This is a genomic window from Cupriavidus sp. SK-4, assembly GCF_000611125.1.
GTDB lineage: Bacteria > Pseudomonadota > Gammaproteobacteria > Burkholderiales > Burkholderiaceae > Cupriavidus > Cupriavidus necator.
In genome coordinates this window covers 1-42,634 of the sequence record NZ_JFJW01000171.1, presented here as the reverse complement: position 1 = coordinate 42,634, position 42,634 = coordinate 1, and the positions used below count along the sequence as shown (strand labels likewise).

Here is a 42,634-nt window from a genome sequence, read left to right as displayed (position 1 = left end):
GGGTGACTGACTTGTGTGTAATCAAATGCCTCTAATGTCCAACGAGTAAATGCGATGAGAATTGGAATAATCGGCACTGGCCATTCCGGCCTCGCACTGGCAGCGATGCTGCTTCGGTCCGGAAAGCACGAGATACGTATTTATTCGGACGGACGCCATAGCGAGAAGCTGTCTGCGATAATGGACGGCGGCGGCCATATGCGATTCGTAGATCAGCCAAATAATGTTGACGCTGCCGGGCAGTGAAGTCCGGCCCGGGCCCGAAGCCAACCAGGAGTTGTTCCTGCTGCGTCGCGAAGCCGACGGTCAGTGGCGATTCGCCCGCTACATTTTCACGACCACCCACTCGCCGGCCCGCCCCGAGTGAACGGCCATGGCCACCTACGCCCTACCTCATGGCTGGTCGCCTTGTGCAGCTCGCCAGCGTTTGACCGGTCCGGCTCAGCGTGAACACCTGAGGGACGTCCCCGTGACCGGACCGCTGCAAAAGCCCGTAAAGCGCGCCACCTTGCGGCGAATGCCTCGCCGCGCCACCCGGCGCCTTGCGGTTTCCGTGAGCGTCAAAATGAGAATCTCATGACAAAGGCACGAATGAACTGAGGTAGCCTTACGTCCCGCGGACGTCCGGTGTTTGCAGACCGCACGCCCTTATCACGGGTTTCCACCTGAATCTCGAATTTCGAAGGTGCAGGATGCCATTACAAGGATCGGCCTGATCCCGCAGCCGCCCAAAGTTGCGGACTGCCAGCTGGGCCCCGTGCAAACGCATCGTATAAACTGGTCAGGCCATCAAACCGAAGGAGTTGACTTGCTGTTCAATCTGGAAGCCGTCTCAGCGCAGCGCCTTTACCGGCTAATCGCTGAGAAGATTGCCGAGAAGATTCGCGCCGGGGAGTTCCCCGTTGGCAGCCGACTGCCTGCAGAACGGGATCTGGCGGAAGCCTTGAACGTCAGCCGCTCGTCGGTGCGCGAGGCTCTGATCGCCTTGGAACTCAGCGGCTACGTCGAAGTGCGCCTAGGAAGTGGCGTTTACGTCACAAACCCGAAGGAGGGAACAGCTGTGGGTTCACCGCCTCCGACCGAGTCCACGGCTTCTTCATCCCCCCGACCCGCGGGCGATGTGGGCCCTTTCGAGTTGCTTGAGGCACGCCTGCTCGTCGAGCCCGAAGTTGCCGCGTTGGCAGCCCAGCATGCCAGCAACCAACAGCTCTCGGTGATTCGGGAAGCCCAAGAGGCCATGTCGGCGAGCGGAGCACCTAGCCATCTCGACCGCGCATTCCATGCAGCAATCGCGGCCGCCTGTGGCAATGCGGCGCTCGAAGCCGTGGTCCTCTCGCTACGCGATTTGAGTGAAGCCAGCCCAGTCTATCAGCGCCTGGACAAGCACTTCATCGGCCGCAAGGCCTGGAATGCTGCGTTGGTCGAGCACGACCGAATCACTAGCGCGATCCTTGAACGGGACCCAATCCGCGCGCGTCATGAAATGTACGCTCATCTGATTGCTATCATGGCGCGGCTGCGCGAGGACTTCGGTGACAGCCTGTCTTCATCCAGGCGCAAGGTTACTCCCAAGAAACGCGCGCCCAGTGTCAGCGACCGGAGTTCCAGAAACGCAACTACCGAAGTGGAGGATGCCACCGACCTGGTCGACGCTGAGGCACTTGCGCAGCACGCGTCTCGGACCGCCGCCCGGCGCAAGGTATGAGTCCCACGTAGTGCTTCGCTCCGTGTGCCCGCCGGCCGTTCGCTCAATGCATCTTCACGCGTGGTCGTGTACCTCGAGAGAATAATCGCGCCAGCGTGTCAAGCGCCGCTCTAGGTAAGCCATGTAGCGCTCGCTGGTGCATCTGGTACAGCGACATATACATCAGCCTGGCGAAATAGCCCTCCAGCCACAGGTTGCCGCGAATCAAGCCCCCCATAAGATTACCGACCGTACTGTGTCGACCGAGCGAGACGAGGGACCCGAAGTCTCGGTATCGCCAGGGCTTCAATGGCTTGCCCGCGAGCCGCCGGATGAGTCCCTCGGCCAAGTGCGAGGCCTGCTGATGAGCCGCCTGTGCCCGAGGGGGCACCAATACTCCAGCCTCGCGCCCTAGCCACGGACAGGCCGCGCAGTCTCCAATGGCAAATACATGCTCGTCGAGCGTGGTCTGCAGCGTCGGGCCGACCCGTAGTTGATGGATTCCGTTGACTTCCAAGCCATCCAGACCGCGAGCAAACTCCGGCGCCTTAACCCCAGCCGCCCAGACCACCAACTCTGCGGCAATGCTGCGCCCGTCTGCCAGCTGGACACCGTGCTGCCGCACCTCCGACACGCGCGCGCCTGTGTGGATCGTCACGTTGAGCGCGCGCAACTGCTTCGCCGCCCCGGCTGATAATCGTTCTGGCAAAGCAGGAAGAATACGTGGGCCGGCCTCAATCAGATGGATCCCGAGTTGCGCCGGATCCAGGCGCTCCAGACCGTAGCTCAGCAACTCACGTGTGGTGTGCTTCAGTTCGGCCGCCAGCTCTACCCCCGTCGCGCCAGCGCCAATAATGGCCACCTGCAACTGGTGGGGCTGAAGCTGCTCGCTCTGGGCATGCGCTCGGATGCACGCGTTGACCAAGCGCCGGTGAAACCGCTCGCCATCCGCGGGAGTCTCGAGCGCGATCGCGTGCTCCCGCACGCCTGGAGTACCAAAATCGTTCGTCCGGCTTCCCACCGCAAACACCAGGGTATCGTAGGGGACATCGCGCAGCGGCGTAACGGCATCGCCGAACTCGTCCACATGAGGTGCCAGATGCACGACCCGCCGGCTCCGGTCCAGCCCAATTACCTCACCGATGCGGTCGGTAAAGCCGTGCCAATGGCCTTGCGCCATGTAGCACAGCTCGTGCATACCAAGATTCATGCTGCCTGCCGCAATTTCATGCAAATGCGGCTTCCAGAAGTGCGTGCGTTTCTTGTCGATTAGTGTGACATGTGCCTGCCCGCGCTTGCCCAGTCTGTCGCCCAGCAATGTGGCAAGCTCCAGGCCGCCGGCGCCACCGCCGACGATTACGATGCGGTGCAGCCCGTCGGGTGCTGTGGTCTGTGGTATTAGGGACATGTCTCAGCTCAATAAGTCGAACTTCGATTGGCGCCGGCTGATGACTGCTTGCTTCATAGGCTCGGTCTCCAAGGAAATCTCGTGTGGCGGCGCTTACATATAGGACCGGCGTTTGCTCATCTGGCCCACACCGGGATTGAAGGTATTCGTCGGATCCACATCCCGATAGAACGCAGCCAGCGCCGGCTTTGCGCAATAGACGTGCCCGACGTTGTGTTCGGCGGGATACTCGCCACCCTTGGCGGCAATGAGGTCTAGCACCCGCTGCTTGATGGCTTCGAGGTTTCCGCCCTTCTTGACTATGTAGTCATGGTGGAATACGTGACACAAGAAGTGCGCGTAGCGGTAGCGCCCAACGAGTTGGGCTTCGATATCGGCCGGCAGGTGCTCGACCCAATCGCTGCTATTTCGAGGCAAAGCAAAGTCAAGCGAGAACACGCCTTCGACGTCTGAGCGGTGAATGGCGTTGTATCGAATCGCTGCCCCACCGGCAACGAAGCGGTGCAGAAATGCTTTCTGGCCTTCTTGCGGGTCGCAGGCGAACCATTCGCCGTCGTCCGGATCGCGTAACAGCCGTGCCAGCTGCTCCAGTATCGGCGCAACGTCACCGCCCGCCACTTTCAGGAGCACGATATGCTCGTAACGCTCGCGCAATGTCCGCAGCCGGACTGGCACATGCTCGGGCAGGAGTTGCCCCACCATTTGTGCGATCCGGTCCGCGGGATTGGCCGGGAGGAACCTGAACCGGCCCAGCAAGCGGTCAATCTGAGACTTCCACGCGAAGATGCTTGGTATCGCATCGGTGCCGAAGCGCTCGATGACAGAGAACATGTCCTTTGCATAGCGTGCGGACAAGTCGAAGATGTCCCGGTGCATGTACTCGCAGGCCACTGGCAGCGCCATCTCGGGGGCCAGTAGCCGGTGCCTCAGCACGCTCAACATGGCAGGGTCGCGCACACCAATGCAGAAGACCTGCGTTCGCTCGTCTGCCTCGAAGGTGTCCACTCGCACCGCAAACACCGCCAGCTTGCCAGCGCTGCCGGAGGTCTCGTACAGTCGAGCGGGATCATTGTTGAAACGCGCCGGTGTCGGCGCCGCGAAATCGCGCACACGAGCTTCATAGTCGGAGCATGAGGCCTTCCCGTTCACAGCGCTATCGATATCGGTCTCGGTAAAGTCGCCGTGGTCCAGGCGCGTGAGAATGGATTCAGGCGTATCGCCTAGCCGTATGCCAAGGTGATTCACCAGTTGCAGCACTCCCGAGGCATCGACACGGGCGAACAACGCCAGTTCTGTGTAGGCCGGCCCCCGGCGGACCAACATGCCACCCGAGTTGTTGCAGATACCACCGACGACGGAGGCACCGATACACGATGAACCGATTTCTGAATGCGGTTCCCGCCCGAAGGGCTGGAGTGCACGTTCCAGGCCATGCAAGGTGGCCCCCGGGAAGCAGATCGCCTGCCTGCCTTGGTCGATCACCCGGATAGTCGTCATCAACAATGTGTTGATGACGACTACCTGCCGCCCGTAGTCCTCGGCTCCGCCGTGCGGCGTGGAGCCCTCGGTGAGGCCAGTGTTGGCCGCCTGCATGACCACAGCCTTGCCGGCGGCGACACATGCCTGCAGCACCTGCCATTGCTCCAGCAGCTTCGTGGGAAACACCACCGCCAGCGCCTCGCCCTCGCCGGAGCGAAAGCCTCGGCGATAGCGCTGCGTGCGACGACGTTCAGTCAGCACGTTGCGTGGCCCGACAATACGACGCAAGCGCTCGACAAACTCCGCGTCGTTTGCCTGATGTGGCGGAAAAACAGGCAGATGCATCTGGGCCTCCCTTGATTGACCCGCCGCTCAGGCGGCGATGTCCCCCAGGCAGAGGTACTTGAGCTCGACATACTCCTCAATGCCATGCTCCGAGCCCTCGCGCCCTAGACCCGACTGTTTGACGCCACCGAATGGCACATGTTCCATGGAGATCATGCCGGAATTGACCCCTACCATGCCGTATTCAAGCGCCTCACCCACGCGGAAGATGCGGCCCACGTCGCGGCTGTAGAAGTAGCTCGCGAGGCCGAACTCCGTGTCGTTAGCGGCGTCGATGGCTTCCTGCTCCGTGCCAAAGCGGAACACCGGCGCAAAGGGGCCAAAGGTCTCTTCACGCGCGCACAGCATGTCCGGCGTGGCGTCGGCCACTACGGTCGGCTGGAAGAACTGTCCCGCGCCCAGTTGCGCTAGCCGATTTCCCCCGGTCACGATGCGGGCGCCCTTGGCCAAAGCGTCCGCCAGGTGGCGCTCGACCTTGGCGACGGCCGCCTCCTCAATCAACGGACCCTGCTCGACACCGGCCTCGAAGCCGTTGCCGACCCTGGCTCGACGCACGCGATCGGCGAACTTCCGAACGAACTCGTCGTAGACGCCGTCCTGCACATAGAACCGGTTGGAGCAGACGCAAGTTTGGCCGGCATTGCGGTACTTGCTCGCGAACGCGCCCTCAACGGCACTGTCGATGTCGGCGTCATCGAAGACAATGAAGGGTGCATTGCCGCCCAGCTCGAGCGAGAGCTTCTTGACCGTCGGGGCGCACTGCGCCATCAGGATGCGGCCCACTTCGGTCGATCCAGTGAAACTGAGGTGACGCACCACGTCGCTCGCACACAGCACCTGGCCTACAGCGATGCTGTTACCACTATCGGCCGTGACAATGTTGAGCACGCCTGCCGGGATTCCAGCGCGAATCGCCAGCTCACCTGCAGCCAGGGCCGTCAGCGGCGTCAACTCGGCAGGCTTGACGACCACGGTGCAGCCTGCGGCAAGTGCAGGAGCGACCTTGCGCGTGATCATGGCCAGCGGGAAGTTCCACGGCGTGATTGCCGCGCATACACCGATGGGCTGCTTGAGCACCAGCTGACGGCGGTTCTCGTCAAACTGCGACAGGGTCTCGCCGCTTACGCGCTTAGCCTGCTCGGCAAACCATTCGACAAAGCTTGCGCCATAGGCCACCTCGCCCCTGGCCTCGGCCAGAGGCTTTCCTTGCTCGGCTGTCATCAGGTGCGCAAGATCGTCCTGATGGGCGATAAGCAGGTCGAACCATTTGCGCAGAACCTGGCTGCGCGCCTTAGCACCCAGGCGCCGCCAGGCCGGCCAGGCCGCGTTGGCGGCAGCGATGGCGGAATGGGCATCAGCCGCCTTGAGGTTGGCCACATCGGCCAGCTTCTCGCCGGTGGCAGGATCGTGCACGTCAAAGCGGCTCGCACCCGGCACCCATTGACCGTTGATCAGCGCATCGCTCTTGAGCAGGCTCGGATCGGCGAGCCCGTCCAGCGTGAGATGAATCTTCGTCATCACTCCTCCCTCAGGCCTGGACGGCGCGCTCGATGATGTCGAGCGCCTTAGCGAACAGAGCGTCGTCGATGGTCAGTGGGTACAGGAAGCGGATAGCGTTGCCATGCATGCCGCAGCTTAGCAGCAGCAGACCTTCTTCCATGGCGTTGCGCTGGACTTGTTGAAGTCGCGCCGCGTCCGGCTTGCCGGTCTGCGGGTCGCGAAATTCGATGGCGACCATGGATCCTAGGCCGCGCACCTCGGCGATGACTGGGCAGCGCTCGCGCAGAGCTTCGAGGCGTTGGGTGAGCTGCGCGCCCAGCTTCTGCGAACGCTCGCACAGTTTTTCTTCGGCCAGGACGTCCAGCACCGCATGGGCCGCAGCGACAGCCAGGGCGTTGGCCGCGTAGGTGCCACCGAGTCCGCCCGGCGCCGGCGCATCCATAACCTCGGCACGACCGCACACGCCAGACAGCGGCAGTCCACCCGCCAGGCTCTTGGCCATGGTAATCAGATCAGGCCTGACGTCGAAGTGCTCCATGGCGAAAATCTTGCCAGTACGCCCGAAACCGGTCTGGATTTCATCGGCAATGAGGAGGATACCGTGCTGGTCGCACAGTGTACGCAGGCCACGCATCAGTTCGGCAGGCGCCACATTGAACCCGCCTTCACCCTGCACCGGCTCCAGGATGATCGCGGCAACGCGCTGTGGGTCAATGTCGGTCTTGAAGAGACTCTCAATGGCAGCCAGAGCGTCATTGGTGCTGACTCCCTGCAGTGCGGCCGGGTACGGTACGTGAAACACATCGCTAGGGAAGGGACCGAAGCCGAGCTTGTACGGAGCCACCTTACCGGTCAGCGCCATGCCCATCAGCGTGCGGCCGTGAAAACCACCACCGAAGGCGACCACGCCCGGACGGCCAGTGTGGGCACGTGCGATTTTGATGGCGTTCTCCACAGCTTCGGCGCCCGTGGTGAAGAACGCAGTCTTTGCCGGCCCTTCAATCGGCGCGAGTGCGTTGATTCGTTCGGCCAGTGCTACGGCGCTCTCGTAGGGAACGATCTGGTAGGCCGTGTGGGTGAAGCGTCGCAGTTGTTCTTCCACTGCCTGCACGATCCGGGGATGGCGATGCCCGGTGTTCAACACGGCGATGCCGGCGGCAAAGTCAATGTACTCGCGCCCCTCGACGTCCCACAGCAACGCGTTCTCGGCGCGGTCCGCATAGAAGTTGCACATCACGCCTACGCCGCGGGGCGTGGCCGCCGTACGGCGCTGCTGCAAGTCGGCGTTCATAGGTTTGCTCACGATAAATACTCCTTTTTGAAGATGGCAATGGGCGCATTACATCGGCAGCTTGATCCCTTCTAAAGAGCCAATCTGAGGTTCCTAAAGGGGCCAATCCCATCGTTGGACGGGTGCGCCTAACCACGTTGGTCTCAGGCACTCCGCCAATCGCGCTCGGAAAGACAGCTGGACCCCCCAATTGCTCGAGCACAAGAGCCGTGCATTGGTACTAAGCGATTAAACGTCACATCGCAAATTGGCCGGACCAGTAGTCCACTTTAACGGCACTCCACGCACCTCGCACCACTCATAGTATGCGCTAGTACATTGTTTTTATGGTGCTTTTTCCGCTGACATTGAAAGCAAGGGAAAACACCTACGTGACCTTGACCGAAGAAGAACATATTCTCAACTGGCCTGACCACTAGTCCAAACCAGCGTATCATGCACAATCTGGAAGCTGTCTCTGCTCAGCGCCTCTACCGACTGATTGCGGAGCGCATCGCCGAAAAAATCCGCTCCGGCGAGTTCCTTGTCGGAACGCGTCTGCCCGCGGAGCGGGACCTCGCAGACATCCTGCAGGTCAGCCGCTCGTCTGTGCGTGAGGCCTTGATCGCACTGGAACTGAGCGGATACGTGGAAGTGCGAGTGGGCAGTGGCGTCTATGTGATGGCAACGCGCGGCAACGAAGCCAGCTTCGTAACGGACGCTGCTCGCTGTATCACCGAGCTGGCCAGCGACATTGGCCCCTTTGAATTGCTCGAAACGCGTTTACTGATTGAGCCCGAATGCGCTGCACAAGCCGCGCAGAAGGGCACGGACCAACAGCTCGCGAAGATTCGCGAAGCACAGGAATCGCTCTCAGAAGCCGGCGCCCCGAGTCACTACGACCGGGCATTTCATGCCGCCATCGCAGCCGCTTGTGGCAACGCCGCCCTGGATGCGGTGGTCTCCCATGTCTGGGACCTTGCGGAAGCCAGCCTCGTCTACGAGCGCCTGGACAAGCATTTCGTCGACAGCAAAGTCTGGGATGTCGCGCTCCTCGAGCACGACCGAATCGCGGACGCGATCCTTGAGCGGGACCCAATCCGCGCACGCCATGCAATGTACGCACATCTGATTGCCATCATGGCGCGCCTACGCGAAGACCTCGCCGGCAGCCTGCCTGACATCGCCGCACGGCCTGCTGCCAGCGGCAAGGTGCACCAATTGCGGTTGTCCCGATGAAGCCTCGACCCACTACCCCAATTCGAAACAAACCCACTGGAGTCATCATGCGTCTTCTAAAGAGTCGATTGAGCACCTTGCTTGCCGCCACGGCATTTGCGGTCGCTACGCTGCCCGCGCACGCGCTCGACATCAAGCTCGGCCATGTACTGGCCGCCAGCCATAGCTGGCACAAGGCCGCAGAAGGATTCGCTGCCGAGGTCAAGGACAAAACCGCTGGCCGCGTCAATTTCATCCTGTTCCCCAGCGGTCAACTCGGCAATGAGAAGACCATGGTTGAAGGCATGCAGATCGGCAGCCAGGGCGCGGCGGTTATCGGATCGGGCTCGTTGCAGCCGGTGGACGCGCGCTTTGGCGTGGTTGAACTGCCATACACCTGGAACAACGCCGCACAGGCCTACAGAGCCTATGACGGCGACCTCGGAAAGGCGCTGGAGAAGATTGCCGATGGCAAGAACCTGGTGCTGCTGTCCTGGTGGGAGAACGGCTTTCGCCACATCACAAACAATCGCGGTCCTATCAAGACGCCGGCTGACCTGAAGGGCCTGAAAACGCGCGTCACGCCCGACAAGATGCGGCTCGACACCTTTACCCTACTGGGAGCCGCGCCCGCGCCGCTGGCATTCGGCGAGCTCTACTCTGCGCTGCAGCAGAAGGTGTTCGACGCCCAGGAGAACCCGCTGTCCATCATCTACACCTCGTCGTTCTTCGAGGTGCAGAAGTACCTGTCGCTGACGGGCCACGTGTGGAGCCCCGCGAGCCTGGTCGTGTCGAAGTCAGTCTGGAACCGCATCTCGCCCGACGACCGCAAGGCCATCAAGGCTGCCGCGGATCACTGGCGCGACGAACAACGCCGCATGATCACCGAAAGCGACAAGCAATACCTAACCCAACTCAAAGACAAGGGGATGTCGATTAACGAAGTGGACAAGGCTCCGTTCGCCACCGCCATCGCCCCAGTATGGAAGTCGTATGAGGCGGCGTTCGGCCCGGAACTCATGGGTCTGGTGAAGAAGTACCGCGAGACAAAATAATGCTCACGCGCCTTTCATACGCCCTCTCCGCGCTGAGCAAGGCATTCGTCGCCGTCGCCTGCGCTGTGCTCGCGGTGCTGGTTACCGTCGTGGTATTCCAGCGCTTCGTCACGCACGACACACCGCGCTGGGCCGAGGAGCTGCCGCGTCTTGTGCTGGTGTGGTCCGCTTTCATTGGTGGCGTGGCCTGCAGCCGAGACCGCAGCCACCTAATGGCCGGCCTCCTGCCTTTCATCGTCAAGAACCCGCGAGTGCTAGGCATGGTAGACCGAGTCAACCATGTGCTGATCATCGCCGGACTGGTGGCCCTGGGTTGGGCTGGCTGGCAACTGGCGCAAATGACTATGGACCAGATGCTGCCCGCCATCAACGTCTCGGCCGGCGTGGTCTACCTCGCGCTGCCGATCGCCTGCGCGCTTACGGCTGTCGTCCATGTCGCCCAGCTCTTCGAGCCTTGGCCCCCGGCGCATGCCGAGTCTTTTTCCCTGGAGTAATGCGTGTCGAGCGGAGCTCTCTTTCTTATGGGCGTCTTCATGCTCACCATGCTGGTGGACTTGCCCATTGTCTATGGCATGGTGCTCTCGGGGCTTGCTTACCTGGCGCTTTTCGACGCCGCGCCGGTCGCCGTGGCCGCGCAGCAGTATGTCTCGGGCCTAGACAGCTTCACGCTGCTGGCCATCCCCCTGTTCATTCTTGCCGCCCAGTTGATGAACGGCGCGGGCCTCACGCAACGCATCGTGCGCCTGTGCGCGGCCATCGTCGGCGATATCAAGGGTGGGCTGGCCGTCGTCGCCGTTATGTCCTGCCTAGTCTTCGGCGCCCTGTCTGGCTCTGGGGTTGCCGACGTCGTGGCCATCGGCAGCCTGCTGCTGCCGGCAATGGCGCGCGCGGGCTACGACAAGGGCTTCAGTTGCTCGCTCGTAGGATGCGCCGGCACCACCGCTACCATCGTGCCCCCCAGCATCGTGCTCATCATCTACGGCACAACCACCAACACCTCGGTGGGCAAGCTCTTTATGGCAGGCATCGTGCCGGCCGTACTGCTGAGCCTGTCGTTGATCGTCATCGCTGTCTGGCAGGCACGCAAGTACAACTGGAGCGGCGGCAAACCCTTCGAGTGGGCCGAGCTTCGTGCATCGCTGGTCGATTCTCTGCCCGCGCTCATGGTGCCGGTTCTGATCATCGGCGGGATCCGTCTCGGTGTGTTCACGGCCTCGGAGGCCGCTTCCAGCGCCATCGCCTATTCGCTGTTAATCGGATTGTTCTGGTACCGCACGCTATCGCTGAGCGCCATCTGGAAGAGTCTCAAGTCGGCAGGCGAAGGCAGCGCGTCCATTTTGCTGATGATTGGCGCCTCGGGCTTTTTCGCGTGGATCCTGGTTGCAGAACAGGTGCCACAGGCATTGGCCTCGCTGCTGGCGAACTGGACCGACAGCCGCACCACGGTGCTGCTGCTCCTGACCGCCGTCTTGCTGTTGCTCGGCACGTTCATGGAGGCAATCCCAATCATCATCATCGTCGCTCCCGTCGTGATGCCGGTGCTCGCGCACTACCAGATCGACCCGGTGCACTTCGGCATCCTGCTGACTATCAACATGGCCATTGGCGCGGTCTCGCCGCCCGTGGGTGTGGATCTGATGGCCGCCTGCAAGGTGGGCGGCATCACGATGATGCAGACGTTGCGACCACTGACATGGATGATGCTTGCGATGGTGGGCGTGCTGATGCTCGTCACCTTCGTGCCTGATCTCGTGATGTTCCTCCCGAGGCATGTGCAATGATAATGCGCCCTACCCCCTCCCGCCGCCCGGTTACGCTGCGCCGAAGCTGGCTGTTCACCTCAGGCATGGACGAGCGCGCGCAGGCGGCCGCGCTTGCCAGCGGCGCCGACGTACTGGTTCCCGACCTTGAGGAGTTCACTGCGCCGGCCGACCGTCCCGTGGCGCGCCCACGCGTGGCCGCGCTGATGTCGCGCTGCCGCGCGCTGGGTATTGTCGCTGCGGTACGCATCAACCGACTAACTGGTGACGGCTGGGACGACCTGCGCGGCGTCATGCCTGGATCGCCGGACGCGGTTTTTCTACCCTACGTAGAGAGTGCCGACGAGATCGCCACACTGGATCGCGCCATATCGGCACTCGAAGCCGAGTTGGGACTGCCGACAGGGACCACCGAGATCGTCCCGACCATTGAATCGGCGCTTGGCTTCATTCATATCCAGCACATCCTGGCAGCAAGCGAGCGCGTTCGTGCGTGCCTGCTTGCGGCCGAGGATCTCACGGCCGATCTCGGCGCCGAGCGCGGCCCCGACAGCCTGGAACTCAACCATCTGCGCAGCCGCTTCCACGTTGAGTGCCGGGCCGCCGGCCGCGTGGCCATCGACTGTCCGTACAACTACCGAGATATGCAGGCGCAGGCTGAGGATCTTGCCTGGGCCCGCCGCATCGGCCTCAAAGCCAAGTGCGCAGTGTATCCGGAGCAGGTCGCGCAGATCCATGCAGCATTCACGCCATCCATCGCGCAGGTTGAACTCGCAAAAGAACTGGTGGCGCGTTTCGAAGCAGCTCGCCGCGGCGAACCCATTGGTGACGCGCTCGTGGAGAGTCCCGACTACCACACGGCGCGGCGCCTGTTGACCCGTGACGCCGAATTTAAAACCTGGACCGCCTAGGCGCGGACCGAGACAGACTACGGAGAATCCCCTTGACATCGACTTTGCATTCAACGCCTGCTACCCTGCCGCGCCGCAACGGCGGCCAGATCCTGATGCAGCAACTGCGCATCCACGGCACCCGCCGCGTGTTTCTGGTGCCTGGAGAGAGCTACCTGCCCTGCATCGACGCGCTCAATGAGCACAAGGGTGCCATCGAACCCATTGTCTGCCGCCAGGAAAGCGGCGCTGCCTACATGGCCGAGGCAATGGGCAAGCTCACCGGCGAACCGGGCATCTGCTTCGTGACGCGTGGCCCCGGCGCGACCAATGCCAGCATCGGCGTGCACACCGCCTTCCAGGACTCGACGCCGATGATTCTATTCATCGGCCAGGTGGGCAACGACTTCTACGAGCGTGAGGCCTTCCAGGAGATCGACTATCGCCGCATGTTCGGCCAGATGGCCAAGTGGGTAGCGCAGATCGACCGTACCGAGCGCATTCCTGAGTACATCTCGCGTGCGTTCTCGATCGCCACCAGCGGCCGCCCCGGCCCCGTCGTACTGGCACTGCCGGAAGACACGTTGTGGGGCACAGCCGAGGTGGCCGACCTGCCGCGCTACACCCGCGCCCACAGCCACCCGGGTGCGGACGACATGCAGCGGATGGCGGAGCTGTTGGAGACCGCCGAGCGCCCCTTCATGATCGTGGGCGGCACGGGCTGGACGCGCGAAGCCATCAGCCATGTCGAGGACTTTGCCGTGCGCTTCCAACTGCCCGTGGGCACGGCATGGCGTCGCCTCGAGTGCTTCGACCAGCGCAGCCCCAACGCAGCCGGCCATGTTGGCTGGGCGATGACGCCCGAGTTGCGCCAGCGTCTTCGCGATGCCGATGTGGTCCTGGCCGTAGGCACTCGCTTGGGCGAGGCAACCACCGAGGGCTACACCGTCATCGAAAGTCCAATGCCGCGTCAGAAGCTGATCCATGTCTACCCAGACGCCAGCGAACTTGGACGGGTCTTCGCACCCACGCAGGCCATTGTGGCGGACGTGTCAAGCTTTGCGAACGCCTTGGCGTCCCTCACGCCCCTCCAGCCCCTGCAGCGCAAGGCCTGGGTTGATTCTGCACGCGCGGAGTACCTGGCGAGCCTGAATCCACTGCCGGCCAAGGGCCCGTTCTCCCTCGACGAGGCTGCGGCCATCGCGGCCGAGCAGCTTCCGCGCGACGCCTGCATCACCGTGGGCGCGGGCAACTACGCGCTCTATCCGCACCGCTACCGCCAGTACACAGGCCCCGGTACCAGCCTGACGCCGACCGTCGGCTCCATGGGCTACGGCCTGCCTGCAGCGATCTCGGCCAAGCTCGAGAACCCGGACCGCACCGTGGTGTGCTACGCCGGTGACGGCTGCTTCCAGATGAACCTGCAGGAGTTGGGTGTCGCGCTCCAGTACCGCGTGGGCGTGGTCGTGCTGGTGTTCAACAACGGCATCTGGGGGACCATCCGCGCACACCAGGAACGTGAGTTCCCGGGCCGCGACATTGCACTGTCCTTCTCCAATCCGGACTTCGCGGCCCTGGTACGCAGCTATGGCGGCCACGGTGAAGTGGTAGTGCGCACCGAAGACTTTTCTGCGGCACTGGCGCGGGCGTGCGCCTTCGCCGACCGGGAGAAGCTGCCAGCGCTCATCGAGCTGCGCTACGACGCTGACGGCATCGCCCCCGGTGAAACCCTCGCCGGCATTCGGGAGGCTGCCTATATTCGGCAACAGGCGGCCACATCCTCGAACTGACGCAGGAGCACCACATCATGAGTACATTCGATAACACTCAGAGTCTCGCCATCAACGGTCAGCGCCTGTGGCAGTCTTTGATGGACCTGGCCCGCATCGGCGCCACGCCCAAGGGCGGCAACGCCCGGCTGGCGCTGACCGCCCTGGATGGCCAAGGCCGCGACCTGGTGGTCGGCTGGATGAAAGACGCCGGCCTTGAGATCCATGTTGACCAGATCGGCAACATTTTTGGCCGCCGTGCCGGCCGCAACAACGCCTTGCCCCCTGTCATGACCGGCAGCCACATCGACACGCAACCGACGGGCGGCAAGTTCGACGGCTGCTACGGCGTGATGGCGGGACTGGAAGTGATGCGCACTCTCCAGGAGCGCGGCGTCCAGACCGAGGCGCCCCTGGAACTGATTATCTGGACCAACGAAGAGGGCTCGCGCTTCCTGCCAGTGATGATGGGCTCGGGCGTCTTCACTGGGCGCTTCACCCTGGACACCGCGCTCAACGCCCGCGACAGCGCCGGCCTGAGCGTGCGCGACGAGCTGGCTGCCATCGGCTATGCAGGCACCGAGCCTGTGAGCGAGCGCCCGGTCGGGGCCTACTTCGAAGCCCACATTGAGCAGGGCCCCGTGCTCGAAGCCCAGAACAAAGTCATCGGAGCCGTTACGGGTTCGCTGGGCGTGCGCTGGTATGACGTCACGGTCACCGGGATGGAGATGCACGCGGGCCCCACGCCAATGCCCGTGCGCAAGGATGCGCTCGTTGCCGCCTGCGAGATGGTGCAGACGGTGATTGGCATCGCCAACGACAATCTGCCGCATGGCCGTGGCACCGTGGGCGTGCTCAACGTGCGCCCTTCGTCGCGCAATGTGGTGCCTGGCCGCGTGGATTTCACTGTGGATCTTCGTCATATTTACGCGGAAACACTGTCGGCGATGGACCGGCACCTGCGCGAGTCCTTCGCAACGATCGCGCAACGCCACGACGTGGAGCTCGATCTGCGCCTGGCTCAATACAACATGCCCACCCCATTCGCGCCGGAGCTCGTGGACAGCGTTCGCGAGAGCGCCGTGCGCCGCGGCTTGTCCACCATGGACATCGTCACCGGCGCGGGTCACGACGCCGTGCACATGGCCATGGCCCACCCCACGGCCATGATCTTTGTGCCATGCAAGGATGGCGTGAGCCACAACGAGATCGAGGACGCCCAGCCCGCGCATCTTGAAGCCGGCTGCAACGTCCTGCTCGATGCCATGCTGGCGCGTGCCGGCGTCGCGGCCTGATGCTGCTTCCAATCGGAGAAAACACATGGAACTGCACAACCTCGCCTACTGGCGGAGCAGGGCCGAAGCGATGCGCTTCGATGGCCTGGCGTACATCGACGGGGCCTACACTCCCGCCACCGACGGTGCCACGTTTGCCTGCATCAGCCCCATCGACGGCCGCAAGCTAGCCGACGTTGCGGCCTGTGGTGAAGCCGACGTGAACCGGGCGGTGGCAGCCGCACGGCGCACCTTCGAATCCCGGGTCTGGTCTGGCCTGGCGCCGCGCGAGCGCAAACGGCGCCTCCAGCGCCTGGCCGCACTGATCGAGCAGCATGCCGAGGAGCTCGCGCTGATCGAGGCCCTCGACATGGGCAAGCCGGTGCGCGACGCCCTGCTGTTCGACGTGCCCGAGACCGCGCGCTGCTATGCCTGGTACGGCGAAGCCGTGGATCAGCATTACGACGAAATTGCCCCCACCCACGAGGGTGCGCTCGCCACCATCACGCGCGAGCCCCTCGGCGTGGTCGCGGCCGTGGTGCCGTGGAATTTCCCGCTGATGATGTCGGCCTGGAAGGTGGCGCCGGCATTAGCCGCAGGCAACAGCGTGGTGCTAAAGCCTGCCGAGCAGTCGTCGCTTAGCGCGTTGCGCCTGGCGGCGCTCACCGCCGAAGCTGGCATTCCTCCGGGCGTGTTCAACGTGGTGCCCGGTCTGGGCGCAGTAGCCGGCCAGGCTCTGGGCCTGCACCCGGACGTAGACTGCCTGGCCTTCACCGGCTCGACCCTCACCGGCAAGCGATTCATGCGCTATTCCGCCGACTCGAACCTCAAGCGTGTCTGGCTGGAGTGCGGCGGCAAGTCCCCGCACATTATCTTCGACGACTGCCCCGACCTCGACCGCGCGGCGCTGGTCGCCGCCCAGGCCATCTTCGTCAATCAGGGCGAAGTCTGCATTGCCGGCTCGCGGCTGTACGTGCAGGAAGGCATCTACGACGCTTTCATGGAGCGCCTCACGGCACACGCTCAGGCGATGGCCCCGGGCGACCCGCTCGACCCCGAGGCCCCAATGGGCGCGATCGTCGATGAACGGCAGATGCAAGGCGTACTGGCCCGCATCGAGGCCGGTGTGCGCGAGGGCGCACGGCTTCGCACCGGTGGCCAGCGCGTGCGCAACGAGACGGGCGGCTACTACATCGAACCGACAATCTTCGACTGCGCCACCCAAGACCTGTCGGTGGTGCGCGAAGAGATCTTCGGGCCGGTGCTCGCGGTGCAGCGCTTCGCGACCGAGGAAGACGCCATCCGGCTGGCCAATGACTCGGTCTACGGCCTCGGTGCCGGCCTGTGGACCAGCAGCGTCGGCCGCGCCCACCGGCTCTCGCGCCGGATGCGCGCCGGGCTAGTGTGGGTCAACTGCTACGCCGACGGCGACATCACCGTGCCGTTCGGCGGCGTCAAGCAGTCTGGCTTCGGCCGGGACAAGTCCTTGCATGCACTGGAAAAGTACAGCGACCTGAAAACTACTTGGATCGATTTGCGGGATTGAACCTGAACCACGACGTGCCCTCCCCCGGGGGGCACGGTTGCCACACAACAAGAGATACTGAGGAACTGCCATGAACCGCCCCGTAGCCGCTGGAGAGCCAGCGAAAGCAACCCACAGCATCAAGCGCATCGCCGTTGCGAGCGTCATTGGCACCACTGTCGAGTGGTACGATCTGTTTATCTTCGCCACAGCGTCCGCGCTGGTCTTTAACAAGATCTTTTTCCCGGCGTTTGACCCACTGGTGGGCACGCTGCTGGCTTTCGGGACTTTCGCCTCGGCCTATGTCGCGCGCATTGTGGGCGCGGCGCTATTCGGCCACTTCGGCGACAAGGTCGGGCGGAAGTCGATGCTGCTGGTCTCCCTCGTCATGATGGGCATGGCGACTTTTGCCATCGGCCTGCTGCCGGACTACAAGACGATCGGCGTCTGGGCCCCGATCCTGCTCCTGACGTTGCGCGTTATCCAGGGCCTCGCGCTGGGGGGCGAGTGGGGCGGCGCCGTTCTGATGGCCGTGGAGCATGCGCCCTCCAACCGCAGGGGATTGTATGGCTCCTGGGTGCAGATCGGCGTCCCGCTCGGCACCTTGATCGCCAACTTGGTCTTCCTGGTCAGCAATGCGTTGATGCCCGCCGAAGACATGCTGTCCTGGGGCTGGCGCATTCCCTTCCTCGCCAGCATCGTGCTGGTGGGGGTGGGCATGTATATCCGCTTGAACATTGCCGAGACCCCGTCATTCAAGAAGGTCAAGGCAGCGGACGAGCAGGTCAAGGTCCCGCTGTTCGAAGTCTTCGCACGCAACTGGCGCCAGGTGCTGCTCGGCGGCGTGGCCACCATGTCCACCGGCACTTCGTACAACCTGCTGGTTGCGTTTGGACTGACCTATGGCACGCAGACTCTGGGCCACACCCGCAATGAGATGCTTGTGGTTGTGCTGGCGGCCTGCGCACTCTGCGTCGCCCTGCTGCCGCTCTTCGGCCGCCTTTCGGACACCTTTGGGCGCAAGCCGGTGATCCTCGCGGGCATTGCCGCTGAGGCTCTGCTGGCATTTCCGCTGTTCTGGCTCATGGATTCGCACGGATTCGTCGGGGCGCTTTTGGGCTATCTGCTGATGATGACCGCATTCGCTGCCAACTATGGCCCCATTGCCACCTTCCTGGCCGAACTGTTCGGCACCAAGGTCCGCTATTCGGGCCTGTCCATCGCCTACATGCTGTCGGGCCTGCTGGGTAGCGCCGCAACGCCCATCATCACCACCGCCCTTCTGTCAGCGACGGGACGTGGGTCGTCCATCGCCTGGTACATGATCGGCTCGGCCATCCTGTCCGCCATTTCGTTGTGGCTGCTCGCAGAGACGCTGGGGCGGGAACGCGATGAAGGTGCCGTCACGCACTCGGCCGCAACGGTGGGGAGGGTGTCGTGAGCGTATCCCCCATCCCTCCTGAACTGCTCGCCCGCCTGCGGGCGGTGAGCTTCCCCACCCTGGGTCATCTGCTGGAAGATGGGTTCGTCGACTCGGGTATCCGGGCACTCGTCCCGAACGTCAAGGTCGTCGGCCGGGCAGTCACCCTGCAGGTCACTGACGCCGATGCCGTGGCCGTGAACCAGGCGTTGGCCAGCCTCACCCCCGGTGACGTGCTGGTGATCGACATGGGGGGCGACCATACGCACGCCCCCGTCGGTGCCGTGACCGCCTGCGCAGCAGCCAGCGCGGGCGCTGCGGCCATCGTGGTTGACGGCGTCGTCACCGACATCCTGGAGCTACGCGAAACGAAGCTCCCGGTCTTTGCACGCGGCACGAGCCTGCTGACGACCAAGCGCCTGGGCGCCGGACGTAGCCAGCTCAACATCCCGGTGCGCTGCGGGGGCGCTGTCGCGCGGCCTGGTGATCTGGTCCTTGCGGACGACAACGGTGTGATGTTCCTGGACGCCGACACTGCCGCCCGCGTGGTCGACGAGGCGCTGGCCTCCGACCGGGCCGAGCCAGCCATCCTGGCCAAGTTGCGCGCGGGCGAACCAGTCACTCGCGTGTTGCTTGGCAGCTAAGACGACTTCCCCTTGCACTCCATCAGGAGAACCCCGATGTCCTCTCTATCCCTTTCCTCCCTGCGCACGGTGCCCGCGCTTGCATTCGCAGCGGCCCTGCTTTCTGCCACGTTGGCCCCGGCAGGCAATGCGCACGCTCAGACGCGCGGCGGTACGCTGTCGGCCATCGTCCAGCCCGAGCCGCCAGTGCTGGTCAGTGCGATCAATTCCCAGGCACCCACCCAGTACGTTGCCGGCAAGATCTACCAGGGCCTGCTGACCTATAGCCCAGATCTCAAGCCGCAGCCCGAGCTGGCCAAGAGCTGGACGATCTCGCCGGATGGTCTGACCTACACCTTCGAGCTGCAAAGTGGCGTGAAGTGGCACGACGGCAAGCCGTTCACGGCTGCCGACGCGGCATTCACCATTGGTCAGCTACTGCCTGAAGTGCATGTGCGCACGCGCGCCGTGCTCAACAAGTACGTTGCCTCCGTACGTGCCGTGAGCGCATCCACGCTCGAGATCAAGCTGAAGGAACCGTTCCCGCCCTTCATCATGATGTTCGAGGTCGGCACGATGCCGATGATGCCCAAGCATCTTTATGAGGGCACGGACTATCGCAAGAACCCGGCCAACCAAACGCCGGTAGGCACCGGCCCCTTTATGTTCAAGGAGTGGAAGAAGGGTGCCTACATCAAGCTCGTGCGAAATCCCAACTACTGGAAGAAGGGGCTGCCCTACCTCGATGAACTGGTGTTCAACGTGATTCCGGATTCGGCGTCGCGTGCAGTCGCCTTTGAACGCGGCGACGTGCAGGTGCTGCGTGGCGGCGACGTTGACAACGTGGACGTCAAGCGGTTGCGCGCGATCTCTGGCGTCGAGTATACGACCAAAGGCTGGGAACTGTTCTCGCCGATGGCCTACCTCATCCTGAACCAGCGCAAGCCCCCGTTCGACAACGTCAAAGTACGCCAGGCCGCGATGCATGCGCTCAACCGCAAGCTCATTGCCGAGAACATCTTCTTCGGGCTGGGCAAGCCGGCGACAGGTCCCTTCACCTCCAACACGCTGTTCTACGACAAGAACACGCCGACGTTCGACTTCAACCTGAAGAAGGCCAGAGAACTCGTCAAGGAATCTGGCGTGGACGTAGCCAAGTATCCGGTCAAGATCCTCTCCACCTCCTATGGTGCCAACTGGGACCGCCTTGATGAGTACATCAAGCAGATGCTGGAGAGCATCGGCCTGAAGGTGAGCATCGAGTCGTCGGACGCGGGTAGCTGGTCCGGCCGCGTGAGCAACTGGGACTTCGACATGACGGTCACCTTCGCCTACCAGTACGGCGACCCGGCACTGGGTGTGGAGCGCTTCTACCGCAGCACCAATATCGTCAAGGGATCGCCCTTCGCCAACGTGCAGGGCTACAACAATCCCAAGGTAGATCAGCTCTGGATGCGCGGTGGCTCCACGCAGGTAGCTGCCGAGCGCCAAAGCGCCTACAGCGAGATACAGAAGCTGCTTACCAGCGAAGTGGCCAATGCCAACCTGCTGGAAATGGAGTTCCCCACCCTCTACCGCGCCAACGTGAAGAACCTCGTTACCACGGCAATTGGCCTGAACGAGTCGTTTGACAAGGTCTACATCGACAAAAAGTGAGCCCAGCCGTGGGCCGCAGTTGGTCGGCCCGCGGCTCCTACCTTGCGCCTGGAGCCCTCGATGAACTTCCTCTCCTTTCTGTCGTCCCGACTCGCAAAGGCCCTCGTGGTCGTGCTCGGTGTCGTCATTCTGAACTTCTTCCTCGTTCGCATGGCGCCCGGCGATCCGGCCACGGTACTGGCCGGGGAGGCCGGCGCTGGCGATGAGGTCTTCGTCAGTCAACTGCGCGAGCAATTTGGACTCGACAAGCCGCTCGTTATCCAACTCGGTACCTACCTCAAGGGAATCGCCCAGCTTGATCTCGGCTATTCCTACCGAAACCGGCTGCCGGTGCTGGATCTGATCCTCGACCGGCTGCCCGCGACATTCCTGCTCATGGGCGGCGCCTTCCTGTTCTCCATCGTGATGGGCGTGGCACTTGGCGTCCTGGCCGCCCGGACACGTTACGAGAACCGGCGCCGGTGGCTTGACAGCGCACTGATGTCCGGCGCCCTGCTGCTCTATGCCACGCCGTTGTTCTGGTTGTCGCTAATGGCCATCATCCTGTTCTCGGTCGTACTCGGTTGGCTGCCGGCTTTCGGCATGGAATCGATCGGCGCCAACCTGAGCGGATTCGACCGTATGCTGGACATCGCCCACCACATGGTGCTGCCCACGTTGTCGCTCGGCTGCTTCTTCATGGCCGTCTATGTGCGTCTCACGCGAGCATCGATGCTCGAAGCGATGGGCATGGATTTTGTGAAAACCGCGCGCGCCAAGGGCGTTCCGGCACGTCGTGTGATCCGCGTACATGTGCTGCGCAACGCCTTGCTGCCGGTCATCACCTTTGCAGGCATCCAGCTCGGCCAGATGGCAGGCGGTGCGGTACTCACCGAGACCGTATTCGCCTGGCCCGGCATCGGCCGCCTGATGTTTGATGCGCTGCTTCAGCGCGACTACCAGCTTCTGCTGGGCATCTTCTTCATGACCTCGGTCCTGGTCGTGACCTTCAACCTGGTGACCGACATCGTCTACCGGTTCGTCGATCCCCGCATCGCAGCCGGTCAAGGAGCACCCGCATGAAATCCTTCCTTCGCCGCTTCTCGCGCAACTACGGCGCGCTGTTTGGGGTATTCATCTTCCTGGCTGTCCTATTCTTCGCAGGAACCGCCTCGCTGTTCTACGAAGAGTCGCCGTGGACGATGGTCTCCTCGCCGCTGGTGGAACCGTTCACCGACCCGTCGCTGCCCTTCGGCACCGACATGTTGGGCCGTGACGTCACGGCCGGCATGCTCTACGGCGCGCGCGTGTCGCTGCTGGTTGGTGTTGTCTCCACCATCGTGGCCCTGGTGTTCGGCATCCTGATAGGCGCGGTCGCTGGCTACAGCGGCGGTCGGATCGATGATGGGCTGATGCGCTTCACCGAGTTCTTCCAGACCATCCCCCAACTGGCGATGGCGGTGGTGATCGTGGCCATTTTCAGCCCCTCGCTGGTGACAATTGTGGGAGCCATCGCGGTCGTGTCGTGGCCGCCGGTGGCGCGGCTCGTGCGTGCCGAGTTCCTGAGCCTCAAACAACGCGAGTTCGTTCAGGCTGCCGTCGTGATCGGCCAGAAGCCGCTGCGCGTGATCCTCACTCAGATCCTTCCCAACGCGCTTTCGCCCATCATCGTCACCGCTTCGTTCATGGTCGCCACCGCCATCCTCACCGAGTCGTCCTTGTCCTTTCTCGGCCTGGGCGACCGCAACATGATGAGCTGGGGCTTCATGATCGGCGCCTCGCGCACCATGCTGCGCGAGGCCTGGTGGATGAGCGTGTGGCCCGGTGTCGCCATCCTCCTGACCGTGCTCGCCATCAACTTGATTGGCGAAGGCCTCAACGATGCCCTGAACCCGCAACTGCGCAAGCGCGGCGAATAGGAGATCCCCATGCCCCAGAAAGATCCATCCCAGGCGCCGCTGCTGTCGATCCAGCAGCTCAGCATCCCACTGCCCCCAGGTGCGGACCGCTCCTATGCGGTAAAGGACATCTCATTTGACCTGTTCCCCGGCGAAATCCTTTGCATCGTCGGTGAGTCGGGTTCGGGCAAGTCCATGAGCTCCAACGCCATCATGGGCCTGCTTCCCCCCGGCCTCGTGCCCGAAAGCGGCCGGATTCTGTTCCAGGGCCGTGACCTGCTCCAGCTCGACGAAGCCACCCTGCTGTCCATGCGGGGCAAGGACATGGCCATGGTGTTCCAGGAGCCGCTGTCCGCGTTGAATCCCTTGATGACCGTGGGCGACCAGATCGCCGAAGTCATGCGCGTGCATCGCAGTCATGAGCCCGAGGCCTGCGAACGCCGCGTACTGGAGCTGCTCGAGTTCGTTGGTCTGCCTGATCCTGCGACGCTGCGCCACAGCTACCCGTTCCGCTTGTCGGGCGGCCAGCGCCAACGCGTCGTCATCGCGATGGCCCTAGCGCTCGAACCCGGCTTGCTGATCGCCGACGAGCCGACCACGGCTCTGGACGTGACGACACAGGCGCAGATCCTCGCGCTCATTCGCCGCATCCAGGACGAGAAAGGCATGGGCGTGATGTTCGTGACCCACGACTTTGGCGTGGTGGCTGAAATTGCCGATCGCGTCGCTGTCATGGAAAAGGGCCGCCTGGTCGAGATTGGCCCCGCCGAGCAGGTGCTCAACGCGCCCCGGCACCCGTACACTCGGAGACTTATTGGCGCCGTACCCCGCGGCCGCGCACAGCGGACGTCGTCGACGCAGGCGGAAACCGTGCTGGCGGTGCGCAACCTGCGCAAGACCTACGCCACCGGAGGCGGCTGGTTCGCGCCAAAACGTGTGGTCCACGCGGTGAATGACGTGAGCTTCAGTGTTCGCCGTGGTGAGACGCTAGGGATTGTCGGCGAATCGGGCTCGGGCAAGTCCACCATCGGGAAGTGCCTGTTGCGCCTGACAGATATCGATGGAGGAGAGTTGCTGTTTGACGGCTGCAACCTCGCCATGCTGAGTGAACGCCAATTCCGTCCTCTGCGCCGCGACGTGCAAATGATCTTCCAGGATCCTTTCGCCTCGCTGAACCCCCGGCACACCGTCGGCCGGATCATTTCCGACGGGCCGGTCGCTAATGGGATGCCCGTCGCCGCGGCGCACCGTCGCACCCGTGAGCTGCTGGAGCTGGTGGGTCTGGAGGCGTCGGCCTTCGACCGCTACCCCAACCAGTTTTCGGGCGGTCAGCGCCAGCGCATTGGCATCGCACGTGCGCTGGCGCTTGAGCCGAAGCTCATCGTCGCGGACGAATCCGTCTCAGCTCTCGACGTGTCGGTCCAAGCCCAGGTGCTGGAGCTGCTGGGCCGGCTGCAAAAGCAGCTAAACCTCGCGTTGATTTTCATTACACACGACCTGCGGGTTGCCGCCCAGATCTGCCACCACGTCATCGTCATGCACCGCGGCGGCGTGGTGGAGTCCGGCCCGCCGTCGCGCATCTTCGACGACCCGCAGCACGAATACACCCGCCGTCTTATTGGCTCCATTCCTGGACAGACTTGGGAGCCGCCAGTCGATGCTCCTGCTGCGGCCTGCGCGTGAACGGCCATCTATCGACAATCTCCCTCTCTTGAGGAGTGCAAGTGACCCTCTCCAACTTCGGCATCGCTGGCGTCCAGATGTACGTCTCCGCCTCACAAGACAACGTAGAACGCATGGGTGGCTACATGAAGCACATCAGCAAGCGTTTCCCCTGGGTGCGCATGGTGCTATTCCCGGAGTTGTGCCCGCTCGGTCCCAGCCGCGAGAAGGCTGAGGCGCTGCCAGGGCCGACCGAAGAGCGCCTGCGCGAACTGGCCCGCGAGACCGGCCTGTGGCTGATCCCCGGGTCGATGTTCGAATCTGTGGCGACACCCGACGGCACCGTGGTCTACAACACCACGCCGGTCATCGATCCGCACGGCAATGTGGTGACTCGCTGCCGCAAGCTGTTCCCGTTCCGCCCCTATGAAGCCGGCGTCGACGGCGGCACTGAGTTCTGCGTGTTCGACGTGCCGGATGTTGGGCGATTCGGGGTCTCGATCTGCTACGACATGTGGTTCCCCGAGACCACGCGGTCCCTGGTCGCCCTCGGTTCGGAGGTGATCCTTCATCCGACCATGACAGACACGATCGACCGCGACGTCGAACTGGCGATCGCCCGAGCCTCGGCAGTGACCAACCAGGTCTATTTCTTCGACATCAACGGTATCGGCGACGGCGGCGTCGGCCGCTCCATCGTCTGCGATCCGTCTGGATATGTGCTGCACGAGTCCCAGGCGGGTGATGAGATCATCGCCATCGAAATCGACCTGCAGCGCGTGCGCCGGGAACGGGAACGCGGTCTGCGCAGCTTGGGCCAGCCGCTGAAGAGCTTCCGCGACCGAGCGTGTGAGTTTCCCGTGTACGCGCGCAATGGGGCGAACGGCTATCTCCACACCCTTGGCCCGCTGACCAAGCCCGTCTGAGCATGCCTTGCCGTTGTCAGAAGAAACGTGGAACCAATCCTATGAGCCAGAAGATCCGCACCATCGCCGACATGCTGTTGATGTTCCACCGCAACGAGCGTCCCATCTATTTCATCAGCGCCACCAATTTCAACCTGCTCGGTGTAGATCGATGGGTCAACCGTTTCCGCTACATCAGCTACATCGACTGCTTCGACGGCAGGCACCCCAACGTCTTCGTTCCCAGCGAGACGCCCCATGAGGAGTTCGAGTCCATTGAGGACATTAACAACTACCTGCTGCAGCACAAGGAAGTGATCGACCTCATCGAGCGCCGCGGCGGCCGACCGGTGGCCACCTTCCTGATGTTCGACGAGAAGACCGAAGCGCTGGCTAAGGAAATTGGCATGGACGTATGGTTCCCGCCCGCAGCCCTGCGCCAGCGCTGCGACAACAAGATGGAGACCGTGCGCATCGGCAACAAGGCTGGCGTCCAATCGGTACCGAACACGCTCCAGAAGGTCACCAGCTACGAGGGACTCCTATGCGCCGCCGGTGCGGCGGGTCTCGGAACAGATCTCGTGGTGCAGTCAGCGTTCGGAGACTCCGGCCACACGACCTTCTTCATTGCCAGCGAAGCTGACTTTGAGAAACACAAGGACGACATCGTCGGCGAGGCCGAGGTCAAGGTCATGAAGCGCATCAACTGTCGCGGCGCTACTCTGGAAGCCTGTGCCACACAGTCCGGTACGCTAGTTGGTCCCCTCCTCACCGAGGTCGTGGGCGCGCAGGAGTTGACACCCTACAAGGGGGGCTGGTGTGGCAACGAGATCTTCCCTGGCGCGTTCTCGGAGGAGGTGCGTGCCAAGGCGCGCGATATGGCTGAGCGCTTTGGCAACCAGTTGCTCGAGGAGGGCTACCGCGGCTACTTCGACCTTGATTTCCTGGTTGATCAGGACACGGGAGAAGTCTATCTGGGTGAATTGAATCCGCGTATTTGCGGCGCCAGCCCGATGACCAACCACGCTGCCTTCGCCTACGCCGATGCCCCTCTGTTCCTGTTCCACCTGCTCGAGTTCTCGGGTATGCCCTTCGACCTCAACGTCAAGGAAATAAATGACCGCTGGGCGCAGCCGCAATTCATCGACTCGTGGTCGCAACTCGTCATCAAGTCTACGCAAATTCAGGTGGACGAACTCGTTAGCGCGCCGCCGACAGGAATCTACCGGATGGCCGACGACGGCACCATTGGTTACCAGCGCTTCGATTATGAGCGACGCGCCATCGACTCCGAGCGCGAGGCGTTCTTTCTGCGCATCTCAGGCCCGGGCGACTACCGCTACCAGGGGGCCGATCTCGGCATCCTCATTACCCGCGGCCGGGCGATGAAAGACAACTTCCGTCTCAATGTACGCTCGCGCGACTGGATCCGGGGGATCCAGCAGCTCTACGCCGGCAAGCCGTTCGTTCCCGCGGCCAACGAACCCGCCCCCGCCCCGGGCACGTTCAAGATCCTCTAATGTCATGACCCTCCATGCCGTTCACATTCCGGTGCGCTTCGAAGCGTGGGTGGAGGACCAGCCAGGTCCCCAATGGAGAGCGCGCTTCGACCGGTACTGGCCCGCCTACCGCACCTGGTTCCTGCGCACCGGTACGGTTGGTCGCCCGAGCTATCTCGATTGTCGCCGCGCACTGCGCAAGCACATGCCAGAGCTTGTTTCAGTATGGGAATCGCTCGTGGACCTGGCCGGCGGCGGTGACATCGAAGCGCGCTTTCTGTCCTTATGGTGCCCGCCGCCGTACATCGGCGGCTGCACGCAAGCCATATGGACGGACCCTGCAGGCCACGAGGAGCCGGCGCTGGTGCGCAACTACGACTATGCGCCCGCCCTGCTTGAAGGCGACTGGGTGGCGACCCGCTGGCGTGGCGCGCGCGTCGTCGCCATGAGCGACTGCTTGTGGGGGGCGCTTGACGGCCTCAACGAAAGTGGGCTCGCCTGCTCGCTGTCCTTCGGCGGGCGCACCGTATCCGGCGAGGGATTCGGGGTCCCTCTGGTACTGCGCTATGTGCTGGAGGTCGCCACCACGACCCGCGAGGCCATCCGTCTCCTCGAGCGCGTGCCCGTGAGTACCACCTACAGCATCACGCTGCTTGATCGCCAGGGCGACTGGGCCACGGTATTCGTGGCGCCGGACAGGGCTACAGAAGTCCACCGCCTGGCCGTCGTTGCGAACCACCAGAAGTGCGTCGAATGGCCCGAGCACGCCAAGGCGACCCGATCCGTGGAGCGCCAGCAGTGGCTCGAGGGCCGCATGACACAGCCGGGAAGTGCCCGCGACATTGCGATGGCGCTGATGCGTCCCCCGATGCTTCAGGACTCGTACCAACGCGGCTACGGAACGCTCTATACCGCCACCTACTGGCCTCGCAGCGGCGCGGTCGAGATGCAATGGCCAGGGAGAGAACCGTGGATGCAGTCGGTGGCCACGTTCGCCGAGAGCGAGCGCACTGTCCTCTTCTCGTTTGCGCCCGGTGAGCCGCGCCAGCAGTGACCGGCCGATTTCAAGACTAACCAAACGAGGGCTAGGGATTCCGCGACTGGTGACCGTGATATCCCAACACCTTTCCTCTCATGAGACCACACCCGCATGCCCGTCAAAGCTAGTCTGCTCTCCGAACTGCTGTTGCAAAAACGCGCCTGGACCCCTGGGGCGGGCACTGGCGACTGCATGCATCGGGAGCTCTATGAATTCATCAAGCGGGAGATTCTTGAAGGAAGCCTGTCGGGCGGCAGCCGGCTTCCACCGTCCCGTCTATTGGGGCAGGAACTAGGCGTCTCTCGAAATACGGTCCTCAACGCCTACGATCAGTTACTGGCGGAAGGCTACGTCACCGCCACCGTGGGACGCGGGACTTTCGTGGCGCATGTCCCGCTTCGAACCGCCCACCCTGCACCTGATCCCGCGGGCCGTATTCATGGGCAACTCACAACTCAATCCCCGAGCCTGTCTGCGCGAGGCACCCAGTTGCTGGCACACCGGGGGGCCTCAAACCGGCAATGGGGCGCCTTTGTCGCGGGTGTTCCCGATGTTTCGCTCTTCCCTCGCCAGATCTGGTTGCGACTACTGAACCGGCACTGGCGTCGCCCCGGCGCGGAGACGCTCAGCTACAACACGGTCGGCGGCCATCCAGCGCTGCGGCGTGCGCTTGCTGAGCACCTTCATCTTTCACGTTCCGTGCAATGCGATCCAGAGCAGATCGTGATTACCTCGGGTATTCACCAGGCCATCGATGTCGTCGCTCGTCTACTGGGCGACCCGGGAGACCGCGCTTGGGTGGAAGACCCCGGGTACTGGGGAACGCGCAGTGTGCTCACCAGCAATGGCATTGAGGTTGTGCCGGTCGCCGTCGATGCCGACGGCATGGCACCCAGCGACGCGCACCTCAACGGTCAGGCGCCGCGCTTTGTCTTTACCACCCCCTCCCATCAGTATCCTCTGGGAATGGCGATGAGCGTGTCGCGCCGGTTGATGCTGATTGACTATGCACAGCGTGCGGGTTGCTGGATCATTGAGGACGATTACGACAGCGAGTTTCGCTTCGAGGGCCGTCCGCTGGCATCGCTACAAGGACTGGACAACAATGAGCGGGTCATCTACATGGGCACGTTCTCGAAAACTCTGTTTCCGGGCATGCGAACGGGCTACATGGTGCTGCCGAGATCTATCGCGAAGTGTGCCATGCATGCATTGGCGGAGCTGTACCGCGAAGGACAGCTCGTCCAGCAAGCGGCACTGGCTGATTTCATGACGGAGGGCCACTATGCGGCGCACATCCGCCGCGTGCGGCATGTTTACGCCAAGCGCCATGGACTGCTGCGCCAGTCCATCGCTGCGCATCTTGGGCCCGACTGGCCGGTCGCCGCACAGGATGCCGGTCTCCATCTGGTCTTGCTGCTCCCCGACGACATGGACGACGTAGAGATCAGCCATCAGGTTCAAGCCCGGGACGTTGCCGCGAGACCGCTGTCGCATTACTATCAGAGTCAGAATGCGCACAACTTCCGCAAGGGGTTGCTCCTGGGCTATGCCTGCGTTCCCGACAATGCCATCGACCAGGGGGTGCAAGTCATCGCTCGCGCCATCCGCGAAGCACAGGTGCCGCGCTGCACTACTGCCGGGCACACCCAGTATCACTATCCCTTCCGGAGCGAAAGGTCGCCACAGGAGTCTTGGCCGTCGCCGTCGCCCCTGTGAGTCTTCGCCTCACTTAGCTCAGTGCAAGCGGCCGTTTGTTCGGACTCAGCAATGGTCGCGAACATCGAATCGTTGCTCGCCAGCTAGCCCGCGATAAAGTCAAGACTGAACTTTCGGATCGTGGAGCTCCACCACCATCTCGATTTCCACGCAAGCACCTAGCGGCAATTGTGCCACGCCAAACGCGCTCCGCGCGTGACGACCGACCTCTCCGAACACCTCGCGCAGCAGCTCCGAAGCGCCATTGGTCACCACGTGCTGCTCCGTATAGTCCGTCGAGGAGTTCACCAAGCTCATGACCTTGACGATCCTCTTCACGCGGCACAGATCTCCGAGGAATCCATGCAAAGTAGCTACCAAGTCCACGGCAGCTGCCCGCGCCGCCGCTTTGCCTTCCTCTGTGCCGATGCCGGCCCCAAGCTTTCCTTGCCACGATGCGCCGCTCCTGCGCGCGATATGGCCAGAAACAAACACCAGGTTGCCGCTTTGGACCGCCATCTCGAACGCGGCGCCCGGCACCAGTATCGGATCGAGCTCTATGCCCATTGCTGCGAGTTTTTCGTAGGGTGTGAGCATTTCGATTGTCTGAGTGGTCATAGGGTAGTGTTCCTTTCAATCTGGCCAGGCGAAGGCCTTCTCGTCGGCACGCCTGGCATTCATTTGTAAGCTTCGAGTTCGGGGATCAGTTCACCCCGCAACGCCTTGAGATGCTTGTAGACGGTTGCCCGTCCCATTCCGAGCAGGTTCGCCACATAGTTTGCTGCGCTCTTTCCCTTGAAGGCCCCCTCGATGTAGAGCGCTTCGACAAGTTCGCGCTTGTGGTCTCGGCTCAACGAATTGATCGCAAGCTGGCGCTCTTGCAGCCATCGGTGCAGAAACACGTTGATACGCTCCTGCCAGTCATCCTTGAACAGGTCGAGAGGATGCGAAGGCGCTACTCCGACACCACGTACGAAGAGTTCCAGTACATTACCGATTTCCTCGAATACCGCGATATTAAAGTTCACGCACATGACCCCGGCCATCGCCCCCTTGTCGTCCTCCAGCGTGACGCTCACCGAGCGCATCCGACGCCCATCCCAATTGACCTTCTCGTAGGGGCCATAGAGCCTCTTGGCCGGGTCGATATCGAGTTCATCGATCGCCGAATCGTCCCCCACTTCCCGCCGCGAAAGATTGTTGGCGATGTAGACCACCTTCTTGCTGGCAGTATCGTGGATGACGACCTCAGCATAGGGGAAAAAGAGCAAGGCCAAGCCATCCGAGATCGGCGCATATCGCTTGACTAACACATCTGCATTCCCGGTCTTCCGTTTCCGATTCATTGTCGTTCCTTTTTGCCAACACTGACTTCGCCAACAAGATACCGCAATCGCGGTCGACGAATTGCCATGGCAGCCTGAAACGCCTATTTGAGGTTGCTCGACAGAAACTGCCTGAGTCGGTCCGACTGGGGATTGGCAAACAGCTTCTCGCCGGACCCGGACTCTTCGACCTTGCCACGGTGCAGGAACATGACTTGCGATGAGACCGAGCGCGCAAAGCCCATTTCGTGGGTAACCACCACCATCGTGCGACCCTCGGCGGCCAGTTGCTGCATTACCTTCAGCACTTCGCCGACCAGTTCCGGGTCGAGCGCCGACGTCGGCTCATCGAAGAGCAGGACGTCCGGCCGCATGGCCAGCGCCCGGGCAATGGCAACGCGCTGTTGCTGGCCGCCGGACAGGTGGGCGGGATACGCCTGGCGTGTACGGGCGTTCAGGCCAACCTTGTCCAGACAATGCGCCGCCCACTCCTCCGCTTCTTTTCGCGCTACACCCAACACATGGCGCGGAGCTTCCATCACGTTCTGCAGCACTGTCATGTGCGACCACAGGTTGAAGTGCTGAAAGACCATGGCGAGCCGGGTACGAATCCGCCGCAGCTGCCTAGCATCGCTGACGTGCATCTTGCCGTCCTTGCCGCGATGCATGCGAATCGATTCGCCGCTTACAGCGATGTCGCCGGCATCGGGCTGCTCGAGAAAGTTCAGGCAGCGCAGAAACGTGCTCTTGCCCGAGCCGCTGGATCCGATGATCGAGATCACATCGCCTGACGCGGCAGACAGTGACACGCCGGATAGTACCTCGTGGTCGCCATATCGCTTGTGGATGCCAGTAGCGGCAAGCGCCGGCATTACAGCGGTGGACCGAACCGGAACAGGTTCCGGCGAAGCCATCTTCAGTGCTTGTGTCGACATCATTTCTTCTCCGTCGGCCGCAGAAATGCGAGCCATTTGTACTCTGCCTTTTTGAACAGGTGGACCACCGCCAGTGAGATCACCAAGTACAGTGCCGCGGCTAGGCCAAACGCTTCGAACGAGCGATAGGTGGCGGCATTGACATCGCGCGCCACCTTGAGTAGGTCGGGTACCGTGGCAACAAAGGCAACGCTGGTAGCATGCAGCATCAGAATCACTTCGTTGCCATAGTTTGGTAACGCCCTGCGCAGCGCCGAAGGCAGGATCACCCGCAGATAGAGTTTCCAGCGCGACATGCCGTATGCACGCGCGGCCTCGACCTCGCCGTAGGCAGTGCTCGCGATGGCGCCGGCAAAGATCTCCGTCGTGTACGCGCAGGTATTCAACGCAAATGCGAGGATTGTGCAGTTGAATCCATTGCGGAAGAATTGGTTCAATACGTCGATATCTCGCACCGTGGCCAGCCCGTATACGCCCGAATAGATCAGCAACAACTGCACGTAAAGCGGAGTGCCGCGGAAGAGATAGGTATAAAGGCGTACCGGCGTTGCCAGCCAGCGGTTTGACGATGCTCTCGCCACGGCCAGCGGCACTGCTGCCATGAAGCCAATGGCCAGCGACAGCACCAACAGCCACAGGGTCATTGCCAGGCCGGTCATCTTGCCGCCGTCGGTATAGAGATATACCTTCCAGTATTCGAATAACATGTCCATCAGAGTCTTGCCTCCCTGACACCGAGTGAGTAGCGCTTGCCCAGCCAGATCAACACCAAATTAGAAGCCGAGGTCAAGGCCAAGTAGATCACTGCCGCGACCAGGATGAAGTGGAACATGCTGAAGGTGCTCTTGCCTGCGTCTTGCGCGACCTTCACCAAGTCCGTCAGGCCAATCAGTGACACCAGTGCGGTCGCCTTCACTAGGACCTGCCAATTGTTGGCAATGCCCGGCAACGCAAAGCGCATCATCTGAGGAAATAGAATCCGCCGAAACACCTGGAATCCCGTCATGCCTACTGAAACCCCCGCCTCGAGTTGGCCGGCTGGCACGGAGAGGAACGCACCGCGGAACGTCTCGGTAAAGTACGCGCCATAGATGAAGCCAATGGTCAGTACGCCGGCTACAAACGGATCGATGTCGATTTGGCCGATCCCGGCGTAGTCGGTCAAATGATTTAGCCACATCTGGATGCTATAGAACAGCAACAACATCAGCACCAGATCCGGCACACCGCGTATCAGCGTGGTGTAGAGCGCGGCGACCCGATTCAGGCCCTTGCGTCTAGCCACCTTGGCGCTTGCGCCTAGCAGGCCGATGAGAACCGCCAGTAGTAGGGACAGGAAAGCAAGCTTGACGGTCTGCCAGGTCCCTTCGGCAATGACCGCACCATATCCATGAAGCATTTGTAGTCTCCCTAGTTATGCCATCGGGCGCTCACCCGAAGCGGGCCGGACGGTACGGCGTGGGATCCGTGAACGGCTTCTCGCCGGTCATCATCTCCGCCAGCAGCCGGCCAGTAACCGGGCCGAGCGTCAGCCCGTGATGGTTATGGCCGAACGCGAACCACAGCCCGAGGTGGCGCGACGCCGGGCCAATCACCGGGCGCATGTCCGGCGTACAGGGTCGATTTCCCATCCAAGGTTCATCGTCCAGCCGCCTGCCCAGTCCAAAGATGGGCTTCGCCTGGCGCTCTGCCCGGTCAAGCTGGATCGTAGTCGGCGGACGCGATGGGCTCGTCACTTCAACGCCCGTTGTAAGCCGCAGTCCCCGCTGCATGGGCGCCACCACGTAGCCGACTTCAGCATCGGCGATTGGATACCGTTGCGGATGGCGGGTCTCGGCCTGGTAATGCATGTGATACCCGCGCTTGGGGCGCAATGGGATCCGGTAGCCAAGCGGCACGATCAGCTCCGTGGACCAGGGTCCCTGCGCCACCACCACCTCAGCGGCTAACATGTCGCCACCGGCCTGCAAACGGACTTGCCAACCTTCCGCGCGCTTGCTAAGCGCCTGTACGGTGTCGCGTTCGATACGGCCGCCCATAGATTCGAACAGGCGAGCATAGCCCTGCGTCAGCCGGCCTGGGTCGGTCACACTGCGCGGGTCGATCCAATGAATTCCGCCGATGAAGCCCGGGCCAAGGCCCGGCTCGGTCGCCTCCAGTCCGCGCTGGTCCAATGCCGCCATCGCCAGCCCGTGCGCATCCCCAAGTGCCCTGCACACTTGAAGGCGACGCTCGAGCGCAGCCTCGGTCCGGTACGCCTCAATCCAGCCGCCAGGTTTCACCAGTCCCCCGAGGCCTCCCAGCTCGATCAGTTTGTCGTGCTCCGTGACACTATTGGCAATAAGGGGCAGCATATCGGCGCTTGCGCGTGCCAGCCTCGCCGGCGCAGATTCGCGCCAGTATCTGAACAGCCACGGCGCAAACGACGGCAAGGATCTCGTGTCGTAGCGCATGGCTGTCTGCCGGTTGGTCGCGTAACGCACGATGGTGAGCAGGTCACGCGGGAAAGCATAGGGTACGACCGAGGCTCGCTCGATCAGCCCCGCGTTCCCATGGCTCGTTTCTTCGCCGGGCAGACGGCGGTCGATTACGACCACGCGCCGCCCGCGCTGTGCGAGGTGAATGCCGACACTCACACCTACAATCCCGGCTCCGATTACAACGACATCTGCGTCCACGCTGCCCCCTCCAATCCGCTTCTTTTGCCACCGACAAACGACAAGGCTTACCGTCAATCTTTGACAATGATGTCTCGCTTGAAGTACTTCTGCGAAAGCGTCGACAGCGTACCGTCCTGCTTCAGTGCAACGATTGCGCCCTGCAGCTTCTCGCGCAACGCGCTGTCGCCCTTACGGATGCCAAGGCCGGTACCGATCCCAAGCGTCGAGGGATCAACCAGCGGCTCGCCGGCGAACTCGAAGTCGCGCCCTTCGGGCTTGCTCAGTAACCCGTCCAGTGCCGTCTGCGATTCTTGAACCGCGCCGTCGATGCGCCCGGCAATCAGGTCCGCAAAGACCTGCGCCTGGTCCTGGTAGGAAACGATTTCAGTACCTGTCTTCGACCAATGTTTCTGCAAGTAGGCCTCCTGCGTCGTTCCACGCATCACGCCCACCGTCTTGCCCTTCATCCCGGCTGGCGTGGGCTGCAGTTTTGTCGACTTGCGCGCTACCAACTGAATCGGCACCACGTAGATCGGCGCAGTGAAGTCAATGACCTGCTTACGCTTCTCGGTAATGTTCATCGCCGAGTTGACCACGTCGAACTTGCGCGCCTGCAGCGCGGGAATCAGCCCGTCGAAGTCGTTCTCCACCCAGACGCATTTCGCATTGAGCTTCTTGCAAATGGCGTTACCAACATCGATGTCGAAGCCCTGCAATTCGCCGGAAGGGGCTTTGCTTTCGAATGGCGGATACGTCGGGTTCAGGCCCATGCGCAACACCTGAGCCGATTGTGCGCCCGCTGTGCCGGCGAATCCCAAAGCAGCCAGAAGGCTCGCCAGCAGTTTCGTATTCCAGTTCATCGCGTCTCCTTTGATTGTTTCGCTGGCGGCTTCCGCCAAACCAGCATGACGATTCGTGGAAACGAAATATAGACAACTAATCTATTCTGGACAATCGGGTATACGATAGAGCAACTCGCCAATCGGGCGCAAATGCAGCACAGACGCGGCGCGCGAGCATTGGTCTGGTACCTGCACGTGGAATTGGCTCTTATCAGCGCCACGCCCAATGACTACCATGGACGCGGAACGACCTGTATTCGCGAAGAGGAACGGCATTGAGCACCGGCATGGACGCACCGCACGGGGGATCGCCCTGGCACCGAATTGCCGGTGCCGCGTCGATTCATGTGTTCCTGCCCGGGGATCCGGCATACCTGCCGGCGGACGTGGCCCTGCTGCGGCAGATTCTGGAATTGGCAGGTACCGAGCATGAGGCGCTGCGTGTCTCAACTCTGACGCCTCAGGCCGCGACGCTAGCCCCGCCGGATGTACTGATCCTATGGCAACAAGAGCCGGACTGGCTTGCGGCGCCGCAACTCGAGTCACTGGTCGAGCGCGCCACGTATGTCATCGCCGTTGGCGCGGCGGTGTTATGGATGATCCACACTGGGCGCGCCAAGGGCATCCGCGTCGCGCCGCACTGGATGCAGGCAGCCCAACTCGTGGCCGAATCCGACAGTATTCTCTCGCCAGCCATCATTGAGCACGCGGGTCGATGGACCACCTGCTGCGGTGGTGCGGCGGTCATCGACCTAGCTTTGATTTTCCTGCGCGACGTACTGGGAACGCGTGCCGCTGCCGACCTCCAAGCTCGCCTCTGCGTCGGGCAAGTGCGTGCGCCCGCCGACCTGCAACGCCCCGCCGATCCAGTGTCCGCGGGGCACCCGCCGGCCTTGGTCGAAGCTATCGCGCTGATGGAGGCAAACCTCGAGGAGCCGCTGCAGGCTGACGAGATCGCACGATTAGCCGGCGTTTCTCGGCGGCAGTTGGAACGGATTTTTCGGCAGTGTCTCGGCACGGCACCGTCGCGACATTACATGGAACTTCGCCTAGCCCATGCACAGCGGTTGATTCGCGATTCCCGCCACTCGCTGCTGCAAATCGCACTGATGTGCGGCTTCTCCTCCGGCCCGCATTTTTCCACGGCGTACCGTACGGTGTATGGCACGACGCCACGTGAGGAGCGGCAGCGCATCTTGGCTGGCGGCGCGCCCTGAAGGCTAAAGCACGACGTCAACTGCTTTACGCAACGACGCAACGACGCAAAATCTCGTCGCAATCCTGAACGGCAACCGCACAATTTATCCGTAGAGTGACATCCGGATAGTTGATGGAGCTTCCCCGCCATGTGGATTGCACGCCCCGCCGCCGATGACGATGTGCCAAGCCTGATGGCGCTTGCGGAAATGGCGCCCCCGCATGTCCATACACTCCCCCGTACGCACGACGCCATTGAAGAAGCCATCGCGCACACGCGTGAGGCCCTGGCCCGACTGGTTGATGCCCCTGCAGACGAGCACTACCAACTCGTACTGGAAGACGACACCGGTGCCATCGTCGGGACGGCGGCCATTGCCGCCACGGCAGGATCCGCAGGCGCCTACTTCTCTTATCGCAACGATGTCGTACACCACGTCTCTCGCGACCTGCGAATCGCCAACAATGTCCATGTACTGACACTGAATTCAGACCTGACGGCGCATTCCCAACTGTCCGGTCTGCAGGTTTCGTCCGGGCATGCCGCTGCCGCAACGCTCTTGTCGCGGGCGCGGCTGATGCTGGCGGCGGCCGACCGCCGACGCTTCGCCGACAGCTTCTTCGCCTGCCTGCCGGGGCAGACCTTCTCCGACCATACATCGCCCTTCTGGAACGCAATCGGTCGCAAGTTCTTCAACATGGATTACCTGTCTGCCGAGCGCGCGGTGCGTGGCGCCCGCAATGGGACTCTGATTGTGGAGCTGATGCCGCACTACCCAGTCTACGTACCACTTCTGCCCGAAGCCGCTTGTGAAGTCATAGGCCAGCTCCATCCGGCAGCGAGCACCGCCTTCGACATCCTCGCGGGGGAAGGCTTCGAGGTGGATCGCTACGTCGACATCTTCGATGGAGGCCCGGTGCTCGAAGCTCACGCATCGCGCCTGCGCACCCTGTCGACGACCCGCACGCTGACCGTCGCGGAAGCCGTCGATAGCCATCCGGGCGAAACCTGTCTGATTGCAACGGCCACCGCGACCCAGGCCTTCCGCTGTGCGATGGCACCGGCTACGGTTGAACTCGATCGGGGCCGAATCCTTCTTTCCGCCGCGACGCAGGACGCGCTCCACGTCGGCACCGGCGATGCCGTCATCGTTGCATCGGCCTGATGCGTCAGGGGAAACAAACATGCTAGTACTGCGTGCGATCCGTTTTGCTGACCTGCCCGCCCTCCTCTCCCTCGCCGGCCGTGTCGGGCCAGGAATGACGACACTGAAGGCCGACCCTGACGCGCTCGCGAGGCGCATCGTAACGGCCGAGGCCTCCTTTGCCGGCACGATTGCCCCCACCGAGCGCGACTATGTGTTCGTACTCGAGAACACCCGCAACGGCGACATCGGCGGCGTCAGTGCGATCAAGGCCGCGGTCGGCCTCGACGAAGCGTTCTACAGTTTCCGCCTTGGCCAGCTCGTCCATTCGAGCCGGGAGATCGGCGTGTACTCGAACAAGAAGACACTTTTCCTGTCGAACGACCTCACTGGCTGCGCCGAACTGCGCACGCTCTTTCTCGACCCTTCGCACCGGCAGGGACACAACGGCAAGCTGCTGTCCAAAGGTCGCTTGATGTTTGCCGCCAGCTTTGTCGATCTGCTACCGGACGTCCTCTGTGCGGAACTACGTGGCTACCTGCGCCCGGATGGCACCTCGCCATTCTGGGAAAGCCTAGGCCAGCATTTCTTCAAGATGGATTTCTCTGTCGCCGACGACCATAGCGGCGGCGGGGCGAAGTCATTTATTGCCGAACTGATGCCACGCTTTCCTATCTATGCGGACTTCCTGACCGAGGAAGCACAAACGGTCATCGGGCGTGTCCATGCATCCACAGAGCCCGCCCGCCGCATGCTCGAGCAAGAAGGGATGGCCTATGAAGGGCTGGTCGACATCTTCGATGCCGGCCCGGTTGTACAGGGCCACATCCGGCACCTACGAATTACCAAGGAAAGCACATTAGCAATTGCGTACCCGGTGCCGGATGGGACGCGCGCGCTGCACGCCGGGGCTCCGCAGCTAGTCTGCAATACGCGTCTGGCGGACTTCCGCGCTATCGTCACCGATGCTGCACCTGCATTTGGGAGGCTATCGCTCACGCACGAGGAATGCGCCGCCCTAGCCGTCGATGCAGGCAATCCGGTGCGCGTCGCCACGCTCAAACCAGGAAACATCGCTCATGGCCAGCCTACTTGACACTTGCACTTCATCGACCTGTGAGGCCCGAGAATTCAACTTCGACGGACTGGTCGGCCCTAGTCATCACCATGCCGGGCTAGCGAGCGGCAATGTCGCCTCCATGCGCCATCGTGGCACGGTATCGAACCCACGCCTGGCGGCGCTGCAGGGGCTGGAAAAAATGCTCGCACTTCATCGTCGCGGCGTTCCCCAAGCTATCCTGCCCCCACTGTCGCGCCCGAACCTGCGCCTGCTGCGCCAACTGGGCTTTCGCGGGAATGATGCCGCGGTACTCGCCGAAGCCGCACACGCGGACCAGCGACTGCTTTCCGCGGCGTATTCCGCTTCCTCAATGTGGGTGGCGAACGCGGCGACGGTCAGCCCTGCAGCTGATTCGGCCGACGGCAAAATGCATTTCACCCCGGCCAACCTGAGCGCCAAACTGCATCGATCCATCGAACACCCCGATACTACCCGACTGCTTCGCGCAATCTTCGCTGATCCGGCGCGTTTCGTCGTGCACGATGCGGTCCCGGGAGCCACGTCGCTCGGCGATGAAGGCGCGGCCAACCACACGCGGCTAACGGCGGGTCACGGCCTGCCCGGCGTGCAGTTGTTCGTCTACGGGGGAGAAACCTTTGGCGCAGAACCCAGTGCTCGTCAGCGCTTTGACCCTCGCCAATATGATGAGGCCAGTCGCGCCGTTGCGCGCCTGCATTGCCTCGATTCGTCTCGTGTGCTCTTCGGCAAGCAGTCCGCCGCGGCGATCGACGCCGGCGTGTTCCACAACGATGTGATTGCCGTTGGCAACCTCGACACCCTTTTCTACCATGAGGCCGCCTTCGAGGACGAGTCTGGCCTGATTGGCGCGCTCAGACGGAGTTGCGAGGCCGTCGGCTTCACTCTGCGAGCCATCCGGGTCGATTCCCGGGAAGTTTCGCTCGACGACGCCGTCTCCACGTACCTGTTCAACAGCCAACTGCTGCGCGATGCGCAGGGTCGCACACTGATTGTCGTGCCACAGGAGTGCCTTGAGCTGCCTGCGAGCCGGCACTACCTCGAGGCGATCTCTACCCCCGGCGGCGCGGTCGACGAGGTGCTGTCGTTCGACTTGCGTGAAAGCATGCGCAATGGCGGTGGCCCGGCTTGTCTGCGGCTTCGAGTCGTGCTCGATGACGGCCAGGCGGCAGCCATTCGTGCCAACGTCTTCTTCAGCGAGGAACTTCACGCGCGCCTCACAGACTGGGTCTGCCGTCACTACCGCGACCGCTTGCTGCCGCAGGACCTCGCGGATCCAGCTCTGCTTGACGAGATTCGGCGCGCGCTACAGGAACTGGAGACGATCCTCGCGCTTCCGGGCTTTTACGCCGAATCCTGACATCCGACGCATCGATCTACGGTGCGGCAATTCGAAAACATCTGCAACACATTGACATGGAAAACAACGCATGGGTGGAGGTGGACCTCGGCAAGTTTGAGGCCAACGTCCGGGGCATACAGACGCGTATCGGCGATAGAGCCGAGATGTGTGCCGTGATGAAGGCGGATGCCTGCGGGCACGGAATCGCGCTGCTGGTGCCTACGCTGGTTGCTCTTGGCGTGTCGTCAATCGGCATCGCGAGCAATGACGAGGCGCGGCAGGTCCGCCAAGCTGGCTTCACGGGCCGTCTACTGCGCGTACGCGCCGCCACGCTGGCTGAAATTGAAGACGGACTGCCATATGGTCTGGAAGAAATTGTCGGCAACCTCGACTACGCCCGGCACATCGACGCCCTTGTGCACCGCTACCGGCGCGTGGCCCGAGTGCACCTGGAACTGAACTCCGGCGGCATGAGCCGCAATGGCTTCGACCTCGACTCGCAACCGGAGCGCGGGAAGTGCCTGGCCGCCGCCGCATTGCCACACCTACGGGTAGTCGGCATCATGACCCATTTCCCCGTACAGGAGGTTAGCGACGTCGAACGCGGCCTCGCCCGTTTCCGGGATGAATCCGCATGGCTGATTGCCAGCGCCAGCATGGTGCGCAGTCAGATCCAGCTACACTGCGCCAACTCTTTTACCACGCTGGAAGTGCGGGCTGCCCACCTGGACATGGTACGCACAGGTGCCATACTGTTTGGCTGCCTGCCAGCCTATCCGGACTTCCAGCCAATCGCCAGCCTTAAGTCGCGCGTGGCGTCGGTGAATGCCTATGCCGCTGGCAACACCGTAGCCTACGACCGCACCCTGTGTCTGTCGCGCGATTCTCGGCTTGCCAATATCCCCGTCGGATATGCCGATGGCTATAGGCGCGCGTTATCGAACCGCGGCCAAGCACTGATTCGCGGCAGGGTCTACCCTGTGGTGGGGCGTGTGACTATGAACACGCTGATGGTCGACGTCACCGAAAGCCCCGACATCCTGCCCGGCGACGAGGTGGTGCTATTCGGAACACAGGGCGGCTCGCGCATCGACGTGGCCAGCATCGAAGCCGCAGCCGGCACGATCTATCCGGATCTTTGCGTTGGCTGGGGAAACTCTGTCACGCGAGTCGCCGTTCCGGCCAATCACTAGCAGCTTGCGACGCAAGGCCAGCTCCTAACCAACAATCTGCACACCATGCAAAGTATTCACATTCCCACCGACAGAGTTCCCACCGAGCAGGCTATCGGCCAGCCCGCTTGCCCCGCCGAAGCAGGCAGGGAGACAGACGTCGCCGGTATCACGAGATTCTTGCAGGTCGTCGACGAGGATCCACTCGAACACATCGCGGTGCTCGGCTACAACTGACGACAGCGTGGTGCATAGCAAGAATTCGATGATCTCGGCCTCAGCATAGGCGAGCACGCAATGACTGATGCGCGTCAGCTGTCGCGCCACTTTACGGGCGAGGCCTCCGAGGACCGCGGACCCTCCGCTGGACAATGCGTCCATGCCGGGCGAGCCATGATGCCTGCTCTCTCGCTGGCTGGCCGACGTCATCGGGCAATACACGCCAGTTCTGGTGGATTGGCACCTATAAGGAGAAGGAAATGGCACTTGAACTGCTCGTACTGACGCTAGACGACACGGTGTCGTGGCATGACGACCAGAACGAGGATCAATTTAACGGCGCTCGCCCTACCACGGGCGCCATCGACGATCGGCACGCGGTTTCGGCCGCGAAGGCTTTGGCTGACGCCTTCAGGCAATATCGCCACGAGGCGCATCTGGCAAGAGGCGAGTTGGCTCGTGCGCATGCCAAGTCCCTCATGTCCGCCTTTGAGAAGAGCTTCATTGCTGCGTGCGAAGAAGGCAATTTCCATATCCAGCGACAGGCGCTCGCGTGGATGGAAGATGCCGAGCGTACCGGCGGACGCCTCGCGCTCGCCTCGATGCTTTCATCCCGAATGGTATGCGCCATTATGGAAAGGGCGCTGGGACGGGATTGGTCCGAACGATTCTCTGTTGTAGCCACTGCCGATGCCATGTCCGCCCACCAGGCGGAGGGCGAGCAGTATGGCCTGATTCTGCGCACAACCGCCATACCGGCACACCAAGCCTTGCTCGTTACAGCGTCAGCGCACTGTGAAAAGATTGCTCGCGGTATCGGCATACATGCCGTACGGGTCAATGCGCAGGTGCCTGTAGCCGCGCCATCCCAAAACAACGAGATGTATCCTGGCTAACGGATGACGCGGCGACGCAAGCCCGTAGCAAGGACACGGTCGAACCCGTGGTTGGTTAAGTTCCCGACTCTCGCGAAAGGTCATGAATGTGACTCTTCACGTCGGCGACAGCGCTGCCGGGATGTAAATCGCCAGCCAAAATCGCATGCCATGGAAGCGCAGGAGTGCCGTAGATGGACGGTATAGCGAATTAATATAGGACGCGTCAGATTCGCCATTCGTCCCGCTGGGAGAACGACCATGAATTTC

39 protein-coding genes are annotated in these 42,634 nt (G+C 62.5%); 27 read left to right on the top strand and 12 right to left on the bottom strand.

Features of this window, described 5'->3' with window-relative positions:
- Positions 1 to 54 precede the first annotated feature (54 nt).
- The 3 genes from CF68_RS39270 (at position 55) to CF68_RS32430 (ending at position 1,705) form a co-directional block, all read left to right on the top strand.
- Positions 55 to 246 (top strand): NAD(P)-binding domain-containing protein, encoded by a 192-nt coding sequence (locus tag CF68_RS39270; protein ID WP_084187576.1) that lies wholly within the window; start codon positions 55 to 57, stop codon positions 244 to 246.
- Positions 224 to 367: a hypothetical protein gene (locus CF68_RS36790; RefSeq protein ID WP_200872621.1), complete on the top strand. Its 144-nt coding sequence runs from the start codon at positions 224 to 226 to the stop codon at positions 365 to 367. Before CF68_RS39270 ends, CF68_RS36790 begins: the two co-directional genes overlap by 23 nt.
- Positions 368 to 811: 444 nt before the next feature.
- On the top strand, positions 812 to 1,705 hold the full coding sequence (locus CF68_RS32430) for a FadR/GntR family transcriptional regulator (RefSeq protein ID WP_235205963.1): 894 nt from the start codon (positions 812 to 814) through the stop codon (positions 1,703 to 1,705).
- Between the two features lie 43 nt (positions 1,706 to 1,748).
- Here CF68_RS32430 and CF68_RS32425 read toward each other — a convergent pair whose 3' ends face one another.
- From CF68_RS32425 to CF68_RS32410, 4 genes are all read right to left on the bottom strand, one after another.
- Positions 1,749 to 3,056 (bottom strand): NAD(P)/FAD-dependent oxidoreductase, encoded by a 1,308-nt coding sequence (locus CF68_RS32425; RefSeq protein WP_200872620.1) that lies wholly within the window; start codon positions 3,054 to 3,056, stop codon positions 1,749 to 1,751.
- A 129-nt stretch (positions 3,057 to 3,185) separates the two neighbouring features.
- A complete protein-coding gene (dld, locus tag CF68_RS32420; RefSeq protein WP_051591790.1) occupies positions 3,186 to 4,916 on the bottom strand; it encodes a D-lactate dehydrogenase in 1,731 nt (576 codons plus the stop codon).
- 27 nt (positions 4,917 to 4,943) lie between these two features.
- Complete coding sequence (locus CF68_RS32415; protein WP_035827134.1) at positions 4,944 to 6,434, bottom strand: NAD-dependent succinate-semialdehyde dehydrogenase; 1,491 nt, start codon at positions 6,432 to 6,434, stop codon at positions 4,944 to 4,946.
- 10 nt (positions 6,435 to 6,444) lie between these two features.
- Positions 6,445 to 7,707, bottom strand: coding sequence for a 4-aminobutyrate--2-oxoglutarate transaminase (locus CF68_RS32410; RefSeq protein WP_035827132.1), 1,263 nt, complete (start codon positions 7,705 to 7,707; stop codon positions 6,445 to 6,447).
- Positions 7,708 to 8,142: 435 nt separating this feature from the next.
- Here CF68_RS32410 and CF68_RS32405 point away from each other — a divergent pair, with 435 nt between their 5' ends.
- From CF68_RS32405 to CF68_RS32320, 18 genes are all read left to right on the top strand, one after another.
- A complete protein-coding gene (locus CF68_RS32405; RefSeq protein WP_035827130.1) occupies positions 8,143 to 8,925 on the top strand; it encodes a FadR/GntR family transcriptional regulator in 783 nt (260 codons plus the stop codon).
- A gap of 47 nt (positions 8,926 to 8,972) precedes the next feature.
- Entirely contained in the window at positions 8,973 to 9,959 is a 987-nt protein-coding gene (locus CF68_RS32400; RefSeq protein WP_035827127.1) for a DctP family TRAP transporter solute-binding subunit, read from the top strand.
- Entirely contained in the window at positions 9,959 to 10,453 is a 495-nt protein-coding gene (locus CF68_RS32395) for a TRAP transporter small permease (RefSeq protein ID WP_013958632.1), read from the top strand. The genes CF68_RS32400 and CF68_RS32395 overlap by 1 nt, the downstream gene beginning before the upstream one ends.
- A 3-nt stretch (positions 10,454 to 10,456) precedes the next feature.
- On the top strand, positions 10,457 to 11,740 hold the full coding sequence (locus CF68_RS32390; RefSeq protein WP_035827125.1) for a TRAP transporter large permease: 1,284 nt from the start codon (positions 10,457 to 10,459) through the stop codon (positions 11,738 to 11,740).
- A complete protein-coding gene (locus tag CF68_RS32385; protein ID WP_084187575.1) occupies positions 11,737 to 12,630 on the top strand; it encodes a CoA ester lyase in 894 nt (297 codons plus the stop codon). The genes CF68_RS32390 and CF68_RS32385 overlap by 4 nt, the downstream gene beginning before the upstream one ends.
- 95 nt (positions 12,631 to 12,725) lie before the next feature.
- Positions 12,726 to 14,399 (top strand): thiamine pyrophosphate-binding protein, encoded by a 1,674-nt coding sequence (locus CF68_RS32380; protein WP_051591792.1) that lies wholly within the window; start codon positions 12,726 to 12,728, stop codon positions 14,397 to 14,399.
- A gap of 17 nt (positions 14,400 to 14,416) precedes the next feature.
- Complete coding sequence (locus tag CF68_RS32375; protein WP_035827119.1) at positions 14,417 to 15,673, top strand: Zn-dependent hydrolase; 1,257 nt, start codon at positions 14,417 to 14,419, stop codon at positions 15,671 to 15,673.
- 25 nt (positions 15,674 to 15,698) lie between these two features.
- Entirely contained in the window at positions 15,699 to 17,198 is a 1,500-nt protein-coding gene (locus CF68_RS32370) for an aldehyde dehydrogenase (protein WP_035827117.1), read from the top strand.
- Between the two features lie 70 nt (positions 17,199 to 17,268).
- On the top strand, positions 17,269 to 18,618 hold the full coding sequence (locus CF68_RS32365; protein ID WP_035827114.1) for an MFS transporter: 1,350 nt from the start codon (positions 17,269 to 17,271) through the stop codon (positions 18,616 to 18,618).
- Positions 18,615 to 19,241: an RraA family protein gene (locus tag CF68_RS32360; protein WP_084187574.1), complete on the top strand. Its 627-nt coding sequence runs from the start codon at positions 18,615 to 18,617 to the stop codon at positions 19,239 to 19,241. The genes CF68_RS32365 and CF68_RS32360 overlap by 4 nt, the downstream gene beginning before the upstream one ends.
- A gap of 36 nt (positions 19,242 to 19,277) precedes the next feature.
- The gene (locus tag CF68_RS32355) at positions 19,278 to 20,876 is read left to right on the top strand and encodes an ABC transporter substrate-binding protein (RefSeq protein WP_035827112.1); all 1,599 of its coding nucleotides are present in this window, start codon (positions 19,278 to 19,280) and stop codon (positions 20,874 to 20,876) included.
- Between the two features lie 60 nt (positions 20,877 to 20,936).
- On the top strand, positions 20,937 to 21,938 hold the full coding sequence (locus CF68_RS32350) for an ABC transporter permease (protein ID WP_035827110.1): 1,002 nt from the start codon (positions 20,937 to 20,939) through the stop codon (positions 21,936 to 21,938).
- Positions 21,935 to 22,774 carry an ABC transporter permease gene (locus CF68_RS32345; RefSeq protein ID WP_013958622.1) on the top strand — a complete coding sequence of 280 codons (840 nt, stop codon included), beginning with the start codon at positions 21,935 to 21,937 and terminating at the stop codon, positions 22,772 to 22,774. The genes CF68_RS32350 and CF68_RS32345 overlap by 4 nt, the downstream gene beginning before the upstream one ends.
- Positions 22,775 to 22,783: 9 nt before the next feature.
- Complete coding sequence (locus CF68_RS32340) at positions 22,784 to 24,436, top strand: ABC transporter ATP-binding protein (protein ID WP_035827107.1); 1,653 nt, start codon at positions 22,784 to 22,786, stop codon at positions 24,434 to 24,436.
- Between the two features lie 41 nt (positions 24,437 to 24,477).
- Entirely contained in the window at positions 24,478 to 25,341 is an 864-nt protein-coding gene (locus CF68_RS32335) for a carbon-nitrogen hydrolase family protein (RefSeq protein ID WP_152548588.1), read from the top strand.
- Positions 25,342 to 25,343: 2 nt separating this feature from the next.
- Positions 25,344 to 26,840 carry a biotin carboxylase gene (locus CF68_RS32330; RefSeq protein ID WP_013958619.1) on the top strand — a complete coding sequence of 499 codons (1,497 nt, stop codon included), beginning with the start codon at positions 25,344 to 25,346 and terminating at the stop codon, positions 26,838 to 26,840.
- 4 nt (positions 26,841 to 26,844) lie between these two features.
- Complete coding sequence (locus CF68_RS32325; RefSeq protein WP_035827102.1) at positions 26,845 to 27,873, top strand: C45 family autoproteolytic acyltransferase/hydolase; 1,029 nt, start codon at positions 26,845 to 26,847, stop codon at positions 27,871 to 27,873.
- Between the two features lie 96 nt (positions 27,874 to 27,969).
- Positions 27,970 to 29,577, top strand: coding sequence for a PLP-dependent aminotransferase family protein (locus CF68_RS32320; protein WP_013958617.1), 1,608 nt, complete (start codon positions 27,970 to 27,972; stop codon positions 29,575 to 29,577).
- A gap of 99 nt (positions 29,578 to 29,676) precedes the next feature.
- On the opposite strand, the gene CF68_RS32315 is transcribed toward CF68_RS32320, so the two are convergent.
- From CF68_RS32315 to CF68_RS32285, 7 genes are all read right to left on the bottom strand, one after another.
- A complete protein-coding gene (locus CF68_RS32315; protein ID WP_035827148.1) occupies positions 29,677 to 30,153 on the bottom strand; it encodes a RidA family protein in 477 nt (158 codons plus the stop codon).
- An 80-nt stretch (positions 30,154 to 30,233) separates the two neighbouring features.
- The gene (locus CF68_RS32310; RefSeq protein ID WP_035827100.1) at positions 30,234 to 30,902 is read right to left on the bottom strand and encodes a transcriptional regulator; all 669 of its coding nucleotides are present in this window, start codon (positions 30,900 to 30,902) and stop codon (positions 30,234 to 30,236) included.
- An 83-nt stretch (positions 30,903 to 30,985) separates the two neighbouring features.
- Complete coding sequence (locus tag CF68_RS32305) at positions 30,986 to 31,795, bottom strand: ABC transporter ATP-binding protein (protein ID WP_369798933.1); 810 nt, start codon at positions 31,793 to 31,795, stop codon at positions 30,986 to 30,988.
- A 20-nt stretch (positions 31,796 to 31,815) separates the two neighbouring features.
- Positions 31,816 to 32,529: an ABC transporter permease gene (locus tag CF68_RS32300; protein WP_369798931.1), complete on the bottom strand. Its 714-nt coding sequence runs from the start codon at positions 32,527 to 32,529 to the stop codon at positions 31,816 to 31,818.
- Complete coding sequence (locus tag CF68_RS32295) at positions 32,529 to 33,215, bottom strand: ABC transporter permease (protein WP_013958612.1); 687 nt, start codon at positions 33,213 to 33,215, stop codon at positions 32,529 to 32,531. Before CF68_RS32295 ends, CF68_RS32300 begins: the two co-directional genes overlap by 1 nt.
- Before the next feature lie 31 nt (positions 33,216 to 33,246).
- On the bottom strand, positions 33,247 to 34,494 hold the full coding sequence (locus CF68_RS32290; protein ID WP_035827092.1) for an FAD-binding oxidoreductase: 1,248 nt from the start codon (positions 34,492 to 34,494) through the stop codon (positions 33,247 to 33,249).
- 53 nt (positions 34,495 to 34,547) lie between these two features.
- On the bottom strand, positions 34,548 to 35,336 hold the full coding sequence (locus tag CF68_RS32285; RefSeq protein ID WP_013958610.1) for an ABC transporter substrate-binding protein: 789 nt from the start codon (positions 35,334 to 35,336) through the stop codon (positions 34,548 to 34,550).
- A 257-nt stretch (positions 35,337 to 35,593) separates the two neighbouring features.
- On the opposite strand from CF68_RS32285, the gene CF68_RS32280 reads away from it, so the two are divergent.
- The 5 genes from CF68_RS32280 to alr all read left to right on the top strand — a co-directional run bounded on the left by CF68_RS32280 (position 35,594) and on the right by alr (position 41,291).
- Positions 35,594 to 36,535 carry a GlxA family transcriptional regulator gene (locus CF68_RS32280; protein WP_235205962.1) on the top strand — a complete coding sequence of 314 codons (942 nt, stop codon included), beginning with the start codon at positions 35,594 to 35,596 and terminating at the stop codon, positions 36,533 to 36,535.
- Positions 36,536 to 36,664: 129 nt separating this feature from the next.
- Entirely contained in the window at positions 36,665 to 37,681 is a 1,017-nt protein-coding gene (locus CF68_RS32275; protein WP_084187573.1) for an arginine N-succinyltransferase, read from the top strand.
- Between the two features lie 19 nt (positions 37,682 to 37,700).
- Positions 37,701 to 38,756, top strand: a complete 1,056-nt coding sequence (gene astA / locus CF68_RS32270; RefSeq protein ID WP_035827090.1) for an arginine N-succinyltransferase — start codon at positions 37,701 to 37,703, stop codon at positions 38,754 to 38,756.
- Entirely contained in the window at positions 38,740 to 40,116 is a 1,377-nt protein-coding gene (gene astB, locus CF68_RS32265; protein ID WP_051591788.1) for an N-succinylarginine dihydrolase, read from the top strand. The genes astA and astB overlap by 17 nt, the downstream gene beginning before the upstream one ends.
- A 56-nt stretch (positions 40,117 to 40,172) precedes the next feature.
- Positions 40,173 to 41,291, top strand: coding sequence for an alanine racemase (gene alr / locus CF68_RS32260; RefSeq protein WP_035827088.1), 1,119 nt, complete (start codon positions 40,173 to 40,175; stop codon positions 41,289 to 41,291).
- A gap of 24 nt (positions 41,292 to 41,315) precedes the next feature.
- On the opposite strand, the gene CF68_RS32255 is transcribed toward alr, so the two are convergent.
- Complete coding sequence (locus tag CF68_RS32255) at positions 41,316 to 41,651, bottom strand: hypothetical protein (RefSeq protein ID WP_035827085.1); 336 nt, start codon at positions 41,649 to 41,651, stop codon at positions 41,316 to 41,318.
- A 98-nt stretch (positions 41,652 to 41,749) separates the two neighbouring features.
- Between CF68_RS32255 and CF68_RS32250 the strand changes: the two genes are divergently transcribed.
- Positions 41,750 to 42,385 carry a hypothetical protein gene (locus CF68_RS32250; protein ID WP_035827083.1) on the top strand — a complete coding sequence of 212 codons (636 nt, stop codon included), beginning with the start codon at positions 41,750 to 41,752 and terminating at the stop codon, positions 42,383 to 42,385.
- The last annotated feature ends 249 nt before the right edge of the window (positions 42,386 to 42,634 follow it).

Bases quoted from the DNA above. Each gene is read 5' to 3' on its own strand.
- CF68_RS39270 (WP_084187576.1), top strand. From the start codon at position 55: ATGAGAATTGGAATAATCGGCACTGGCCATTCCGGCCTCGCACTGGCA.
- CF68_RS36790 (WP_200872621.1), top strand. From the start codon at position 224: ATGTTGACGCTGCCGGGCAGTGAAGTCCGGCCCGGGCCCGAAGCCAAC.
- dld (WP_051591790.1), bottom strand. From the start codon at position 4,916: ATGCATCTGCCTGTTTTTCCGCCACATCAGGCAAACGACGCGGAGTTT.
- CF68_RS32415 (WP_035827134.1), bottom strand. From the start codon at position 6,434: ATGACGAAGATTCATCTCACGCTGGACGGGCTCGCCGATCCGAGCCTG.
- CF68_RS32410 (WP_035827132.1), bottom strand. From the start codon at position 7,707: ATGAACGCCGACTTGCAGCAGCGCCGTACGGCGGCCACGCCCCGCGGC.
- CF68_RS32405 (WP_035827130.1), top strand. From the start codon at position 8,143: ATGCACAATCTGGAAGCTGTCTCTGCTCAGCGCCTCTACCGACTGATT.
- CF68_RS32400 (WP_035827127.1), top strand. From the start codon at position 8,973: ATGCGTCTTCTAAAGAGTCGATTGAGCACCTTGCTTGCCGCCACGGCA.
- CF68_RS32395 (WP_013958632.1), top strand. From the start codon at position 9,959: ATGCTCACGCGCCTTTCATACGCCCTCTCCGCGCTGAGCAAGGCATTC.
- CF68_RS32385 (WP_084187575.1), top strand. From the start codon at position 11,737: ATGATAATGCGCCCTACCCCCTCCCGCCGCCCGGTTACGCTGCGCCGA.
- CF68_RS32380 (WP_051591792.1), top strand. From the start codon at position 12,726: ATGCAGCAACTGCGCATCCACGGCACCCGCCGCGTGTTTCTGGTGCCT.
- CF68_RS32375 (WP_035827119.1), top strand. From the start codon at position 14,417: ATGAGTACATTCGATAACACTCAGAGTCTCGCCATCAACGGTCAGCGC.
- CF68_RS32370 (WP_035827117.1), top strand. From the start codon at position 15,699: ATGGAACTGCACAACCTCGCCTACTGGCGGAGCAGGGCCGAAGCGATG.
- CF68_RS32365 (WP_035827114.1), top strand. From the start codon at position 17,269: ATGAACCGCCCCGTAGCCGCTGGAGAGCCAGCGAAAGCAACCCACAGC.
- CF68_RS32355 (WP_035827112.1), top strand. From the start codon at position 19,278: ATGTCCTCTCTATCCCTTTCCTCCCTGCGCACGGTGCCCGCGCTTGCA.
- CF68_RS32350 (WP_035827110.1), top strand. From the start codon at position 20,937: ATGAACTTCCTCTCCTTTCTGTCGTCCCGACTCGCAAAGGCCCTCGTG.
- CF68_RS32345 (WP_013958622.1), top strand. From the start codon at position 21,935: ATGAAATCCTTCCTTCGCCGCTTCTCGCGCAACTACGGCGCGCTGTTT.
- CF68_RS32340 (WP_035827107.1), top strand. From the start codon at position 22,784: ATGCCCCAGAAAGATCCATCCCAGGCGCCGCTGCTGTCGATCCAGCAG.
- CF68_RS32330 (WP_013958619.1), top strand. From the start codon at position 25,344: ATGCCTTGCCGTTGTCAGAAGAAACGTGGAACCAATCCTATGAGCCAG.
- CF68_RS32325 (WP_035827102.1), top strand. From the start codon at position 26,845: ATGACCCTCCATGCCGTTCACATTCCGGTGCGCTTCGAAGCGTGGGTG.
- CF68_RS32320 (WP_013958617.1), top strand. From the start codon at position 27,970: ATGCCCGTCAAAGCTAGTCTGCTCTCCGAACTGCTGTTGCAAAAACGC.
- CF68_RS32315 (WP_035827148.1), bottom strand. From the start codon at position 30,153: ATGCTCACACCCTACGAAAAACTCGCAGCAATGGGCATAGAGCTCGAT.
- CF68_RS32310 (WP_035827100.1), bottom strand. From the start codon at position 30,902: ATGAATCGGAAACGGAAGACCGGGAATGCAGATGTGTTAGTCAAGCGA.
- CF68_RS32305 (WP_369798933.1), bottom strand. From the start codon at position 31,795: ATGGCTTCGCCGGAACCTGTTCCGGTTCGGTCCACCGCTGTAATGCCG.
- CF68_RS32300 (WP_369798931.1), bottom strand. From the start codon at position 32,529: ATGGACATGTTATTCGAATACTGGAAGGTATATCTCTATACCGACGGC.
- CF68_RS32295 (WP_013958612.1), bottom strand. From the start codon at position 33,215: ATGCTTCATGGATATGGTGCGGTCATTGCCGAAGGGACCTGGCAGACC.
- CF68_RS32285 (WP_013958610.1), bottom strand. From the start codon at position 35,336: ATGAACTGGAATACGAAACTGCTGGCGAGCCTTCTGGCTGCTTTGGGA.
- CF68_RS32275 (WP_084187573.1), top strand. From the start codon at position 36,665: ATGTGGATTGCACGCCCCGCCGCCGATGACGATGTGCCAAGCCTGATG.
- astA (WP_035827090.1), top strand. From the start codon at position 37,701: ATGCTAGTACTGCGTGCGATCCGTTTTGCTGACCTGCCCGCCCTCCTC.
- astB (WP_051591788.1), top strand. From the start codon at position 38,740: ATGGCCAGCCTACTTGACACTTGCACTTCATCGACCTGTGAGGCCCGA.
- alr (WP_035827088.1), top strand. From the start codon at position 40,173: ATGGAAAACAACGCATGGGTGGAGGTGGACCTCGGCAAGTTTGAGGCC.
- CF68_RS32255 (WP_035827085.1), bottom strand. From the start codon at position 41,651: ATGGACGCATTGTCCAGCGGAGGGTCCGCGGTCCTCGGAGGCCTCGCC.
- CF68_RS32250 (WP_035827083.1), top strand. From the start codon at position 41,750: ATGGCACTTGAACTGCTCGTACTGACGCTAGACGACACGGTGTCGTGG.